This window comes from Streptacidiphilus alkalitolerans, from assembly GCF_042511045.1.
Taxonomy (GTDB): Bacteria; Actinomycetota; Actinomycetes; order Streptomycetales; family Streptomycetaceae; genus Streptacidiphilus; species Streptacidiphilus alkalitolerans.
Map to the genome: position 1 here is coordinate 1 of NZ_JBHEZX010000005.1, position 56,351 is coordinate 56,351.

Annotated in this window: 54 protein-coding genes, 1 tRNA gene, 1 rRNA gene and 1 riboswitch (1 of these 57 running past the window's edge); of the genes, 21 read left to right on the plus strand and 35 right to left on the minus strand. The window is 71.7% G+C overall.

Annotated elements, in window-relative coordinates; all coding sequences use genetic code 11:
* The 3 genes from ACEZDG_RS12160 to ACEZDG_RS12170 form a co-directional block, all read right to left on the minus strand.
* A 16S ribosomal RNA gene (locus ACEZDG_RS12160) occupies positions 1-116 on the minus strand; the annotation flags it as partial.
* A 509-nt stretch (positions 117-625) separates the two neighbouring features.
* Positions 626-2,368, minus strand: a complete 1,743-nt coding sequence (locus tag ACEZDG_RS12165) for an ATP-binding SpoIIE family protein phosphatase (RefSeq protein ID WP_380508494.1) — start codon at positions 2,366-2,368, stop codon at positions 626-628.
* Positions 2,369-2,880: 512 nt separating this feature from the next.
* The gene (locus ACEZDG_RS12170; RefSeq protein ID WP_380506957.1) at positions 2,881-4,221 is read right to left on the minus strand and encodes an NAD(P)/FAD-dependent oxidoreductase; all 1,341 of its coding nucleotides are present in this window, start codon (positions 4,219-4,221) and stop codon (positions 2,881-2,883) included.
* A gap of 478 nt (positions 4,222-4,699) precedes the next feature.
* Here ACEZDG_RS12170 and ACEZDG_RS12175 point away from each other — a divergent pair, with 478 nt between their 5' ends.
* Complete coding sequence (locus ACEZDG_RS12175; RefSeq protein ID WP_380506960.1) at positions 4,700-5,413, plus strand: TetR family transcriptional regulator; 714 nt, start codon at positions 4,700-4,702, stop codon at positions 5,411-5,413.
* Between the two features lie 154 nt (positions 5,414-5,567).
* Entirely contained in the window at positions 5,568-7,583 is a 2,016-nt protein-coding gene (locus ACEZDG_RS12180) for a sigma-70 family RNA polymerase sigma factor (protein WP_380506963.1), read from the plus strand.
* 31 nt (positions 7,584-7,614) lie between these two features.
* Here the strand turns inward: ACEZDG_RS12180 and ACEZDG_RS12185 are convergent, their stop codons facing one another.
* From ACEZDG_RS12185 to ACEZDG_RS12195, 3 genes are read right to left on the minus strand one after another with little or no spacing between them, the layout of a single operon-like run.
* Complete coding sequence (locus ACEZDG_RS12185; RefSeq protein WP_380506966.1) at positions 7,615-8,307, minus strand: DsbA family oxidoreductase; 693 nt, start codon at positions 8,305-8,307, stop codon at positions 7,615-7,617.
* A gap of 27 nt (positions 8,308-8,334) precedes the next feature.
* Positions 8,335-8,862 (minus strand): universal stress protein, encoded by a 528-nt coding sequence (locus tag ACEZDG_RS12190; RefSeq protein WP_380506969.1) that lies wholly within the window; start codon positions 8,860-8,862, stop codon positions 8,335-8,337.
* Positions 8,863-8,897: 35 nt separating this feature from the next.
* Positions 8,898-11,345 (minus strand): asparagine synthase-related protein, encoded by a 2,448-nt coding sequence (locus ACEZDG_RS12195; protein ID WP_380506972.1) that lies wholly within the window; start codon positions 11,343-11,345, stop codon positions 8,898-8,900.
* 578 nt (positions 11,346-11,923) lie between these two features.
* On the opposite strand from ACEZDG_RS12195, the gene ACEZDG_RS12200 reads away from it, so the two are divergent.
* The 6 genes from ACEZDG_RS12200 to ACEZDG_RS12225 all read left to right on the plus strand — a co-directional run bounded on the left by ACEZDG_RS12200 (position 11,924) and on the right by ACEZDG_RS12225 (position 19,711).
* Complete coding sequence (locus ACEZDG_RS12200) at positions 11,924-13,438, plus strand: hypothetical protein (protein ID WP_380506974.1); 1,515 nt, start codon at positions 11,924-11,926, stop codon at positions 13,436-13,438.
* Positions 13,439-13,539: 101 nt separating this feature from the next.
* Positions 13,540-14,736 carry an L-2-hydroxyglutarate oxidase gene (gene lhgO, locus ACEZDG_RS12205; RefSeq protein ID WP_380506976.1) on the plus strand — a complete coding sequence of 399 codons (1,197 nt, stop codon included), beginning with the start codon at positions 13,540-13,542 and terminating at the stop codon, positions 14,734-14,736.
* A 249-nt stretch (positions 14,737-14,985) separates the two neighbouring features.
* Positions 14,986-15,744, plus strand: a complete 759-nt coding sequence (gene trmB, locus ACEZDG_RS12210; RefSeq protein ID WP_380508497.1) for a tRNA (guanosine(46)-N7)-methyltransferase TrmB — start codon at positions 14,986-14,988, stop codon at positions 15,742-15,744.
* Between the two features lie 68 nt (positions 15,745-15,812).
* Positions 15,813-17,579, plus strand: a complete 1,767-nt coding sequence (locus ACEZDG_RS12215; protein WP_380506978.1) for a PrsW family intramembrane metalloprotease — start codon at positions 15,813-15,815, stop codon at positions 17,577-17,579.
* Positions 17,580-17,709: 130 nt separating this feature from the next.
* Positions 17,710-19,374, plus strand: a complete 1,665-nt coding sequence (locus tag ACEZDG_RS12220; RefSeq protein WP_380506981.1) for a hypothetical protein — start codon at positions 17,710-17,712, stop codon at positions 19,372-19,374.
* 34 nt (positions 19,375-19,408) lie between these two features.
* Positions 19,409-19,711, plus strand: a complete 303-nt coding sequence (locus ACEZDG_RS12225) for a hypothetical protein (RefSeq protein WP_380506984.1) — start codon at positions 19,409-19,411, stop codon at positions 19,709-19,711.
* Between the two features lie 101 nt (positions 19,712-19,812).
* Here ACEZDG_RS12225 and ACEZDG_RS12230 read toward each other — a convergent pair whose 3' ends face one another.
* From ACEZDG_RS12230 to ACEZDG_RS12245, 4 genes are all read right to left on the minus strand, one after another.
* A complete protein-coding gene (locus tag ACEZDG_RS12230; RefSeq protein ID WP_380506986.1) occupies positions 19,813-20,676 on the minus strand; it encodes a M23 family metallopeptidase in 864 nt (287 codons plus the stop codon).
* Between the two features lie 12 nt (positions 20,677-20,688).
* A riboswitch (cyclic di-AMP (ydaO/yuaA leader) is annotated at positions 20,689-20,825 on the minus strand.
* A 104-nt stretch (positions 20,826-20,929) separates the two neighbouring features.
* Complete coding sequence (locus ACEZDG_RS12235) at positions 20,930-21,526, minus strand: thioredoxin family protein (protein WP_380506989.1); 597 nt, start codon at positions 21,524-21,526, stop codon at positions 20,930-20,932.
* Between the two features lie 134 nt (positions 21,527-21,660).
* Entirely contained in the window at positions 21,661-22,590 is a 930-nt protein-coding gene (locus tag ACEZDG_RS12240) for an undecaprenyl-diphosphate phosphatase (protein ID WP_380506992.1), read from the minus strand.
* A 166-nt stretch (positions 22,591-22,756) separates the two neighbouring features.
* Positions 22,757-24,043, minus strand: coding sequence for an MFS transporter (locus ACEZDG_RS12245; RefSeq protein ID WP_380506995.1), 1,287 nt, complete (start codon positions 24,041-24,043; stop codon positions 22,757-22,759).
* 100 nt (positions 24,044-24,143) lie between these two features.
* Here ACEZDG_RS12245 and ACEZDG_RS12250 point away from each other — a divergent pair, with 100 nt between their 5' ends.
* Entirely contained in the window at positions 24,144-24,680 is a 537-nt protein-coding gene (locus ACEZDG_RS12250) for a MarR family winged helix-turn-helix transcriptional regulator (RefSeq protein WP_380506998.1), read from the plus strand.
* Positions 24,681-24,764: 84 nt separating this feature from the next.
* Here ACEZDG_RS12250 and ACEZDG_RS12255 read toward each other — a convergent pair whose 3' ends face one another.
* Positions 24,765-25,721, minus strand: a complete 957-nt coding sequence (locus ACEZDG_RS12255; protein WP_380507001.1) for an ABC transporter substrate-binding protein — start codon at positions 25,719-25,721, stop codon at positions 24,765-24,767.
* A 375-nt stretch (positions 25,722-26,096) separates the two neighbouring features.
* Here ACEZDG_RS12255 and ACEZDG_RS12260 point away from each other — a divergent pair, with 375 nt between their 5' ends.
* Together ACEZDG_RS12260 and ACEZDG_RS12265 are read left to right on the plus strand one after the other, a co-directional pair.
* Entirely contained in the window at positions 26,097-28,625 is a 2,529-nt protein-coding gene (locus ACEZDG_RS12260) for a HAMP domain-containing sensor histidine kinase (protein ID WP_380507004.1), read from the plus strand.
* Entirely contained in the window at positions 28,622-29,116 is a 495-nt protein-coding gene (locus tag ACEZDG_RS12265; protein ID WP_380507007.1) for a roadblock/LC7 domain-containing protein, read from the plus strand. The genes ACEZDG_RS12260 and ACEZDG_RS12265 overlap by 4 nt, the downstream gene beginning before the upstream one ends.
* Positions 29,117-29,151: 35 nt before the next feature.
* Here the strand turns inward: ACEZDG_RS12265 and ACEZDG_RS12270 are convergent, their stop codons facing one another.
* Positions 29,152-29,412: a hypothetical protein gene (locus ACEZDG_RS12270; protein WP_380508563.1), complete on the minus strand. Its 261-nt coding sequence runs from the start codon at positions 29,410-29,412 to the stop codon at positions 29,152-29,154.
* Here ACEZDG_RS12270 and ACEZDG_RS12275 point away from each other — a divergent pair.
* Both ACEZDG_RS12275 and ACEZDG_RS12280 read left to right on the plus strand, forming a co-directional pair.
* Positions 29,393-29,815, plus strand: a complete 423-nt coding sequence (locus ACEZDG_RS12275; RefSeq protein WP_380508500.1) for a DUF742 domain-containing protein — start codon at positions 29,393-29,395, stop codon at positions 29,813-29,815. The genes ACEZDG_RS12270 and ACEZDG_RS12275 overlap by 20 nt on opposite strands.
* A 183-nt stretch (positions 29,816-29,998) precedes the next feature.
* A complete protein-coding gene (locus tag ACEZDG_RS12280; protein ID WP_380507010.1) occupies positions 29,999-30,565 on the plus strand; it encodes a GTP-binding protein in 567 nt (188 codons plus the stop codon).
* 71 nt (positions 30,566-30,636) lie between these two features.
* Here the strand turns inward: ACEZDG_RS12280 and ACEZDG_RS12285 are convergent, their stop codons facing one another.
* From ACEZDG_RS12285 to ACEZDG_RS12295, 3 genes are read right to left on the minus strand one after another with little or no spacing between them, the layout of a single operon-like run.
* The gene (locus ACEZDG_RS12285; protein WP_380507013.1) at positions 30,637-31,305 is read right to left on the minus strand and encodes an ABC transporter permease; all 669 of its coding nucleotides are present in this window, start codon (positions 31,303-31,305) and stop codon (positions 30,637-30,639) included.
* Entirely contained in the window at positions 31,302-31,940 is a 639-nt protein-coding gene (locus tag ACEZDG_RS12290) for an ABC transporter permease (RefSeq protein WP_380507016.1), read from the minus strand. Before ACEZDG_RS12290 ends, ACEZDG_RS12285 begins: the two co-directional genes overlap by 4 nt.
* Positions 31,940-33,049, minus strand: a complete 1,110-nt coding sequence (locus ACEZDG_RS12295) for an ABC transporter ATP-binding protein (RefSeq protein WP_380507019.1) — start codon at positions 33,047-33,049, stop codon at positions 31,940-31,942. The genes ACEZDG_RS12290 and ACEZDG_RS12295 overlap by 1 nt, the downstream gene beginning before the upstream one ends.
* A 310-nt stretch (positions 33,050-33,359) precedes the next feature.
* On the opposite strand from ACEZDG_RS12295, the gene ACEZDG_RS12300 reads away from it, so the two are divergent.
* On the plus strand, positions 33,360-35,054 hold the full coding sequence (locus ACEZDG_RS12300) for an LCP family protein (protein ID WP_380507022.1): 1,695 nt from the start codon (positions 33,360-33,362) through the stop codon (positions 35,052-35,054).
* Between the two features lie 15 nt (positions 35,055-35,069).
* Here the strand turns inward: ACEZDG_RS12300 and ACEZDG_RS12305 are convergent, their stop codons facing one another.
* From ACEZDG_RS12305 to ACEZDG_RS12355, 11 genes are all read right to left on the minus strand, one after another.
* On the minus strand, positions 35,070-36,005 hold the full coding sequence (locus ACEZDG_RS12305; RefSeq protein ID WP_380507025.1) for a phosphotriesterase family protein: 936 nt from the start codon (positions 36,003-36,005) through the stop codon (positions 35,070-35,072).
* Positions 36,002-36,427, minus strand: a complete 426-nt coding sequence (locus ACEZDG_RS12310; protein ID WP_380507028.1) for a carboxymuconolactone decarboxylase family protein — start codon at positions 36,425-36,427, stop codon at positions 36,002-36,004. The genes ACEZDG_RS12305 and ACEZDG_RS12310 overlap by 4 nt, the downstream gene beginning before the upstream one ends.
* Entirely contained in the window at positions 36,424-37,026 is a 603-nt protein-coding gene (locus tag ACEZDG_RS12315; protein WP_380507031.1) for a DUF4865 family protein, read from the minus strand. Before ACEZDG_RS12315 ends, ACEZDG_RS12310 begins: the two co-directional genes overlap by 4 nt.
* Positions 37,027-37,049: 23 nt before the next feature.
* Positions 37,050-37,616, minus strand: a complete 567-nt coding sequence (locus ACEZDG_RS12320; RefSeq protein ID WP_380507034.1) for a TetR/AcrR family transcriptional regulator — start codon at positions 37,614-37,616, stop codon at positions 37,050-37,052.
* A 111-nt stretch (positions 37,617-37,727) separates the two neighbouring features.
* Positions 37,728-38,495: an anti-sigma factor gene (locus ACEZDG_RS12325; RefSeq protein WP_380507037.1), complete on the minus strand. Its 768-nt coding sequence runs from the start codon at positions 38,493-38,495 to the stop codon at positions 37,728-37,730.
* A complete protein-coding gene (locus tag ACEZDG_RS12330) occupies positions 38,492-39,091 on the minus strand; it encodes a sigma-70 family RNA polymerase sigma factor (protein ID WP_380507040.1) in 600 nt (199 codons plus the stop codon). Before ACEZDG_RS12330 ends, ACEZDG_RS12325 begins: the two co-directional genes overlap by 4 nt.
* A gap of 106 nt (positions 39,092-39,197) precedes the next feature.
* Positions 39,198-39,848 (minus strand): fasciclin domain-containing protein, encoded by a 651-nt coding sequence (locus ACEZDG_RS12335; RefSeq protein WP_380508502.1) that lies wholly within the window; start codon positions 39,846-39,848, stop codon positions 39,198-39,200.
* 101 nt (positions 39,849-39,949) lie between these two features.
* Positions 39,950-41,584, minus strand: coding sequence for a molybdopterin-dependent oxidoreductase (locus ACEZDG_RS12340; protein ID WP_380507043.1), 1,635 nt, complete (start codon positions 41,582-41,584; stop codon positions 39,950-39,952).
* 106 nt (positions 41,585-41,690) lie between these two features.
* The gene (locus ACEZDG_RS12345; RefSeq protein WP_380507045.1) at positions 41,691-42,179 is read right to left on the minus strand and encodes a hypothetical protein; all 489 of its coding nucleotides are present in this window, start codon (positions 42,177-42,179) and stop codon (positions 41,691-41,693) included.
* Positions 42,176-43,318 carry a molybdopterin-dependent oxidoreductase gene (locus tag ACEZDG_RS12350; protein WP_380507048.1) on the minus strand — a complete coding sequence of 381 codons (1,143 nt, stop codon included), beginning with the start codon at positions 43,316-43,318 and terminating at the stop codon, positions 42,176-42,178. Before ACEZDG_RS12350 ends, ACEZDG_RS12345 begins: the two co-directional genes overlap by 4 nt.
* Before the next feature lie 76 nt (positions 43,319-43,394).
* Entirely contained in the window at positions 43,395-44,393 is a 999-nt protein-coding gene (locus ACEZDG_RS12355; protein WP_380507051.1) for an aminoglycoside phosphotransferase family protein, read from the minus strand.
* Positions 44,394-44,659: 266 nt separating this feature from the next.
* Here ACEZDG_RS12355 and ACEZDG_RS12360 point away from each other — a divergent pair, with 266 nt between their 5' ends.
* Entirely contained in the window at positions 44,660-44,863 is a 204-nt protein-coding gene (locus tag ACEZDG_RS12360) for a cold-shock protein (RefSeq protein WP_380507054.1), read from the plus strand.
* A 270-nt stretch (positions 44,864-45,133) separates the two neighbouring features.
* On the opposite strand, the gene ACEZDG_RS12365 is transcribed toward ACEZDG_RS12360, so the two are convergent.
* The 3 genes from ACEZDG_RS12365 to ACEZDG_RS12375 all read right to left on the minus strand — a co-directional run bounded on the left by ACEZDG_RS12365 (position 45,134) and on the right by ACEZDG_RS12375 (position 47,155).
* A complete protein-coding gene (locus ACEZDG_RS12365) occupies positions 45,134-46,069 on the minus strand; it encodes an NADP-dependent oxidoreductase (protein ID WP_380507058.1) in 936 nt (311 codons plus the stop codon).
* Between the two features lie 38 nt (positions 46,070-46,107).
* Positions 46,108-46,593: a MarR family winged helix-turn-helix transcriptional regulator gene (locus tag ACEZDG_RS12370; protein WP_380507061.1), complete on the minus strand. Its 486-nt coding sequence runs from the start codon at positions 46,591-46,593 to the stop codon at positions 46,108-46,110.
* Positions 46,594-46,768: 175 nt separating this feature from the next.
* Positions 46,769-47,155: a DUF4234 domain-containing protein gene (locus ACEZDG_RS12375; RefSeq protein ID WP_380508505.1), complete on the minus strand. Its 387-nt coding sequence runs from the start codon at positions 47,153-47,155 to the stop codon at positions 46,769-46,771.
* A 358-nt stretch (positions 47,156-47,513) separates the two neighbouring features.
* Between ACEZDG_RS12375 and ACEZDG_RS12380 the strand changes: the two genes are divergently transcribed.
* The 3 genes from ACEZDG_RS12380 (at position 47,514) to ACEZDG_RS12390 (ending at position 48,853) form a co-directional block, all read left to right on the plus strand.
* Positions 47,514-47,888, plus strand: a complete 375-nt coding sequence (locus ACEZDG_RS12380) for a hypothetical protein (RefSeq protein WP_380507064.1) — start codon at positions 47,514-47,516, stop codon at positions 47,886-47,888.
* A gap of 143 nt (positions 47,889-48,031) precedes the next feature.
* The gene (locus ACEZDG_RS12385) at positions 48,032-48,412 is read left to right on the plus strand and encodes a hypothetical protein (protein WP_380507067.1); all 381 of its coding nucleotides are present in this window, start codon (positions 48,032-48,034) and stop codon (positions 48,410-48,412) included.
* A 138-nt stretch (positions 48,413-48,550) separates the two neighbouring features.
* Entirely contained in the window at positions 48,551-48,853 is a 303-nt protein-coding gene (locus tag ACEZDG_RS12390) for a hypothetical protein (protein ID WP_380507070.1), read from the plus strand.
* 32 nt (positions 48,854-48,885) lie between these two features.
* On the opposite strand, the gene ACEZDG_RS12395 is transcribed toward ACEZDG_RS12390, so the two are convergent.
* Positions 48,886-49,077, minus strand: a complete 192-nt coding sequence (locus tag ACEZDG_RS12395) for a PLDc N-terminal domain-containing protein (protein WP_380507073.1) — start codon at positions 49,075-49,077, stop codon at positions 48,886-48,888.
* Between the two features lie 272 nt (positions 49,078-49,349).
* On the opposite strand from ACEZDG_RS12395, the gene ACEZDG_RS12400 reads away from it, so the two are divergent.
* Positions 49,350-49,529 carry a hypothetical protein gene (locus tag ACEZDG_RS12400; RefSeq protein WP_380507076.1) on the plus strand — a complete coding sequence of 60 codons (180 nt, stop codon included), beginning with the start codon at positions 49,350-49,352 and terminating at the stop codon, positions 49,527-49,529.
* Positions 49,530-49,773: 244 nt separating this feature from the next.
* Positions 49,774-50,904 carry a DUF3710 domain-containing protein gene (locus ACEZDG_RS12405; RefSeq protein ID WP_380507079.1) on the plus strand — a complete coding sequence of 377 codons (1,131 nt, stop codon included), beginning with the start codon at positions 49,774-49,776 and terminating at the stop codon, positions 50,902-50,904.
* Positions 50,905-50,969: 65 nt separating this feature from the next.
* On the opposite strand, the gene ACEZDG_RS12410 is transcribed toward ACEZDG_RS12405, so the two are convergent.
* Positions 50,970-51,197, minus strand: a complete 228-nt coding sequence (locus ACEZDG_RS12410; protein WP_380507082.1) for a dTMP kinase — start codon at positions 51,195-51,197, stop codon at positions 50,970-50,972.
* Positions 51,198-51,460: 263 nt separating this feature from the next.
* Here ACEZDG_RS12410 and ACEZDG_RS12415 point away from each other — a divergent pair, with 263 nt between their 5' ends.
* Entirely contained in the window at positions 51,461-53,827 is a 2,367-nt protein-coding gene (locus tag ACEZDG_RS12415; protein WP_380507085.1) for a WD40 repeat domain-containing protein, read from the plus strand.
* Between the two features lie 468 nt (positions 53,828-54,295).
* Here ACEZDG_RS12415 and ACEZDG_RS12420 read toward each other — a convergent pair whose 3' ends face one another.
* The 4 genes from ACEZDG_RS12420 to ACEZDG_RS12435 all read right to left on the minus strand — a co-directional run.
* Positions 54,296-54,886: a DUF4240 domain-containing protein gene (locus ACEZDG_RS12420; protein ID WP_380507088.1), complete on the minus strand. Its 591-nt coding sequence runs from the start codon at positions 54,884-54,886 to the stop codon at positions 54,296-54,298.
* A 282-nt stretch (positions 54,887-55,168) separates the two neighbouring features.
* Positions 55,169-55,684, minus strand: coding sequence for a hypothetical protein (locus tag ACEZDG_RS12425; RefSeq protein ID WP_380507091.1), 516 nt, complete (start codon positions 55,682-55,684; stop codon positions 55,169-55,171).
* Between the two features lie 365 nt (positions 55,685-56,049).
* Positions 56,050-56,122, minus strand: a tRNA-Lys gene (locus ACEZDG_RS12430).
* A gap of 105 nt (positions 56,123-56,227) precedes the next feature.
* Positions 56,228-56,351: the 3' portion of an HNH endonuclease gene (locus ACEZDG_RS12435; protein WP_380508508.1), read on the minus strand. 884 nt of this gene lie beyond the right edge of the window; the window shows 124 of its 1,008 coding nt (coding positions 885-1,008); its start codon lies off the right edge, out of view; it ends in the stop codon at positions 56,228-56,230.

The window sequence follows — 56,351 nt, forward strand, 5'->3', positions numbered from 1 at the left end:
CACGTGTTACTCACCCGTTCGCCACTGATCCACCCCGAAGGGCTTCACCGTTCGACTTGCATGTGTTAAGCACGCCGCCAGCGTTCGTCCTGAGCCAGGATCAAACTCTCCGTGAATGTCATCGGGTAATCCCGAATAGCACCCGCGTTGAGCGGCACAGCAGCCAGCGGAATAGCCGACCCTGTGCACTGCGTCCTCGCTAGTGTTTACTACTCTATTTTTTCCCAAAGGAACCACGTCCAACCACCACAAAAGCGGCTGGTCGGGGTATCAACATTTGGCGTTGACTTTTGGCACGCTGTTGAGTTCTCAAGGAACGGACACTTCCTTCAGGCGGCTCTCACACCGACCCTCCGGGCGCTTCGTTCTGTTTCAAAGCTTAGCAGACCGTTTTGGCTCTGCTTTCCGTCTTCCCGGGCTCGTTTCCGGCCCGTTCCGACGAGTGAAACTCTAGCGGAATTCCTCGGTCCGAGCCAATTCCGCTATTCCTTCGAAAAGACCGCATGCCAAAGAACAGCCCTGCGATTCTTTCGGTGGAGTGGCTGCCCAGGACCGGCCGCGCTCAGCGCGTTCGGGGCTCCTGTTCAGGCAGCTCGACGTACATTAGGCGGCTGCCTGGGCGATGTCAAACCGATTGCTGACGAGTCGTCTGACGTGCTGCGGGGAGCAGGAAGTCGCACCAGACGGCCTTGCCGCCGTCCGGTGTGCGGCGGGTTCCCCAGCTGCTGGCGATAGTGGCGACGATGGCGATACCGCGGCCGGTCTCGTCGGCCGGCTCGGCGCGGCGGCGGCGCGGGAGGTGGTCGTCGGCGTCGGTGACTTCGATGGTGAGCCGACGGTCGGTACGGCGCAGCCGGAGGTGCATCGGCGGGTGGCCGTGGGTGAAGGAGTTGGAGACCAGTTCGCTCACCGCGAGGACACCGAGGTCGAGCAGTTCCTCTCCCAGTCGCCAGCTCGACAGCACCCCGGTGGTGAACGCCCGTGCGCTGGAGACCGCTTCGGCTCCGCCGAGCAGGTCCAGTGACGCGCTGCGGAAGAGCTCGGCGGTGTCCGGGTCGTGGTCCGGCAGTTGGAAGACCAGCGCGGCGACGTCGTCGTCGTGGTCGGGGGTGACGCCCATGGCGCGCAGCAGCCGGGAGCAGATGACGTCCGGCATGCCGGTGGCGCCGGCGAAGGTGCGGGCCAGCCCGTCGAGACCCTCGTCGATGTCCTGGCCCCGGCGTTCGACCAGTCCGTCGGTGTAGAGGACGCCGGTGGCCCCGGTGCCGAAGGCCAGTGTCGCGGAGGTGTGCAGGTAGCCGCCGGTGCCGAGCGGGGGGCCGCAGGGTTCCTCGGGGCGGGTGACCGAGCCGTCGGTCTCACGGATCATCATCGGCAGGTGGCCGGCCGAGGAGTAGGTGATGCGCTGCTCGCTCGGGTCGTACACGGCGTAGACGCAGGTGGCGATGAGGGTGGCGTCGATCTCGGAGGCCAGTCCGTCCAGCAGTTGCAGTACCTCGTGCGGGGGCAGGTCGAGCCGGGCGTAGGCGCGGACCGCCGTGCGCAGTTGGCCCATGACGGCGGCGGCGCGCATGCCGCGGCCCATCACGTCGCCGATGACCAGGGCGGTGCGTCCACCGCCGAGCGTGATCACGTCGTACCAGTCACCGCCGACGGCGGCGTCGGCGCCGCCGGGCTGGTAGGTGGCGGCGACGCGGAGGTCGTCGGGCTGTTCGAGCTTCTGCGGGAGCAGGCTGCGCTGCAGGGTGACGGCGGCCTCGCGGTGCCGGCGTTCGCTCTCCCTGAGCCGCTCGGTGACCTGGACCTGGTCGGTGACCTCGGCGCCGAAGACCAGCACGCCGCAGACGTCGGCGGCGTTGGTGCTGCGGCGGAGCGCGCCGAAGGCGCTGCGCGGGCTGGTGGTGATCCGTCCCTGCTGGTGCTGGTGGGTCGCGGCGAGGGCGGTGATCTGCTGGCCGAGGTCCTCGCTCTCGCGGACCGGTGCACAGACGAAGGTGTAGTAGCGGGGACGCTCGGCGGCGGACCCGGCGCCCGCGGAACCCGAGCCGGTGCCAGTACCTGAGGAGCCGGAAGCCGGACCGGAGCCCGACTCCGAGCCGCCTCCGCCGACGCCCGCGGCAGAGCTGTGGGAACTGTTGAACGACGAGTGGGTGACCTTGCGCGCCTTGACGGTACGGGGCCGCCCGGTGCGGAACGCCTGGTCCATCAGCGGCAGCAGGCCGAGCTCTTCGAGTTCGGGCATCACCTGGTGCGCGGGCACTCCGGTGGGCCTCGGTCCGAAGACCTCGGTGTAGGCGCGGTTGAGGTAACCGAGGCGGTGACCGGGGCCGTAGCTGACGGCGACCAGTGCGGGCAGGTGTCCGAGCACGTCCTGGACGGTGGGCTGCTGGTCGGCCCTGCCCTCCTTGCCGCCACCGGCACCACCACCTCCGGCGGACGGCGTTCCGGCGGCCGGGGCGTGGGCGTCGAGCAGTTCCCGGGCCGTGGGGAGCAGCGCCTCGCCGCTGACCGCGCCATCGGCGGGCCGCGTCACCTGGGGTGACGTCGAGGCTCGTCGTTGTCCTCCGGGGAGCCGGACGCTCCAACGCGTGAGATTCACAGGACCTTTCCTGTACAAGTGTTCAGCAGGGTCCAGCCTGGATGTTCATCCTGACGGGTGCTCGGTCGGCGGACGGCCCGGCCGTGGGGCTCGGGACGTTCGGACCAGTGTGGCTGATGTCCCCGGCGAGCGACATCATGCCTGGCCACTCTCAGGAGATACCCATCTCGGGCACCTCCCTGCTCGTGCTCCTCCTCCCCTTCCTCCCCCTCGGCTCGCTACCCCCCTTCCGCCCCCTCCCTATGCCGCCCCAGCCGTCCCTCCCGTCCTCGCTACCGTCCTCACTCCCGGTCCTGCTCCATCACCATCTCGAAGCCGGCCCGCGGCTGCTCCAGGGCGCCCATCGACACGATCTCCCGCTTGAGCACCCCGGCCAGGAACCAGTCGGCGAGCACCCGGGCCTTGCGGTCCAGCGTCGGCACCCGGCGCAGGTGCACCGCGCGGTGCAGCAGCCAGGCCGACCGGCCGTGCAGGGCCCGGCCGCGGAGTTGGGCGACACCCTTGTGCAGCCCGAGGGAGGTGAGCGAGCCCTTGAGCTCGTGCCGGTACTCGGTCAGCGGCTCGCCCCTCAGCTGCGCGACGATGTTGTCGGCGAGGACCCGGGCCTGCCGGACCGCGTGCTGGGCGTTGGGCGCGCAGCACTCCCCGACCCGGGCCAGGTCCGGTACGGCGGCGCCGTCGCCGGCCGCCCAGATGCCGTCCTGGCCGAGCACCCGCAGGGTGGCGTCGCAGCGGAGCCGTCCCTGCGCGTCGCAGGGCAGCCGGGTCTGGCGCAGCACCGGGCTGGCCCGGACCCCGGCCGTCCAGACCAGGGTGCGGGCGGCGAAGCGGCTGCCGTCGGAGAGGGTGACCACGCCGTCGGCGACGGATTCCAGCCTGGTGCCGAGCCTGACCTCGATGTTGCGACCGCGCAGTTCGGCGGTGGTGCGCAGGCCGACGTCCGGCTCGGTCTCGGGCAGGATCCGCTTCCCGGCCTCGACCAGCACCCAGTGCATGTCCTCGGCGTCGACGCCGGGGTAGTGCTTGGCCGCGTAGCGGGCCATGTCCTCGAGTTCGGCGAGCGCGCCGGTGCCGGCGTAGCCGCCGCCGACGAAGACGAAGGTCAGTGCGGCCTCGCGGAGCGCGGCGTCACGGGTCGAGGAGGCCAGGTCGAGCTGCGCCAGGACGTGGTTGCGCAGCGAGACGGCCTCTTCCACGCTGTGGAAGCCGATGCCGTGCTCGGCCAGACCCGGGACCGGCAGTATCCGCGGGATCGCACCCGGTGCCAGGACCAGTAGGTCGTAAGGGAGTTGGAGGTCCCGCTCGGTGTGCCCGTGCACCGGCGCGGGGACGGTCACGGTGGCCGTGCGGGTGGCCGGGTCGAGGCCGCTCAGCCGTCCGAGCACCACCTGGGCGCGCGGCAGTACCCGGCGGAGCGGGACGACGACATGCCGGGGGTCGACCGCGCCGGCCGCCGCCTCGGCCAGCAGCGGCTGGTAGGTCATGTACGACTTGGGGTCGACGAGGGTGAGTTCGGCCTCGCCGGGGCGCAGCCGCTGCTGCAGCCGCAGGGCGGTGTAGAGGCCGACATGGCCCCCGCCGACGAGCAGGATCCGCGGGGGTGTCTCTGGTGGGGTGGTCACCGGTGTCACCGGTCCATTTCGCACCTTCGACGGCCGCTTGTACATAGTGCGCGCTTGAATCCGGTGAGACGGGTGCGCAGAGGGTGGTGATTTCAGGACCGGTATGGAATGGGTGGTACACCCCGTAATGTCCGCAACCAGATCCGTTCTTCTGCCCATATGCCCTACGTTGCGCCCCTGTTGTGCCGGGCCCTGAGCGGAGGCGGAGCTACCCAATCCTTGGGAAGGCCCCTGTTCGGTCCGATCTGCTCTCAACTATGGTCGTGGAGTCTGTGCGCCGGTGACCGGCTCACTACATCGTGTGCGGGTAGGGGGGCACCGCGGAGGTCGGGGTGCCCACGGGGGGAGGACGAACATCATGGTTCAGCAGGAACATACAGTTCCGCACGCATCGGAGCGTTCGATTCCGGAGCAGCGGAACGGAAGGCCGGGAATCGCGGCGGGGAGTTCGGGAAGCGGGGGCGGCGGCGTGGGCGGCATGGGCAGCGTGAGCGGCTCGGGTGCCGGTGCGGCTGCGGGCGGCCGACTTCGGGTGGACGCCCGGCGCAACCTGGAGAGTGTGCTCCGGGCGGCTCGCGAGGTCTTCGGCGAACTCGGCTACGGGGCGCCGATGGAGGAGGTCGCCCGGCGGGCCGGGGTCGGCGTCGGCACGGTGTACCGCCGCTTCCCCAGCAAAGAGGTGCTGGTCCGCCGGATCGCCGCGGAGGAGGTCAGCTGGCTCACCGCGCAGGCGTGGGAGTCGCTGAACGGCGAACCGGAGCCCTGGGACGCGCTGGCCGGGTACCTCACCCGGGCGGTGGCCACCGGCGCGGGCCGGCTGCTTCCCCCGGAGGCGTTCCGGCACGCCGAGCGGATGGAGCGGATCCCGGTGCAGCGCGCGGCCGGTAACGTCCCCTCACTCGAGGTGGCGGCGCCGCCGACCGGGGAGGGCGGCGGGGACGCGGACCCGGCGCGGCTGCTGGAGCTGCTGGCGCAGCTGGTCGAGCGGGCCCGGTCGGCCGGCGAACTGCGGCCCGGGGTGACCGTGTCGGACGTGGTGCTGGTGCTGACGGCGTCGGTTCCCTCGTACACCTCGCCCGTCGCGGCGGGCGGCGAGGCCGGTGCGGCGGGGACGGCCGACGTCCGGGAGACCGGTCTCGGATCGTCGACCCGGCTGCTGCGGATTCTGCTGGACGGCCTGCGGGCCGGCTAGGAGGACCCGCGCAGGAGAGCCCGCTGGTCCCGCGTACGAGAGTCGCACGCGGGACCAGTTCGGCGCTCCACGGACGAGTGGTCCGTTGTCGAACCGGGTGTGCGGCGATGATCCCCGTGGCATGGTGTGGCCGTGGATGGACACGGGGGCTGCCATGCGTGTTGACGGCCAGGACGACGATCGGGGCGCGGACCGCCCGGAGACAGGGGTCGCCCCCGAGGCGGGGGCCGTCCCCGAGGCACGTGACGCCCCGGCGGCGGAGACCGTCGCCGAACCGCTGCCGCACATCCCGGCGCAGGGCCCCCGGCACCGCGCCGGCCCGAGGCCCGTATCCGGCGCAGGGCCGGAGACCGTTCCCGTCAACACCACCGACACCACCGACGTCACGAACGCCACGGTCCCGGCCCCCGGCGGCCCGGTGGACGACGAGGAGCTGCCGGCCTCCGACACCGCGCTCACCGCCGCGGTCCGGGCCGGGGACGACTCCGCGTTCGAGGAGCTGTACCGACGGCACGCGGACGCCGTCCGCCGCTACGCCCGTACCTGCTGCCGGGACGCCTTCACCGCGGAGGACCTGGCTGGCGAGGTGTTCGCACGCACCCTGCAGGCCCTGCGGGCAGGCAAGGGGCCCGAGTTCGCGGTCCGCGCCTATTTGCTGACGGCCGTCCGCAATATCGCCGCGACCTGGAGCCGCAGCGACCGGCGCGAGCAACTCGTGGACGACTTCACCCTGTTCGCGGCGACCTCGGCCGTGGTCGCCGACGTCAGTACCACCGATCCCGGCGCGGACGCCTGGGCGATGGCGGGCGTCGACCACTCGCTGGTGCTGCGCGCGTTCAGCAAGCTCGAACCCTCCGACCAGGTGCTGCTCTGGCACACCGAGGTGCAGCAGGAGCCGCCGCGCGAGGTCGCCGCGATCATCGGCAAGACCGCCAACGCCACGGCGGTGCAGGCGCACCGGGCCAGGGACCGGCTCGCCACCGAGTTCCTGCAGGCGCACATCTCCGACTCGCAGCAGACCGCCTGCGAGGAGCACGCCCGCAAGCTGGGGGCGTTCGCCCGCGGTTCGCTCGGCAAGCGGGCGTCCGGGGACATCCGCGAGCACATGCAGGAGTGCGACCGCTGCTCGGCGGCGTACCTGGAGCTGGTGGACCTCAACCACAGCCTGCGCGAGCTGCTCCCGACGGGTGTGCTGGTGTGGATCGGTTCGGGGTACTTCACGGTGCTGGCCGCGGGTGCGGCCGGGGCCGCCGGGCTCGGCGTCGGTGTGGGCGTGGCCGCGAGCGGGACGGCGGCCGGCGGCACCGCGGCCGGGGCGGCCGCCGGCGGCAGCGGCGGTGGCGCGGCCGGCGGTGCGGCGGCGAGCGAGGGCCTCGGGCTCCCGGCGAAGGCCGGGATCGCCGCGGTGGTGACCGTGGTGGCGGTGGCCGGGGTGGTCTTCGCCCTCAGCGGCAGCGAGCACAAGCCGCCACCGCCCAAGCCGCAGGCGGCGAAGGTGGTCCCCAGCCCGGCCTCGATCGTGCCGCCCCCGCCGCCCGCGCCCTCGGCGGCGCCCGTCCCGCCGCCCCCGGCGCCGGTGGTCCACCCGAAGCCGCGGCCCACGGTGCGGCACACCCCGGCGCCGAAGCCCACCGTGCGGCACACTCCCGCGCCCAAGCCGAAACCGACGCCGACACCCCCCAAGCCCACGCCGACACCGCCCCCGCCGCCGCCCGCCCCGGCCGACTACTACGTGGACGCGCTGCCCTACAGCGGGGTCGGCTCACCGACCGGGCCCAGCCTGGACGGGAGCGTCTCCAGCTGGGTCTGGCAGCGCAGCCGCGGCGTCCGGGTCGGCGGGCAGAGCTACGGGCGCGGGATCACGGTGCACGCGCCGTCCTCGGTCACCGTCCAACTCAACCGTCAGTGCCGGGAGTTCGACGCCGAGGCAGGCATCGACGACATGACCCTGGGCTTCGGCGCGGCCCGCTTCACGGTGCTGGACGCGACGACCGGGCGCACCCTGTGGCGCTCCGGCGTGGTGCGCGGCGGTGAGCCCGCCGTCCCGGTCAGCGTGCCGCTGACCGGTGTGACGGCGATCCGGCTGGTGGCGACGCCCGCGCGGGACGGGCTGTTCGGCGCGGCCGTGAACGTCGCGGACTGGGCCAACGCCCGGTTCAGCTGCAGCTGAGGGCTGCCCGCTCGACCGGCACCGAACCGGGTCAGACGGCGCAGCTGCCGTCGGCGCAGGCCTCTCCGTCACCGTGGGCCGCCGCATGGGCGCCGACGCTGCCCTCGGCCGCGGCCTGTTCCAGGGCGCGGAGGAAGGTGGAGCTCTCCTGGGCCCCCTGCACCGCCCAGGTGTCGTCGATGACGAAGGTCGGCACCGAGGTGATGCCGATGGCACGGGCCTCGTCCAGCTCGGCGGTCACCTCGGCCGCGCCCTCGTTCGAGGCGAGGTAGGCGGCGACCCGGTCCCGGTCCAGGCCCGCCGCGACGGCGATGCCGGTCAGCGCCTCGTGGTCGCCGATGTCGACCCCGTCGCTGAAGTGGGCGGCGAGCAGCCGCTCCTTGAGGTCGTGCTGGACCGGGAGCCCGTACTCGACGGCGGCGAGCCGCAGCAGCCGGTGGCCGTCGAAGGTGTTGGCGTGCAGCGCGGCGTCGAAGTCGTAGCGGATGCCCTCGGCCGCGCCCAGCGCGGCGACCCGGTCGTCCATGGCGCGGGACTGCGGCCCGTAGCGCTCGGCCAGCCAGGCCCGGTGCGGGGTGGCCTCGGCCGGGGCGTCGGGGACCAGCTGGTACGGCCGGTAGACCACCTCGACCGGGTGCGGGAAGGCCGCCAGCGCTCGCTCGAAGCGACGCTTGCCGATGTAGCACCACGGGCAGGCGATGTCGCTGAACACTTCGATCTTCACGGCGGACGGCTCCTTTTGTCTGTTTGGTCAGGTGATGTCAACCGGTGCCTCGATCGGAGTATTCCGGGCCGGCACCAGCAGCACCGGGCAGGCCGCGTGGTGCACCAGCGCGGAGGCCACCGAGCCGAGCAGCAGTCGGCGGAAGCCGCCGTTGCCACGGGCGCCGACGACCAGGGTGTGGTGCCGGGCCGAGGCTTCCAGCAGGGTGTCGATCGGGTTGCCGAGCAGGGCGAACAGCGCGGGCATCGGGGCGCCCGGGTGCCGCGGGGCGACTCCGGCGATGGCCCGCTCGGTGACCTCGCACATGCCCCGGAGCAGCCGCTCCGCGCTCTCCTCGGCCAGCTCGGCCACCCCGGGGGCGAATCCGGCCGGGGAGGGGTTGACCGCGGACAGCACGTGCAGCGGCAGGGAGAGCGCGGCGGCCTCGGTGAAGGCCCGGTCGAGCGCCCAGAGCGACCCGTCCGAGCCGTCCACGCCGACGACGATGCCGGGCGGTGCGGTGGTGAACGGATGCGGTGCCGGCGTCGAGGAGGGTGAGGGGGGCGCGGTGGGCATGGCACCCATGGTTGGGCTTGCCGGGCACCCCGCGGCTACGGCACGCCGATCGGGTCCCGCCCGGCCTCCCGGCCGCCGTCGTACCCCTGCTGCCGCCGCTGCCCCGGCCCCGGCTCGCGCAACGGCTCGCGGACGGGCTCGCGCCCCGGCTCGGACGCAGGTTCGCGCACCGGCTCGCGCACCGGCTCGGGACCCGGCTCGCGGGCGCCGATCGCGCGCCGTTCGGCCAGCGGCAGGCCGGTCCAGCAGGAGCCCTGGCGGGCGTGCAGGCGGCGCAGCCACAGCTCGGTGGAGACCACCGCGGCGAGCCCGTCCAGCGGCACCGGACGGTTGCCCGCGGCGGCATGGAGGGCGCGGCGGAACACCCGGGCGTCGAGCAGGCCGAGGTCGGCCAGCAGCGGGGCGGCGAACATCCGGTCCAGTGCGGCCAGCGAGTGCCGCAGCCCGGCCCGGACGCTCGCGGCGGCGGCATAGGGGTCGGGCGGGGTGGCGGTGCCCCAGTCGGCGGGGAGCGCGGTGATCCCGGCGCCGGCCAGCACGCTGCGCAGGATCGCGTGCCGGGAGCCGGGCTGCACCCGGGCCGAGGCCGGGACCAGGTCGCAGGCCCGGACCACCTGGTTGTCGAGGAAGGGGGCGTGCAGCCGCTGCCCGTCCTCGACCACATGGGTGAGCACCCGGAACTCGGCCGCCTGCCGCTGCACCGCGAGCCGGGCCCGGCGCTCGCCGGGGCGCAGGTCGGGAGCGGTGCGCCGGGTCGCCACCCGCAGTCGCACGGCGACCGCCGACAGTGCGTCATCGGTCAGCCAGCGGGCGGCCGGTGAGGGATCGCACCAGGTCAGCGACTGCACCGAGGCGGAGCCCGCGGTGGTCGCGGTCCGCCGCCGACGGGCCATCAGCTGGGCGGCGGTGTCCTCCAGGCCCTCCGCGTAGCTGGTGCGGGCCAGCCGGCGGGCCGCCCGCAGCACGGAGATCGGGGTGCCGAACGCCCCCTGCAGCGGGTGCGCGCCGCTGTCGGCACGGGCCAGGGCGGTGATCGGCCGCAGCAGCGGCATCCGGTGGTGTTCTAGCAGCAGGTCGGCCAGCCGCGCCGGGTGCCCGTCCAGGACCTGCCGTCCGCCGTGCCCGCCGAGGTGGTCGGTGCCCGCCTCGGCCAGGCGGCGGCGGTGCCGGAGCCCGGCGATCAGGGCCGCGCCCGGCTCGTCGGTGAGCGGCCCGGCCAGGTCCGGGTCGAGCAGGTCGGCGTAGGGCAGGGTGTCCGGGCCGCCGGCCACCAGCAGGTGGTCCAGGCGGGTGTCGGCGACGGCCAGGGACTGGGCCCGGACCAGCTCGGCGGTGTGCGCCGGGTCGGGCGCCGCCTGCTCGGTCGCGGCGCTGCTGTCGGTCCAGGTGACCACCAGCAGCGGGTTGTCGGCGGGCCCCGGCGCCGTCCCGCCGCGGGCCCAGGAGCCGCGGACCGCCCCGGTCCTGGCCGGCTCCGTCGCCAGTACCGGGCTGGGCGGGCCGTGGTGCAGCGTGCGGGAGCTGCGCGGGTCGCCCCAGCGCTCGTCCACCGACTGCCGGGGCACCGGCAGGTGGTCCTGGGCCGTTCCGGACGCGGGCGGCAGCGGGCTGCTCGCGGGTCGCGGTATTCCGGCCGCCAGCAGGGTGAGCACGGTGGAGGCGCTGCCGCCGGACAGGTCGGTGCTGATCCGGCTCGGCTGCCCGGTGCCGCCGCGGACCCGGCTGCGGACGGCTTCGAGCAGGCTGCGGGTGACCTCGCCGGTCGCGGTGGCCTCGGCCGTCCCGGCCCGGGTCGGCGGCGGCCCGCCGACACTGGGCTGGTGCGGTTCGTACGACTGCTCCTGAGGCCGCCCGGCGCGGATGCTGAGCGCACGCGCCGGGGCGACCCGGCGCACGCCGGTGAACGCGCTGTGCTCGGCGACGATCTCCGGTGCGTCCGGGACGGCCAGCCTGGCGGCCAGGTAGAGCGGGTCGACCCGGGCCCCGACCAGGTCGGCGAGGGGCAGCCCGGCGGTCGCGTAGGCCGTCCCGCCGCACCAGGGGGTGTGGAACACCGGCCGGACCCCGACCAGGTCGCCGAGCAGGGTGGTCCTGGTGCCCTGCTGGAGCACCACGGTGTAGCTGCCGGGCCAGACGGTGAGGTGGCGCAGCGCCCCGCCGCTGGCCGCGAGCAGCGCGCCGCGCAGCGCGGCGTCACCCGCGCCGCAGCGGCCGACCACGGCGAGCCGGGCCACCGCGCCGTCCACCGCGGCCGGGTCCTCCGGGTCCTCGGGCAGGTCCGGGAAGCCGGTGCGGACGGCGTCGTCGGCGGCGTGGTGCTGCCGGTAGACGCTGACCGTGCGGATCTCCTCCGGCCGCCAGCCGCCGACCGCCCAGAGCGGGTCGGGGCCGGGCCAGATCAGCCGCCCGCCGAGCGGGCGCAGGTCACGCAGTCGGGGCTCGTTGACCGCCGACGCGCCGTTCCACCCCACCAACCACCGCATCGACGCCTCCAGAGGCTCCGAGACGGGCACAGCAGGCTGCTTGTCGCACCGTCAGGGGCTGTCACAGGACATCGTGCCATCAGCGCCCCGGGTCATCCGCAGGGTGCGCGCGATCAATTTCAGAAAATGGCGAAACCGCCCGCCGAAAGGATGCGGAGCGACCGGAAGCATCCGGACCGAAATGGACTGCGCCCGGACCGCCCCCTCCCCGGCCCGGACGCAGTCGCGGTTGAGGCTCCGGGCCCGGAGGGTGTCCGCACACCCCCCGAGCCGGCCCACCACCGCGCGGGGAGTGCGGCAGTGTTCCCCCGACCTGCCCTCCTCGACCGCAGGCCGACCCACATCCGGAATCCAACCCCCGGCCCCCTGCCCCAGGGAGGGAGCACGGCGGGGCGCACGGCCACACGCGGCGGGTGCATGGTTCGGCTCCGGCGCCGAAATAGTGAGAGCGGTATCTCGCCATCCGGAACGCAGCCCCTTAACCCTGGGCAGGCGGGGAACTACTCTGGGTACAAGTGCGGGCGCAGGACCATGGAGACCCGGAGCTGACGGGAACCGGCGGGGAGGTGGCACAGGGCATGACCACCACTGGGCGCGAGCCCAACGAGAGGCTCGGCACGCTGCTGGCGCTCGCCGGCATCAGCAACGCCGGGCTGGCCCGGAGGGTCAACGACCTGGGGGCGCAACGGGGTCTGACCTTCCGTTACGACAAGACCTCGGTGGCGCGCTGGGTCGGCAAGGGCATGGTCCCGCAGGGGGCGGTGCCGCAGCTGATCGCCACCGCGATCGGCGGGAAGCTGGGCCGCAGCGTCCCGCTGGAGGAGATAGGACTGGCCGGAAGCGACCCCGCGCCGGAGATCGGCCTGGCCTTCCCCCGGGACGTCCAGGAGGCGGTCCGGCACGTGACCGAGCTCTGGCGGCTGGACTCCGGCGCGGCGGCCCGGTCCGAGGGCCGGGGCCGCGGCTGGTGGGACAACCTGGCCGGAACCTTCTCGGTGACCGCGTACGCCACCCCGGTGTCGCGCTGGCTGATCACCCCGGTGGACAGCTCGGTCGCCCGCGAGGCCGGCGACCTGCGCGGGGAGGCCCAGCGGATCAGGGCGGTGGCCGCCGACTTCGGCGAGGTCCACGGCGAGGCCGCCCGGGTCCGGGCGGCGGCCGGGGACGGACGGGCCTACCGGGTCGGCCACGCCGACGCGGCGAAGCTGCGGCAGGCGGCCGGCGAGGCGCGGCACTGGGACTCCCGCTACGGGGGCGGCGACTGGCGCTCCTCGATGGTGCCCGAGTGCCTGCGGCAGGACGCGACCCCGCTGCTGCTCGGCTCCTACAGCGACGAGGTGGGCCGCGCCCTGTTCGGCGCGACCGCCGAACTGACCCGGCTGGCCGGGTGGATGGCCTTCGACACCGGCCAGCACGAGGCCGCCCAGCGCTACTACATCCAGGCGCTGCGGCTGGCCCGGGCGGCGGCGGACGTCCCCTTCGGCGGGTACGTCCTGGCCTCGATGAGCCTGCAGGCCACCTACCGGGGTGCGGCCGAGGAGGGGGTGGACCTCGCCCAGGCCGCGATCGAACGCAATCGGGGCCTGGCCACCGCCCGGACCATGAGCTTCTTCCACCTGGTGGAAGCCAGGGCGCACGCCCGCGCCGGGAGCGCGCACGCCTGCGCGCAGGCGCTCGCGGCGGCGGAGAGCCGGCTCGAACGCGCCCGTCCCGGCGACGCCGACCCGCCCTGGATCGACTTCTACTCCTACGACCGGCTCGCCGCGGACGCCGCGGAGTGCTACCGCGACCTCGGCGTGCCGCTGAAGGTCCGTCAGTTCACCGAGCACGCCCTGGCCAGCCCCACCGAGGAGTACGTCCGCTCGCACGGGCTGCGGCTGGTGGTGTCCGCGCTGGCGGAGCTGGACGACGGCGACCTGGACGCGGCGGTGGCCGCCGGGACCCGTGCGGTGGAGGTCGCCGGGCGCATCTCCTCCCAGCGGACCAGGGAGTACGTCCAGGAGATGCTGCGCCGGCTCGAGCACTTCAAGGGCGAGCGGGCCGCGGTGGAGCTCGCCGAACGGGCCCGGCTGGTCCTGGCCGCGCCGGCCTGACCGGCCCGTTCCGCATCCGTTGTGACCAGGCTGGCGTACCCGGTTGTCGTACCCGCGTGGGACGATCCAACCGTCGGTGCGGACGGCGGAAGGAGCGGGGTGTGCGGTACGACTGCGAGGTCGTGGTGGTCGGCGGCGGAATCGTGGGGCTCTCCACCGCGTACGCGCTGAGCCGGGCCGAGCCCGGGGTCTCGGTGATCGTGCTGGAGAAGGAGCCCGCGCTCGCCCGGCACCAGACCGGCCGCAACAGCAATGTGGTGCACAGCGGCCTCTACTACAAGCCCGGCTCGCTCAAGGCCCAGTACGCGGTCGGCGGCGGCCGGGAGCTCGCCGGGTTCTGCCGCGAGCACGGGCTGCCCTACCGGGCCACCGGCAAGCTGGTCGTCGCCACCACCGGCGAGGAGCTGCCGCGGCTGCACGCCCTGGCCCAGCGCGGGCGCGAGCACGGGCTCGCGGTGCGGGAGCTGGGCGCGCTCGGCATCGCCGAGTACGAGCCGCAGGTGCGCGGGGTCGCCGCGCTGCACATCGGCGACACCGGGATCACCGACTACCCGGCGATCGCGCACGCCTACGCCAAGCTCTCCGGCGCGGAGGTGCGCACCGGGGGCGCGGTGACCGCGATCGCGCGCCGGCCGGACGGGGTGACGGTCACCACCGCGCTGGCCGAGGTCCGGGCGAAGGTGCTGGTCAACTGCGCCGGCCTGTACAGCGACCGGATCGCCCGGCTGGCCGGGGACGAGCCCGGGGTCCGGATCATCCCGTTCCGGGGCGAGTACTTCGAACTGTCCGAGCGCACCACCGGGTTGGTGAACGGCCTGGTCTACCCGGTGCCCGACCCGCTGTTCCCGTTCCTCGGCGTCCACCTCACCAAGGACCTGCACGGCGGCGTCCACGTCGGCCCCAACGCCGTCCCCGCGCTCGCCCGCGAGGGCTACCGCTGGGGCGCGGTCAACCCGCGGGAGCTCGCCGGGACGCTCGGCTGGCCCGGCGCGTGGCGCCTGGCGGCGCGGCACTGGCGGGCCGAGGCGGTGGAAGTACGGCGCTCGCTGTCGCTCCGCGCCTTCACCCGCGACGTCCAGCGGCTGCTGCCCGCCGTCACCGAGGGCGACCTGCTGCCGGTCACGGCAGGCGTCCGCGCCCAGGCGGTGAGCCGGGACGGCACCCTCCTCGACGACTTCGCCTTCGCCGAGGCCCCCCGCACCGTCCACGTCCTCAACGCCCCCTCCCCCGCGGCCACCGCCTCCCTCCCCATCGGCCGCGAGGTCGCCACACGAGCCCTAACCGCCCTCGCGCGGTAACCCCCCCGCCTCCGGCCCGGCCCGGCCCGGCGCAACGAGAGTGACCCTCAGCACACCCCGCCCGCTGCGCGGCACAGCTCCGCGCAGCGGGGGTGGGCCCGCCGCAGGCGGGGGCCCCGCGCAGCGGGGGTGGGCCCGCCGCAGGCGGGGGCCCCGCGCAGCGGGGGTGACTCTCAGCACACCCTGCCCGCCGCAGGCGGAGGCTGCCGGTACCCGGGAGGGTGTTTCGGGGGTCGTTAGACTGGGGGCATTGTGACCAGCCATCTCGTGCCTCCCGCTGCCCCGCGCACCCCCGCCCCCGTCGGAGACGACCTGCACCGGGAACAGCGGGTGCGGAGCTTCCACCCACGCAAGGGCCGGATGAGCGACGCCCAGCGCGCAGCGTTGTCGCGGCTGTGGTCGGCGTACGGCATACGCGTCGACGGCAAGCAGCTGCTCGACCTCGACACCTTCTTCGGCGACCCCGCCGCCCCCCTCCCCGTCATCCTCGAGATCGGCTTCGGGATGGGTGACGCCACCGCGACGATGGCCGCCGCCGACCCGTCCACCGGGATCCTCGCCGTGGACGTGCACACCCCCGGCCACGGCAACCTGCTGCGCCGGATCGAGTCGGACGGCCTGGCCAACGTCCGTCTCGCCGAGGGCGACGCAGTCGTCCTGCTGCGGGACCAGCTGGCCCCGGCCTCGCTGGCCGGCCTGCGGATCTACTTCCCCGACCCGTGGCCGAAGGCCCGGCACCACAAGCGCCGGCTGATCCAGCCGGAGTTCCTGGCGCTCGCGCTGTCCCGGCTGCGCCCCGGCGCGACGGTCCACTGCGCGACCGACTGGGAGCCCTACGCCGAGCAGATGCTCGAGGTCCTGAGCGCCTCGCCGGAGCTGGAGAACCTGCACCCGGACCAGGACGGCGGCTACGCCCCGCGCCCGGACTGGCGTCCGGTGACCAAGTTCGAACGGCAGGGCATCGACAAGGGACACGTCGTGCACGACCTCCTGTTCCGCCGCCGCTGAGAATCCTCGGACGACCCCGCTGCTCAAACCGCTTACAAGCGGCTCGGAGCCCCCGCTATGGTCGTACGGTGAGCAGCCCGCAGCCCGACCCGGCCAATGCCTCGGCCAATGTCCCGGCCGACGACCCGGCCGTCCTCGACCGCACCCGCACGGAGACAGCGGGCGTGGAGGACATGGCCGACCTGCCCGTGCCCCGGGCCGAGGAGGAGGGGCCGCAGTTCCAGCTGCCCCGGCGGCTCCGCTACAAGCCGCGCCGCAATCCGCTGGAGAGCAAGGTCCTGCGGCTGACCGCCCTGATCGTGCTGCTCGCGCTGTGCGGGGTGGCGATCCTGGCGCTGGTGCAGCGGCAGACCGGGACCTCGGGGCTGCTGATCGGGATCTCGCTCGCGGTGCTGCCGGTGCCGCTGGTGCTGGGGGCGTTCTACTGGCTGGACCGGATCGAGCCCAAGCCGCTGCGCAACCTGCTGTTCTGCTTCGCCTGGGGCGCCTTCGCCGCCACGCTGGTGGCGCTGCTGGCCAACACCTGGGCGACCTCGCTGCTGATCGAGCACCAGATCGGCAGCGGCGAGACCGTCGGCGCCAGCGTGGTCGCCCCGCTGATCGAGGAGTCCGCGAAGGGCTCCGCGATCCTCCTCCTCTTCCTGTTCCGCCGCCGCGACTTCAGCGGCATCGTCGACGGCATGGTCTACGCGGGCTTCACCGCGACCGGCTTCGCCTTCACCGAGAACATCCTGTACATCGGCCGCTCGGTGACCGAGGGCGAGCGCGACGGCCACGGCTTCGCGCTGACCGTGGTGACCTTCATCCTGCGCGAGGTGATGTCGCCCTTCGCGCACCCGCTGTTCACCGGGATGACCGGGGTGGGCTTCGGCGTCGCGGCGATGACCCGCAGGCGCTGGCTGATGGTGCTGGCGCCGATCGGCGGCTGGGTCTGCGCCATGTTCATGCACGGCACCTGGAACGGCTCCTCCGCGCTGGGCGGGCTCGGCTTCCTCGGTGTGTACTTCCTCTTCATGGTGCCGGTGTTCGGCCTGATGGTCTGGCTGGTGGTGTGGTCCCGGCGGAGCGAGCTGCTGGTGGTGGAGCGCCAGCTGCCGGTGTACGTGGCGGCGGGCTGGCTCGCGCCGCAGGTGCCGCTGGTGCTGTCGACGGTGCGGACCCGGCGGCAGTCCAAGGAGCTGGCCCGGTTCGTGCAGGGCAAGGACGGGGCCCGCACCATGGGCGAGTACCTGAGCTTCGCCACCTCGCTGGCGTTCCTGCGGCAGCGGGCCGAGCGCGGGCTGGCCGGGGCGGACTTCACCGAGCGCGAGCAGGAGCTGCTGCACCACCTGTGGGAGCGGCGCGAGCGGGTCGCCGAGGTGTTCGTCCGGGTCGGCGCGCAGGAGTGGTACCGCAAGCACCCGCAGCCGCGGCGGCCGTACGGCTACGGCTACCCACAGGGCCCGCGCCCGGGCTACGGCCCCGGCAGGTACCCGGCCGCACCGGGCCCGTACGGCCAGGCCCCCGGCCCGTACCCGCAGCCGGGCCCGTACGCCCAGCCCGGGGCGTACGCGCAGCCCGCGCCGTACGCCCAGCCGGGCCCGTACGCGCGTCCCACCGGCTACCGGACCACCGGCTACCCCGCGCCGCAGCCGCAGGCCCCCGCGCCGTACCTGCCGGCCCAGCCGCAGCCGGGGTTCCGCCCGCCGGCCTACCCGGGCCCGCAGCCGCTGCAGCCGCTGCCGCAGCAGTACCGCCCCGCCCAGCCGCAGCCCCAGCAGCCCCTCCCGCAGCAACCGCAACACCCGGAACCCGCCGACACCACCGCGCGGACCGGGTCGGACGGCGCAGAATAACGGCGCGCACCACCCCTGCTCACGCCTCCAGCTGATCGCACCGGAACCATCGGAGGTCCTCTCCACGTTGTCCCTCTTAACACCCGCACGCAACGTGCAGTGACGCCGAGACGCGTCAGGAGGCCAGCGGATGACAGACGGCATCTATCGCATGGCCGTGGCCAGTGGACACAGCCACCGGGACACGGTCACCCTCGCGGGGCAGCAGGTCAGACACTGGCTGAAGGCGCAGCACTACGACGACCCGGGCGCCGAGGACGGTCGGCACCGGGTCGGTCCGCAGGCCGTGCTCGACTGCGCCCTCAAGGAGCGGATCCGCGGCGCGACCGGCGCCAAGGAGTCGGTCGCGCGCTGGCGACTACGCGAGTTCACGCCCCAGGGAATCTGGCAGACCTCACTGACCGTAAGCACCCCGCCGACCGGCGCCACCTGGATCAGACTCGACGCCGAGCAACTGCCGGTCCGCGGCTCCTCGGCGACCAAGGCCCCGGTGCCGACCCTGGCCAGGGGCCTGCTGGACGTGCTCTCCGCCACCGAGGGCGAGCATCCGGGCGCGGCCAGGCTGCACGGCCTGCCCACGGTGATCGAACGCGGTGACGTGGACGAGGTGCTGGACGAGCTCTGCGACCCGGACCGGCGGATGCCGATCGTGGTCGCCAGCACCCCGCCCCGCACCGACTTCGACGACTGGCTCGCCGAGACCGTCGACCCGCTGCTGCGCGGCTGCGCCGGGCTGGCCGTCCTGTACGCGCTGGCGCCCGGCGCCGAGCGCGACTTCAACCGGGCCCTGGAGCACCACCGGGTGTACGGCGGCGCGGTCCGCACCTACCTGCCCGGCCTTGACCCGGCCTGGGCCCCGGAGGCCCAGCGGCACCGGGTGATGGGCCGGCACACCCTGGACGCCGACCTGCGCCGCGCCAGCGGCCTGCTGGCCTGGCTGCCGCGCCGGCTCGCGGTGCAGTCCCCGCTGCCGGACGCGCTGGCCGGGCTGCCGCCGCTGCGCGCGGGCGGCCGGACCAGCGGGCCGATCGAGAGCAGCCCCGAGATCGACGGCGTCCAGCCGGGGTCGCTGCTGGTGGACCACCACGAGGAGGAGGTCCACGAGGAGCGCGCCCGCGCCGAGGAGCTGCAGGAGGTACGCCGCTGGCTGCGGGCCGCGGAGGAGCGCGAGTCCCAGCTCGCGGCCGAGTACGACGAGCAGTACAGCGAGCTGCGCGAGGCCAGGACCCAGGTCCGCTCGCTGCGCGGACGCCTGGCCGAGGCCGACGGCGACGCCGCGCCGCGGACGCTGCCGGACAGCCTGCGGGTCGACCCGGTCTCCTTCGCCGAACTGGTCGAGCGGCTGGACGAGTTCCCGCTGCTGGCCTTCACCGGCGACCACCGCCTCGCCAAGGAGCTGGACGACCAGACCGACCACCCCACCTGGGTAAGGATGGCCTGGGACGCCCTGCTGGCGCTGCAGGACTACGCCGAGGCCGCGGTGCACGGCGAGTCGGGCGGCGACTTCCGCAGATGGTGCGAGAACACCCCCGCCGACTGCCATGTCTTCCCGCCCCGCAAGGTGATCCGCGACGAGTCCCGGACGGTGCGCACCAACGGCAAGTGGAAGGGCGAGCGCGAGCTGCCGGTCCCGGTCGAGGTGAACCCGGCCGGCAAGGTCTTCATGGGCGCCCACCTGCGGATAGGGGGCGGCGGCACCGCGCCGCGGCTGCACTACCACGACGACTGCTCGGGAACCGGGCGGATCTACATCGGCTACATCGGCCTGCACCTGCACAACACCAGAACCAACTGAGACCCAGTACCGACTGAGACAAGGACACACTTCCATGGCACGGATCCCCTCCTCCCTGGTCGCGGCCGGCGGCCTGGTCGGCGGCTTCGGCATCGCCCGGGCGACGAAGCGGCGCGAACTCGGCGGCCTCGCCCTGCTCGGGGCGGGCGCGGTGGCGGCGACCCAGTGGAAGCGGGCCGCGGGACCGGCCACAGCGGTCGCGCTGACCGGCCTGTACGCGGCGGCGTTCGCGGGCTCGCACCCGCTGGCGAAGAAGCTGGGCGCCTGGCCCTCGGTGGCCGTGGTGTCCTCCGGGGTGGCGCTGGCCTCCTGGGCGGCGGTCGACCGCCGGGGCTGAGCCCGGACATACCGAAGGTCCCGCTGTCGGGGGGGTGTCAGCGGGACCCTCGGTGTTCAGGGGGGCGGCCGACCCTCAGTCGGCCCAATCGCGAACCGGCCTCAGAGGGCGAGGCCGTGCCCGGCCAGCCAGGTCGAGGGGTCGACCGGCTCGCCGCCGGTCGGCCGCACCTCCAGGTGCAGGTGCGGAGCGGTGACGTTGCTGCCGGTCGCGCCGACCCGGCCGATCGGCTGACCCGCCGTCACCGCGCCCGCGCCCGCGCCGATCGCGGAGAGGTGGCAGTACCAGAGCTCGGTGCCGTCGGCCAGGGTCTGCACCACCCGGTAGCCGTACGCGCCGGCCCAACCCGCCGAGGTGATGCTGCCGTCGCCGATCGCCACCACCGGGGTGCCGGTGGGGGCGGCGAAGTCCTGACCGGTGTGCAGATGCGCCCAGAAGGAGTCGGACTGGCCGAAGCCCGCCCCGGGGACCGAACCGGCGACGGGGGCCACCAGGGTGCCGAGCCGCGGCCCGACCGCCTGCGCTGCCGCCGCCGCTTCGGCGTGGGCCCGCTCGGCCTGCGCCTGCTGCGCCCACAACTGCTCCTGAGCCGCCCGGGTCCGGGCCGCCTGGTCGGCCGCCGCACGGGCCTGGTCCTCCGCCGCGATCTGCTGCGCCCTGGCGTGCTTGGCCGCCGCCAGCTGCGCCGCCTGGCGCCGCGCGGCGTCCTCGGCGGTGGCCCGCTGCTGGACCGCCTGGGTCTGGATCCGCTCGGTGAGCGCGAGACCGGGGTCGGTCGCGGGTGCCGCGACGGACTCGTCCTGGTCGTGCTCCTGGGCCAGCAGCAGGGTGCCGCCCCTCGCGGAGCTGTCCACCGCCTGTGCGGGCACCGCGGCGAAGCCGGTGGCTCCGACGGCGGCCATGGCCGCGAACCCGAGGACGGCCGTGGACTGTACGGGTGCCCAAGTGGGCTGGTGCGACGCCACGTTCGGCGTACTCCTTTCCTTCCCTCTCGCCGACCGGGTTAGCTGACGGGTTCGGAGAGGAAGGTCCCCTACAGCCAGACCTCGGCTGATTCACCCCAGAGTTACGTGGTTCCCCGGTTCCCAGAAACAGGATTAGGCGATCGCAGTGCGACGCCGTCCGTCGAACGGCTGAACTTCGCCCCGCGTTATAGAAAGGTAATCCTAGTGACGGTTGAATCCAAGAGATTCCGGGGGTGCAGTTGGGGACGGAGCGTCAGTTCCCGGGGTACAGCCAGTCCACCAGCAGGTTCGCCACCTGGTCGGAGCTGAGGCTCCTGGCGTCGGCGAACTGCTCGGCGCCCGCCGGACGGCTCGGGGTGCCGTCCGCGCCGAGCAGCACCAGCGCCGGGATGCCGCTGCCGGGCAGGCTCACATAGCGGCCGGCCAGGTCCATGTTGCGGTCGTAGTGCCCGACGTCGATCGTCACCGTGTGGTAGTTGCGGGCCAGGATCAGGTGCACGCCGGGGTTCCGCACCAGGGCGGTCAGCGCCTGGCAGTCCTGGCACCAGGCCGAGCCGAAGTCCAGCAGCACCGGCCGCCCGTCGGCGTGCGAGGCGGCCTGGGCGGCGGCGATGTCCGCCGCGGCGTCGGCGCCGGGGTCGTAGCCGTCGGGGACGGCGGCCGGGGTGACCGCCGGCAGCGGCAGGAAGGGCCGGGCCAGGCCGAGGGAGTCGTTGGAGACCGATCCGGACCGGCCCGAGGACTGCCCGCGCACGGCCGTGCCGCGGACCTCGACGCAGCCGCTGAGCAGGAGCAGCAGCGTCAGGGCGACCGCCGCGGACAGTGCGGCCGTTGGCCCTCGACCGGTCATCAGCCGCGCCTCTTCTCGCCCGGGTACGTTCAGAACGTTCAGACGATCATTCGAGCAGAGGAACCGCCCAGCTCCCGGTACACGCGCCGCTCGACCACCCGTACGAGGGACACCGGCGGCGCTGCGCGCGGCGTTCAGGCCAGGGTCAGGTACGCCAGGCTGCCGAGGCCGCCGACGAAGCAGTAGATCGCGAACGGGGTCAGCGTCCTGGTCTCGAAGTACTTGGTCAGGAAGCGCACCGCGATGTACCCGGCCACGAACGCGGCCACCGCCCCGGCCAGCACCTGGCCGCGGATGCCGTCGCCCTCGTGCCCCATCAGCGAGGGCACCTTGAGCAGGGCCGCCGCGCCGATCACCGGGGTGGCCAGCAGGAAGGCGAAGCGGGCCGAGTCCTCGTGCCGCATGCCCTTGAAGATCCCGGTGCTGATGGTCACTCCGGAGCGGCTGATGCCGGGCAGCAGGGCCAGGATCTGGGCCGCGCCGATGACCAGGGCCTGCCCCCAGCGGAGCTTGGTGATCCGGCGGTCGGACAGCACGTCCGGGTGCACCTCCTCGTCACCGGCGAGCGGGACGACCGGGTCGTCCCCGGCCCGGCGCCGCCCGGTGCCGCCGCGGCGCAGCCGCTCGGCCACGTAGAGCACCACACCGTTGAGGGTGAGGAAGATCGCGGCCGGGATCGGCTTGCCCAGGGACTCCCGGAACACCTTGTCCAGCGCGAGGCCGGCGATGCCGACCGGGATGGTCGCCACGATCAGCAGCCAGGCCAGCTTCTCCTCCACGGTCTCGATCCGCCGGTGCCGGATCGAGCTGAACAGGCCGGATATCACCCGGACCCAGTCCCGCCAGAAGTAGACGACCAGCGCCAGCGCGGTGGCCAGGTGCAGCCCGATCAGCACGTTCAGGTACGGGGAGTCGGCGGCGGAGACGTTGAGGTCCGCCTTCCAGTGCCCGCCGAGCAGGGCCGGCACCAGGATGCTGTGGCCGAGGCTGGAGACCGGGAACAGTTCGGTGACGCCCTGGAGCAGACCGACGCCGATCGCTTCTGGGTAGGTGAGGACGGACATCTGCGGCCTTCGGCAGGGGGATCGAATCGCTGGGCAGTCAGAAAGTACTACAGCGTTGTAGTCCCTCAACCCCCGTGCGGCTCTTGTTCACCACCCAGCCGCCCGCTGTTCACCGGCAGGCCGGTCGGGCCGGGGCGCCGGGAACCGGGCCGCCGGCCCGGGCCGGTCAGGCCGCGAGCCGGGGCTCCAGCGTGTCCGCGGGCCTGGAACCGGCCACCACCCGCTGCCGCCGCACCGCGTTGTCCTGCGGGCCGGTCAGCTGCTTCCGCAGCCGCAGCGCCAGCACCACGATCAGCACCGTCGAGCCGGCCATCACCAGCAGGTACGCGGGCGAGAGCCCGGCCCCGACCAGCAGCACGCCGGCCGCCGGGCCCATCGCCACGGCGACCTGCTTCACCAGCGAGAACGCCGCGTTGTAGCTGCCCAGCAGCTGCGCCGGGGCCAGGTCGGCGATGATCGGGCCGAGGGTCGGCGCGAGCAGCGCCTCGCCGACGCCGAACAGCATGTAGACGGAGAGCATCGCCGCGGTCGCCACGGTCCCGTTGGAGACCAGGCCGGCCACGGCCGCCGCGGTCCAGGCGCCGAGCCAGACCAGCCCGGTGGCCGCGATCGCGGTGCTGCGGCGGCGGCGCGCGGTGATCCGCACGACGATCATCTGCAGCGCCACGATGGCCAGGGTGTTCACCCCGAGCGCCAGGCCGAGCACGGACGGCGAGGTGCCGACCACGTCGGTGGCGTAGGCGGCGACGCCGGACTCGAACTGGCCGTAGCAGGTGAAGAAGATCAGCCCGGCCAGCACGCAGATCCGGATCATGGCCTTGTCGGCGAGCAGGGTGCGGAAGTCCGAGCGCGGACCGCCCGCGGCCGGGGCAGCGGAGGCGGTCGCGTCGGTCGGCGCCGCCGGGATCCGGACGCTGCCGGTCACCGCCGCCAGTACCAGGAACATCAGCGCCTCGATGGTGAACAGCAGCGTCAGGCTGGTCGGACGGCTGACGTCGACGATCTGGCCGCCGATCATCGCCCCGATCCCCATCCCCAGGTTGACCAGGGTGAACTGCAGCGCGAAGGCATGCGCCCTGGTCGCCGCGGTGGAGCAGCGGACGATCATCGTGGCCAGGGCCGGCTGGACCACCGCGACGCCCGCGCCGAACAGGAAGGCGGACATCAGGATGTGGCCGGTGCCGGTGGCGTGCCCGAAGGCCAGCGCCCCGAGCGAGGCGGTCACCGCCCCGGCGACCAGCACCGGACGGGGCCCGTAGCGGTCGATCCCGCGCCCGGCCAGCGGCAGCGCGACCAGGGCGGCGAGGGCGAACAGGGTGAACACCAGCCAGGCGGTCATCGAGCCGAGCCCGCGCACCTCGTTCACGTACACGAACATGTAGGGGACGGTGAAGCCGCTGCCGAACGCGCTGAGTGCGTTGCCGATCTGAACCTGCCGAATTGTGCGCGCCATGCTGCACCGCCCCTCTACTGCCTCTGCCGTCTTCTGTTTCCTTTGAAAGAGTACACTACTAAAGTCTTCGGGGCGAAACGATTGTGAGACACTGAGGGGTATGAGTACCGAGCTGCAGATCGACGAACAGGTCGCGGCGTACCAGCGTGAGTTCCCCATGGTCGACCCGCAGGTCGAGACCATCGTCTCGACGCTGTCCCGGCTCGCCCGGCGGATGACCGTCGCCTACGGGCGGCAGCTCAACGAGCTGGGCATCAGCTCGGCCGACTGGGAGGTGCTCAAGGCCCTGATCGTGGCCGGCAGCCCCTACCGGCTCGGCCCCGGCGAGCTCGCCAGGCGGCTCGGCCTGACCCCGGCCGCGATGACCCACCGGGTGGACCGGATGGCGGCGGCGGAGCTGGTCACCCGCACCAGGGACGAGAGCAACCGGGTCCGGGTGAACATCGAGCTCACCCGGCTCGGCCGGGAGAAGTGGCTGGAGTCGATGCGGATGGCGGCGGTGTTCGAGGAGGACCTGCTGCGGGACGCCTCCACTGAGGAGCGCGCGGTGCTCGCCGGCCAGCTCGGACGGATGCTGCGCCGGGTCGAGGAGCACCAGCCGGACGCCCTGGGCCGCTGCGACGACCTGGACGCCTGAACCGGACATCAAAAAGGGCCGCCCACCGCATCGCGCGGTGGGCGGCCCTTCGTCGTGCTTCGGACCCGGACGGGTCCGGACGGGTCAGCCCAGGCCGACCGACTGCAGCCAGGCGGTGGCCGCCGCGGCCGGGTCGGTGCCGTTGCCGATCTTGGTGTCCAGGTCCAGCAGGGTCGGCGTGTCCAGCTTGGCCGAGACCGCGTTGAGCGCGTCGATGCCGGCCTGGGACAGGGCGCCCTTCTGGGCCACCGGGATCACGTTCTGGTAGCCGAAGAGGCCCTTGTCGTCCTGCAGGGTGATCCACTTCTTGGCGCTGATGGTGCTGTCGGTGGTGAAGATGTCGCCCACCTGGATGCTGTTCTTGCCCAGCGCGCCCTCGGTGAGCGGGCCGCCCGCGTCCAGCGCCTTGAAGCTCTTGAAGGTCAGGCCGTAGACGGACTTCAGCCCGACCAGGCCCTCCTTGCGGGTCTGGAACTCGGGGGCCGCACCGAGCACCAGGTCACCGGCGATCTTCGACAGGTCGGAGATCTTCGAGGACGCGGTCAGGTTGTACTTGGCCGCCGTCTCCGCGTTGACCGTCAGCGAGTCCTTGTCCTCGGCCGGGGACGGGTTGAGCAGGGTCAGGTTGCTGGCCAGCTTGGCGGACAGCTGGGTGTCGGTGTCGTCCGTGGAGGTCGGCACCGCGGCCTGGTCCAGGAACGCCAGCAGGGCGCCGTTGTACTCCGGCATCACCGTGATGGTGCCGTTCTTCAGCAGGCCGTAGCTGATCTCGCGGCTGCCGATCTGGTACTTGTAGCTGACCGTGACGCCCTTGGCCTTGAGGGCCCCGCCGTAGATGTCGGCGAGCAGGGTGCTCTCGGGGAAGTTGTTGCCGCCAATGACCACCGGGCCACCGGCCGTGGCCGAGGCCTTGGGGGCGGCGGCGAGGGGGTTGCTGCCGCTGGTCTTCGTGGAGGAAGAGCAGGCGGCCATCGAGACAGCCGCAGCAGAGGCGATGAGGGCGGCGGCTATGCGACGGCCGTTGGTACCGGTGGAGGTCATGTTCCATTCCGAAGGTGAGAAGGAGCGTGGTGCGGTGCGCGGGCTTGACGGCGTAGCTGGCAGAACTCAGGGGCGATCAAATCCGCTCGCCTCATGGCCAGTCAACCGGCATCCGACCGGTGGTCGGCTCCGGCTGCGGCCCCGCCCCTGGCCTGACCTGCGCCCTCAGCACGCGTAAGGCAGTGATACTGCGCCGCGAACTGCTCATCGGGGAAGCATATTGATGACTTCGTATCACAATGTTCACAACCCCCACTGACGATCTTGGCATGAGAGCCGGTAGTCTCCGCGAGGTCGGATTTTCGATACCGGCGTTCCGGTTCGAGCAGACGTACCGTCAGTCTTCAGGCTCCCGAGCCGATCGAGGAGATTCACTTGTCCTGGCAGGACGCGCGCCCGGCCACGCCGGACGCACCCTCGACCCCCCTCCCTCCCGAGTCGTCACGACCCGCCGGGGCGGCGCAGCCGCGCGGCTTCCGGGCCGGGTTCGGGCTGGCCATCGAACGGGTCCCGTTCCGGCAGAAGCTCAACCTGCTGGTGGTGATCCCGGTCGTGGTGATCGCCATCCTGTTCGCGGTGATCGTCAACAGCGAGATCCAGACGGCCGGCTCGGCCGGCAACCAGGCCGACCTGTTCCGCGCCAGCGAGCAGGTGGTGCAGCTGGTCGACGACGTCCAGGCCGAGCACCAGCAGGCGAACATCCTGGCCGCGCGCTTCGACCTGGCCGAGCTCAAGCGGGGCAGCAAGCGCCCGGACGCCGGCGCCTACAAGCAGGCGGTGGCGGTCACCCAGGCCCAGGCCGCCGCGGTCCGCCAGGCCTTCGGCTCCTCGCTGCCCGCCGCCGAGGCGGTCGCGCTGCAGCAGGTCGACGCGCTGGACCAGGTCCGCGGCCCGGTCGGCTCCGGCCAGATGGTCGCCAACATCATCGACAGCGGCTACGAGCTGGCCGCCGACAGCCTGGTCGACGGCCTCGGCCTGGACACCAGCCACAGCGGCGACCAACTGCTGAGCCAGCGTCTCGACGCGCTGCTGCGGGCCGACAGCACCCACTCCGCCTTCGAGAGCAGCCTGCTGTCCGCGCAGACCACCGGCAGCAACGCGATGATCGAGTTCATGGCCGCCGTGGGCTTCCAGGCCCAGTACACCGAGCAGAAGGCGCGCTTCAACCGGCTGGCCACCCCGGCCCAGGCCGAGGCGCTGAACGGGATCGACTACAACAGCAGCGAGAAGTTCCTGGACATGCAGTCCTCGCAGCTCCAGGTCGACCCCTCGCCGCTGACCGGCCCGGTCACCGCCGCCTCGCTGCAGGAGGCCCAGCGGGACGCGGTCGAGCCGACCTTCCAGCAGGTGGTCAAGGAGTCGGCGACCCGGCTGGCCATCACCCGCTCGCTGACCGAGCAGATCGCCAACACCGCTGACAGCACGTCGAGCACCGCCTGGTGGCGGGCCATCCTGCTGCTGCTGCTCGCCCTGCTGATCTCGGTGACCTGGGTGACCCTCTCGGTGCTGATCCGGCACTCGGTGGTCCGCCCGGTGCAGCGGCTCACCGCCGCCGCGCGCAAGGTCGCGAGCGTCTCCGAGGCCGAGCTCTCCCGGGTGGCCGACGACGACGCGGTGGACGAGAGCCCGGCCCGGCTGGAGGCGCTCCCGGTCGTCGCCAGGGACGAACTCGGCTCGCTGGCCGAGGCGTTCAACCTGGTCCAGGTCACCGCGGCCGGTCTGCTGGAACGCCAGGTCACCAGTCGCCGCAACATCGCCGAGATGTTCGGCAACATCGGCCGCCGGGTCAGCAACCTGACCTCCCGTCAACTCGCGCTGATCGACGCGGTGGAGCGCGGTGAGACCGACCCGGGGCTGCTGGAGCAGCTGTACCGGATCGACCACATCGCGGTCCGGATGCAGCGCAACGCCGACAGCCTGATGCTGCTGGCCGGCATCCGCGAGTCCGAGCTGGACGGCCGTCCGGCCGCGGTCACCCATGTGGTCCGGGCCGCCCTCGGCCAGATCGAGGGCTACCAGCGGGTGGCGCTGCGCACCCAGACCGACGCGACGGTGTCCCCCGACATCGTCGGCGACCTGGTGCTGATGCTGGCCGAACTGCTGGAGAACGCCGCCGCCTTCTCCCCCGCGCACAGCAATGTCGAGGTCACCGTGCGGTCGGCGGCGGGCGGCCAGGCCGCGATCGAGATCGTGGACCACGGCCTCGGCATGGGCTCGGAGCGGCTGGCCGAGGAGAACGCCCGGCTGGTCCGGCGCGAGCGGCTCGACCTGGTGCCGACCAAGGTGCTCGGCCTCTTCGTGGTCGGCACCCTGGCCCGGCGCTGGGGGATCACGGTCACCCTGGCCAGGACCCCCGGCGGCGGCGTGACCAGCCTGGTCACCGTCCCGGCGGAGCTGCTGGCGGCGGCACCGGCGGCCCCCGCCGCTCCGCTGGCCCCTCCGCCCCCGACCGCGCTGGCCACCCCGGCGCCCGCCGAGCCGGCCGGCTTCCCGGCGGCCCGGTCGGGACCGGCCCTGTCGGCCCCGGTCTCGGTCCCGCTGGCGCCCGCCACCGAGGGCGGCCTGCCCCGGCGCGCGGTCCGGCGGACGGCGGAGGAGCCGGTGCACACCCACGCACCCGAGCCGGCCCCCGCGGCAGCCGAGGCGAGCCGGCCCGAGGGCCTGCGCCGGCGGGTCCGCGGAGCGACGCTCAGCACGTCCGCGCCGAGCGCCGGAGCGGCGTCCGTGATCCCGTCCGCACCCCTGCCGGAGCAGGACGCCGAGCAGGTCCGCTCCTCGCTGGAGGAGTTCGAGGCAGCCGTGGCACTCGCCGAGCGCGAGGCCACGCTGAACCTCCACACCGTTGATGTCCGCACCACCGAGCACACCGCACCGCAGGAACTTCCGGAAGGAGTGGGACCGTGACCACGCCCACACATGGCGCAGGCTCCCCCTACGCAGGATCGTCGGATCCCGCGGCGCCGGCGGACCTCCGCAGCGCCGCCGCCGACTTCACCTGGCTGCTGAACCGATTCGCCACCGAGACGGCAGGGGTGGTGGACGCCATCGCGGTGTCCTCCGACGGCCTGCTGATCGCCGTGTCCCGGCTCCGGGACCCGGCCGACTCGGAGCGGCTGGCCGCGATCGTCTCCGGCATCACCAGCCTCGCCGCCGGGGCCTCGGGCAACTACGGCCTGGGCGCGCTCAACAAGGTCATCATCGACCTGGAGGGCGGCCACCTGCTGGTCTCCTCCATCGGCAACGGCTCGGTCCTGGGCGTGGTGGCCTCCAAGGAGGCCAAGCTCGGCAACGTCGCCTATGAGATGACCCTGTTCGCGAACCGGGCCGGGGCGGCGCTCAGCCCGCAGCTGATCATCGAGCTCAAGAACGGGGTCGGCGCACCGATCGGTGGCTGACCAGCAGTGACCAACATCCGCACGGGGGCACGGACCTAGGGGAGGACGACCATGGTGGGCAGCGCGACAACCACCGGCGGCGGGTACGACGCGCCCTCGCCCGGGGTCGTACGTCCCCTGCGCCCGTACGTCATGGCGGACGAGGAGCCGGAGCCGGCCCCGCGTCCGCAGCCGCCGGTCGCGCCGCCCCCCGCGCCGTCGCCACCGCCTCCCCCGCCACCTCCTCCGCCACCTCCTCCGCCGCAGCCGGAGCCCGCACCGGCGCCGGCGCCGGTGGTGGCCCCGGTGGAGGCCACCCGCAGCAGCCTCGCCGTACGCCCGTTCCTGCTCACCGCGGGCCGGGTGGCCGGTGCGGGCTTCGCCGCGGGCGGGGGCACCGGCGGGCCGCTGCCGCTGGAGACCCAGGTGGTCTCCACCTCCCAGGGCCTCTCCGCGCTGGAGCGGCTCACCTTCGAGCACCATGCCATCGTCGACGCCTGCCGCGTCCCGCAGTCACTGGCCGAGCTGGCCGCCAGGCTGCGACTGCACCTCAACGTGGTCCGGGTGATCGCCGACGACCTGCGCAGCGCGGGCCAGTTGACCGTCTACGTACCGCAGGCCAGCACCGCCCAGGACGTCTCCGTACTGCGAAGGGTTATCGATGGTCTCCGCGCCGTCCCCGACTCCCGAGGGCTCCCGCGTGACAACCGCCCTGCCTAGGGGGTGTCTGACGGATCTCCGCGGCGTCGCGGTGCCCGGCACGCACGCTCGCCGCGTTGCCGAACCGCCCTGGTAGCTCCGCTACAAGGGCGCTCCGCCGCCTTGCGACCGCACGCACCGGACCCCGCTCCTTCATCCGCGGATATCCGTCAGACACCCCCTAGCCCGATCGGTGGAAGCACCATGAGCACCGCGACCGCCCGCCCGCCGCTGCCCGTGAAGATGGTGATCGCGGGCGGCTTCGGGGTGGGAAAGACCACGACCGTCGCCGCGATCTCCGAGATCGAGCCGCTGACGACCGAGGCCAGCATCACCGAGGTCGCCGCAGGCGTGGACGACCTCACCCACACCCCGCACAAGACCACGACCACCGTGGCCATGGACTTCGGCTGCATCACCCTGGACCCCACGCTCAAGCTGTACCTCTTCGGCACGCCCGGGCAGGACCGCTTCGGCTTCATGTGGGACGACCTGGTGGAGGGCGCGCTCGGGGGCCTGGTCATCGTGGACACCCGGCGGCTGGACGACTGCTTCGCCGCCGTCGACTACTTCGAGAACAAGGGCCTGCCGTTCGCGGTCGGGGTGAACGTCTTCGACGGCAGCCTCGGCCACGACCTGGACGAGGTGCGCTGGGCACTGGACATCGGCGAGAACGTGCCGCTGGTGCTGTTCGACGCCCGCGAGCGCGGCTCGGTCAGGGACGCGCTGCTGGTGGTGCTGGAACTGGCACTGGCCCGCGCCGAGCGCTGACCCGTCGTCAACAACATTCGTCAGAAACGAAGGGGGCCACCGATGGTGGCCCCCTCCGCTGTTGCCAGCGACTACCGCTGCCGCCGCACCCCGGGCGAGACGAACAGCCGCCCGGCGAGCCAGAACAGCAGCAGCGTGACCACCGCGAGCCCGGCGACCAGCACCGCGCCACCCACCACCTGGTAGTAGTCCACCTGGTAGAGGCCGTCCACGATGTAGCGGCCGAGCCCGCCGAAGGAGACATACGCGGCGATGGTGGCCGTGGAGACGATCTGGATGGCCGAGGAGCGGATCCCGCTCAGCACCAGCGGCAGCGCCACCGGCAGCTCCACCTGGAACAGCACCCGGGCCGGGCCCATCCCCATCCCGCGCGCCGCGTCCACCAGCGAGCGGTCCACCGTGCGGATCGCCTCGTAGGTGGTGACCAGCATCGGCGGGACGGCGAGGGCGACCAGCGGCACCATCACCGGGGTCAGCCCGAGCCCCATCAGAATGGTGAGCAGCACCAGCAGGCCGAAGCTCGGCAGCGCCCTGGCCGCGGTGGCGATCATCGCCAGGACGTTGCCGCCGCGCCCGGTGTGCCCGGTGACCAGGCCGACCGGCAGCCCGATCGCCCCGGCGATGCCGAGGGCCATCAGCGTGTACTGGACGTGCTCCCAGAGCCGGGTGGGGATGCCGCCGGGACCGTGCCAGTGGGCGCGGTCGCTGAAGAAGACATTGGCGAAGTGGAAGATGTTCACCGCACCGCCCAGGGAGTGAGGAGCCGGCGCAGCAGCACCAGCAGGCCGTCGATGAGGATCGCCAGGACGGCCGTGGTGAGCACGGAGTTCCACGCCAGGATCGGGCGGTGGTACTGGCTGGCGTCGGCCAGCAGGTTGCCCAGCGCGCCCTGGTTGCCGATCAGCGCGCCGACGCTGACCAGGCTGATGCTGGACACGGTGGCCACCCGCAGTCCGGCGAAGATCGCCGGGACCGCGATCGGCAGCTCCACCTGGAGGTAGCGGCGGATCGGCCCGAAGCCCATCGCGGTCGCCGCCGCATGGGTCTCGTCCGACACCGAGCGGACCCCGTCCACAATCGCCGGGATCAGCACCACCAGGCTGTAGACCGTGAGCGGGATCTCCACGGTGGTGTCGCTCTGGCCGGTCCAGTCGATCAGGACCACGAAGAAGGCCAGCGAGGGCAGCGAGTAGAGGACGGTGCTGACGCTGAGCATCGGCCCGTAGAGCCAGCGGTAGCGGGCGCAGAGCTGGCCCACCGGCAGTGCGATCAGCAGCCCGAACACGACCGGTATCAGCGCGAGTTGGAGGTGCCACAGGATCAGCCCGCCCCAGCTGTGCTGCAGGTCGCTGGGGAGGTCGAAGAAGCCCCCCATCAGGCGTCCGCCTGCCTCTCGGCGTGCGCGGCCCGGATCGCGGCGGCGATGGTCTCCTGGGAGGCGACGCCGACCGCGCGTCCGTTCTCGTCCACCGCGACCGCCCACCCTGTGGGCGAGATCACAGCGGAGTCGAGCGCGGCCCGCAGCGAGTCCCGTCCGGCGGTGAAGCTGTGGCCGTAGGGGATGAGAGTCTCGTCACCCGACATCCGCTTCTTCCCCTCGGCCCAGCCCAGCGGCCGGCCCTCGGTGTCGGTGACCAGCAGGTACGGCATCTGCGGGATCATCCGCTCGGCGATCTGCCCGGCGCCGCTGTCGACGGCGACCACCGGCACGGAGTTGAGCTCGACCCCGGCGGCGGTGAAGAAGGACAGCCGGCGCACCCCGCGGTCGACCCCGAGGAAGTCCTCGACGAAGGGGTCGGCGGGCGCGGACAGCAGCTCGGACGGGGGCGCGTACTGGGCCAGCTTCCCGCCCTCGCGCAGCACCGCGACCATGTCGCCCAGCTTGATGGCCTCGTCGATGTCGTGGGTGACGAAGACGATGGTCTTGCCGAGCTCGGACTGGATCCGCAGCAGTTCGTCCTGGAGCCCCTTGCGGACCACCGGGTCGACCGCGGAGAAGGGCTCGTCCATCAGCATCACCGGCGGGTCCGCGGCGAGCGCGCGGGCCACCCCGACGCGCTGCTGCTGGCCGCCGGAGAGCTGGTACGGGTAGCGCTTGGCCAGCGAGACGTCCAGGCCGACCCGCTCCATCAGCTCCAGCGCACGGGTCTTGGCCTGCCTGCGGTCCCAGCCGAGCAGCCGGGGCACGGTGGCGATGTTGTCCGCGATGGTGCGGTGCGGGAAGAGCCCCGCGTTCTGGATCACATAGCCCATGGACCGGCGCAGCGCGTTGACGGGTTGATCGCGGATGTCCGCGCCGTCGAGGGTGATCCGGCCCTCGGTGAGGTCGATCATCCTGTTGATCATGCGGAGGGTAGTGGTCTTGCCGCACCCCGAGGGGCCGACCAGCACCGTGATGGAACCGTCGGGTATCTCAAGAGTGAGACGGTCCACCGCGGTGGTGCCGTCCGGATACCGCTTCGTCACAGCATCGATCAGTATCAAAGCAGTACATAACCCTTCAGATACGCCTGAATAACGGACCTTCATTTTCCGGGCCGCTGCATACGCAGTCAACGATCAAAAGTTCGGTCCCACCAGGCTCTGTACGATCGAAAAGGCCGGACGACCGACCCCCGCACACCCGTCCGAAGATGGCGCGTGGCAAAGTAGACCCTTACACCTGCGAGGTACGATCCGGCGAACCGTCCTCACGCAGTACCCAGGAACACTTGCTAGATTGCCCAGCCGTGGAACCGGAGACCGGGAGCGGACAGTCCTCCCTCCTGCACCGTTCTGAACAAAGGATGTGACCATGACCGACGCCAGGACCGGCGGCAGGGCTGCCGCCCGACGCGGCGGAGGCACATCCTCGCAGACCCCGTCCGCATCGGGCGGCGACGTCCAGTACGGGGGACGGGCCGCGGCGCGGAAGAGCCGCAAGCGCGGCAAGGGCGGCCGGAAGAAGGTCGTCCTGATCGTCGCCCTGGTGCTGCTGACCCCGCTGGTCGCGGGCGGTGGCTACCTCGGCTACACCGCCTGGAAGCTCGACCACAACATCAAGAGCGACAACCTCTTCAACGGCACCACCGGCAACGCCGGTGTGGAGAAGGCCGACGCCTTCGGCCGCACCCCGATCAACCTGCTGGTGATCGGCTCGGACGGGCGCGACAACAAGGCCGACTGCAAGATCGGCGGCGACTGCGGCCCGGGCGCGAACGCCGACGTCGAGATGGTGGTCCACATCTCCGCCGACCGCTCCAACGCCACGGTGATGAGCATCCCGCGCGACCTGGAGACCGAACTCCCGGCCTGCACCGACGCCAAGACCGGCGCCCACCGCGACGCGGGCACCGGGATGATCAACAGCGTGCTGACCTACGGCCCCGGTTGCAGCGTGGCGGCCATCCACCAGCTCACCGGCATCCCGATCGACCACTTCGCGATGATCGACTTCAGCGGCGTGGTCAATATGTCCGACGCCGTCGGCGGGGTGAGCGTCTGCGTCGACAACAACGTCTACGACCCCTACTCGCACCTGAAGCTCAAGAAGGGGACGCACGTCCTCAAGGGCCTCGCCGCGCTGGAGTTCGTCCGCACCCGCCACGGCTTCGGCAACGGCGGCGACCTGGGCCGGGCGGACGCCCAGCACATATTCCTGACCCAGACCATCAACGCGATGAAGAGCTCCAAGACCTTCACCAACCCCGGTCGGATGCTCAGCCTCGCCACCGCCGCGACCAAGGCGCTGACCGTCGACAGCAAGCTGAAGAGCATCACCAGCCTGCTCGGCCTGGCCGACGACCTCAACAAGGTCCCGACCGACCGGATGACCTTCACCACCATGCAGACCGGCGCCGACCCCGCGGACCCCAACCGGCTGGTGATAGCAGCCGGCGCGCAGACCCTGTTCAACAGCATCAGCAACGACCAGTCGCTGACCACCGCCACCGGCAAGGCCACCGCGGCCGGCGCCTCGGCGACCGCGAGCGCCGCGGCCTCGGCCGCCCCGACCTACAAGTCGGTGCCGTCCAGCCAGATCGCGGTCCGGGTGGAGAACGGCAGCACCACCCCCGGGCGGGCCACCGCCCTGCACGACGCGCTGGTGCAGCAGGGCTACAGCAGCAACAGCACCATAGGCAACGCGCCCAGCAACACGGTGAAGACCACCTCGATCGAGTACGGCACCGGCCGCCTGGACAACGCCAAGCAGGTCGCCGCCAGCCTCGGCCTCCCGGCCAGCGCGCTCAAGCAGACCACCGGCACGAAGGTCACCCTGGTGATCGGTGCGGACTGGCCGTCCGGCCTGGTCTTCCCCGGCGGCACCGCGAAGGCCCCGGCCGTGAACACCAAGGTCGCCCTGAACAACGCCAGCGCGAAGACCGGCAACCAGGTCAACACCTGCGCCCACGTGGGCACCCAGGACACGGTGTCGCTGCCCGGCTACGGCGGGATGACCCCGATAAGGGCCTACGCGCTGAGCCCCAAGGTCAAGGACTCCGCGCCCTAGCCCGCCGCGCTCGGTTCAGTCCGGGTCGGGCAGTGCGAAGGCCCGTGCCGGGTTGCCGACGAACAGCAGCTCGGCCGCCTCCTCGCCGAGTTCCCGGCGCAGCCGCGGGCGCAGCCCGGTCAGCAGGAAGGGCATCCCCGGCCCCGCCCCGCCCGCGCCGAAGGATCGCGCCCGGGCGGTCGTGGTGTCGCCGCCCAGCAGCAACTGCCGGACGTGGCCCGCGTCTACCAGTTCCTTCAGCGCGTCCAGCAGCCGCCAGTCGGTGGCGTGATGGGCGGCTGACGGACCGTCAAAGCAGAGGTAGGCTCCGCGTTCCGCCGCCTCCCGGTGCAGCCGCAGGTCGGGGAAGCGGTTGAGGTGGCCGAGGACCACCCGCTCCGGCGGCACCGCCAGCCGGTCGCAGAGCAGCGCCAGCACCTCCGCTGCGGCCGTCCCCTGCTCCAGGTGCACAGCGATCGGCGCGCCGGTGGCCCGGTGCGCCTCGGCCGCGGCGGCCAGCACGGTGCGGGCGTGGGCGTCCAGACCGTGGTAGCTCCCGGCCACCTTGACCAGCGACGCCCGCACCGGCAGCGGCGCGCCGTCGTCCGCCCGCAGCCCCTCGGTCAGCTCCTGGACGAACAGCCGCGCCAGGTCGCCCGCCCGCTCGACCGCCCCGGGCGGATAGTGCCGGGCCTGGTGCAACCCGGTCGCGGCGAGGACGTGCACCCCGGTCGCCCGGGAGAGCTCCGCCAGCCGCTCCGCCCGGCGGCCGAGACCGTACGGCGTCCACTGGACCACCGTGCCGCCGCCGGCCGCCCGGAAGGCCCCCAACTCGGCCGCGGCGGCGGCCTGGTCGTCCAGTTCCTGGCCGGGCAGTTGCGCGCTGCGCAGATGGAGGTGGTCATGGGAGTCCACCGCGCCCAACTCCCGGGCGGGCACGTCCCCGAGCACGGTCCGGACCAGGGCCGTCATCGTTCCCCGTCCTGCTCAGCGTCCTGGTCCCCGTCCTGGTCCGCCAGGACCGCTGCCACCACCCGCAGTCCGGCCAGCGCCCTCGGCACACCGACGTAGGGGGCGAGGTGGGTCATCACCTCCACGATCTCCTCCCTGGCCATACCCACCCGCAGGCTCACCCGGACATGCGTCGCCAACTGCGGCTCCACGCCGCCCATCGCGGTGAGCGCGGCCAGGTTGGCGACCTGCCGGTCCCGGAGCGCCAGGCCCTCGCGCTGGTAGGTGCCGCCGAAGAGGGCGGTGACGATCCAGTCCGGGAAACCGGGCGCGAGTTCGTCCAACCGGCCGAGGACGGCCAACTGCTCCTGCTCGTCCTGGATTTCGCCGACCAGGCGGTAACCGGCGGCCCGGTCGAGGACGGCGGGGGTCAAAGGCTTCACGACAGCTCCAGTTCGCTCGGACGTTCTTCACCCAGGCCGGGCGCGGACAGGTGCAGCAGTTGGAAGCGGTCGCCGAGGACCCCCTCGGGGATCTCCCGTTCCCAGAGCGTCGCGTGGACGAGCTCCCAGCGGTCCGGATCCAGGGCGACGGCGGTGGTGTGCACACCGGCCGTACCGGCCCGGGCGGCGAGGTCCGCGGCGGCCTCGGCCATAGCCCCGGCCGGGTCGGCGCCGTCCGGCAGGACCGTCCGGTGCAGGGTCGCCGCACGCGGCGTGAGCCGCGCGGACGGTCCCGCCGCCAGGCCCGCGCCGATCCAGTGCCGGACGGTCGGGCGGCCGAAGTCGGTGACGATCCCGCCGAAGCCCCGGCCGCCCCAGAGGAAGCTGCCGAGCCCCGCGGAGTCGCCCCAGAGGTAGAACGGGGCATAGGCGTTGACCGGGGAGCCGTCCACCCCGCGCTCCCTGACCAGGTACGCCTTGAGCACCAGGCCGGGGAAGTCGTCGGTGAGCGGGCCCCGGTCCCGCACCCGCCTGCGGATGACCGCCATGTCGTAGTCGGCGGGCAGGGTGATCGTGTACTGCATCGCGTGCGTCAGCACGGGAGCACCAACCTCCTTGCTGCTCAAGTGAGCTGACGGGCCGCCAGCAAGGCGATGGCGCCCTCCGCGGCCTGCTGGAACGGCTCGGTCGACCCGGCCGCCCGGGCCAGCACATAGCCGCCCTGCAGCACCGCGACGACCATCGCGGCCGTGTTGACGACATCGAGGGTGGGGTCCAACTCCCCCAGCGCCTGGCCCTCGGTGAGCACCGCGACCAGGCGTCCGCGCAGGTGCTCGAAGGTCTCGGCGACGGGCTGCCGCAGCACCGGGTCGGCGACGACCTCGGGATCCTGGGTCAGCCGGCCGATCGGGCAGCCGCGCAGGATGTCGCGCTCCCGGCGCAGGTAGTCGGCGATCCGCTCGACCGCCGTGCCGGGGGCGGAGAACTGCTCCTCGGCGAGGGCGGTCCGCTGCTCGGCGCTGCGGCGGATGGCGGCCAGCGCCAGTTCGGGCTTGCCCTTGAAGTGGTGGTACATGCTGCCCTGGCCGGCCCCGGCCCGCTGCTGGATCGCCTTGGGGCTGGTGCCGACGTAGCCGCGCTCCCAGAGGAGTTCCTGGGTGCTCTCGATCAGTCGCTCAGGAGTGCTCATGCGACGACTGTACCTACTAGTATGTACAGTCGGCAACCAGCAGCACCAAAGCCGAAGGCGGGCGGGCCCCGCAAGGCCCGCCCGCCTCTCCCACCCCCCGGCCCGACGACCTCAGGTCGCGGCGAACGGCAGTAGCACCACCGGCGCGCTCGTCGGCCTCGCCGAGCCGCCCGCGGGCTCCACCGTCATCCCGACCGCCACTGCCCCGTCGGGCGTGCCGGTCAGCATCGTCGCTCCGTCGGCCGTCGACGGCACCAGCCCGGCCGGGACCATCTGCCCGTCCTTGCTGTACCAGAGCTCATACACCTTCGCCGAGGGCAGTGGCGCCAGCCCGTGGAACACGAAGGCCGTCTGCCGCAGCGAGGCCGAGGTGACGACCGTGCTGCTGCCGCCGCCCTTCACCGCGTCGGTGCTGAAGCGCGCGTCCGGCGCGGCGAGCAGCGCGCTCAGCGCCGCCGCCTGCGACTGGGCCTGCACCACCTGGGTCCGCTGCTGCTGCACCTGGTGTTCCGCGCTGATCGCGAACCCGCCGGCCACCATCGCCACCACCAGGCAGGCGGCCAGGGCGAGCTGCGGCATCCGGTGCCGCCAGCGGCGCCACCGCTGCGCCGGGGACAGGGCCGGGCCGTCCGACGCGGGCACTCTCGGCGGTAGCTGCCGCACCTCCGGAATCGCCGCCATCACCCGGGCCCGGAACTCGCCGGACGGTGTCTCCGCCGCGGCCAGCGCCAGCCGGGCCGCGGTCTCCTGCAGCTCACGCACCTCCTGTAGGCAGGCGGCGCAGGCGGTGAGGTGCCGGGCGAACTCCTCCGATTCGCGATCGGAGAGCGCGTGCAGGGCGTAGGCACCGGTCAGCGTGTGCAGATCGGCACTGGTCACGAGGTCACCCCCAGGCAGTCGCGGAGCCGGATGAGTCCGTCCCGGAGTCGGGTCTTCACGGTCCCCAGGGCGGCACCGAGCAGATCGGCGGTCTCCTGGTAGGTGCAGCCGCGGTAGTAGGCCAGCAGGACCGACTCGCGCTGCAGTTCGGTCAGCGAGCTGAGGCAGCGGCGCACCTGCTCGCGTTCGAGCCGGCGTTCCACCTGCTCACTGACCTCGTCGAAGGCGGGGGTGTGGTCCCGTACCGCGGCCCGGTGCTCGCGGTCGGTGGACGCCTGCGCGGAGCGCACCCGGTCCACCGCCCGCCGGTGCGCCATGGTCATCACCCAGGACATGGCACTGCCCTTCTCGGGGTCGAACCTGGCGGCGCAGCGCCAGACCTCGATCAGTACCTCCTGCGCCACCTCCTCCGACTGCGCCGGATCCCGGAGCAGTCGGCGGACGAGGCCGAGGACGGGCCCGGCGACCGCCGAGTAGACGGTCTCGAAGGCCTTCTGGTCGCCTCTGGAGACGCGGTCGAGCAGCGTCTCCAGTGCGCCGGGGCCGGTGGCGGAGCCAGGGGCCGCGGGCTGGTCGCCGCGTGCTGCCGCGTGCATGCGTACCTCCGGAGGTGTGGGTCTGCACCCGGCATTCGAGGCTGTCGCTCGAACGGATTGGTCCGGACGAAAACATCTTCGCCCGGACCGATCCCGGAAGCGGCGACTACGACGGCGGCATCAGGACCGTGTCGATGATCTCGACATTGGCGTTCGCCGTCTGGACATTGCCGCAGACGATGTTCGCCGTGCTGTTGACCTTGTACGCGTCACCGCTGCCCGCGGTGGCCAGCGACTGCTTCTCCAGCGTCGGGTAGGTGCCGCTCGCCAGCTGCGCCGGGGTGAGCTTCTGGCCCACCACGTGGTACGTCAGGATCTTGGTGAGCATCGCCTTGTCGGCCAGCACCTTGGCCAGGGTCGCCTTCGGGATCTTGGCGAAGGCCGCGTTGTCGGGCGCGAACACGGTGATGTTCTGGGCGCTGTTCAGGGTGTCCACCAGGCCGGCCGCCTTCACCGCCGCCACCAGGGTGGACAGCGCCGGGTTGTTGGACGCGGCCGTGGCGACCGGGTCCTTCGACATGCCGTCGAAGCTGCCCGCGCCGGACGCCGGAACCGTGGCGCAGGCCGGGCCGAAGGGCTGGTCCGCCATCGCACTCGCCGAGGCGGGCGCCGACGGCGCATCCGAGGTGGCGACAGGTGCGGGACTGCTGCTGCCCGCGCTGGTGCTGCCGCTGCCGCTGGAACAGGCGGCGGCACCGATGGCGAGTCCGGCCGCGGTGGCCGAGGCGATGGCGATACGGGAGATGCGGCTGGTGATCATGAGTAAGTCTCCTTTGTCTTGTCTGTCATTCGGTGCCCACTGGGCCATGGATTGGTGCTTTTCTCATACTTTTTGTTGAATCGTCAGTTTTTCTTCCCTCAGCTGACATTGACCACCACCGAATGCCAACCGGTCGCCCCGTCCGGCACCGTGCCGACCCGTGCGTCGGTCTGCGTGTAGCCGGTACGGTCGGTCGCGCGCACCTCGATCCGGTGCGAACCCGGTGCGGCCGGCCACTGCCAGACCCACTGCCGCCAGGTGTCCACGGTGTCCTCGGCGGCCAGGTCGGCGATCTGCCAGGCGCCGCCGTCCACCCGCACCTCGACCCGCTCAATGCCCTTGCGCTGCGCCCAGGCCACCCCGGCGACAGCCACCTTTCCGGCGCTGAGCTGCGCGAACGGCTTGGGAGTGTCGACTCTTGACTCGGTCTTGATCGGCGCCCGCTGCGACCAGCCACGCCGTACCCAGTAGGCGTCGAAGGCGTCGAAGGTGGTCAACTCCAGGTCCTTCAGCCACTTGCAGGCCGAGACGTACCCGTAGAGGCCGGGGACCAGCATCCGCACCGGGAAGCCGTGCGCGAAGGGCAGCGGCTCGCCGTTCATGCCGACGGCGAGCATGGCGTCCCTGCCGTCCATCACCGTGTCGACCGGACTGCCGATCATCATGCCGTCGACCGAGCGCGCCACCAGCTGGTCCGCGGGCCCGCCCCGGGACGGCGGCCGTACCCCGGCCTCCTGCAGCAGCGCGGCCAACGGCACGCCGATCCAACGGGCGTTGCTCAGATACGGGCCGCCGACCTCGTTGGAGACACAGGTCAGAGTGATGTCACGCTCGATCAGGTCACGTGCCAGCAGATCGCGGTAGCTGAGGTTCAACTCCTTGGCCACGCCCTTGCCGTGGATCCGCAGCCGCCATGTCGAGGCGTCGATCGCGGGGACGACCAGGGCGGTGTCGACCCGGTAGAACTTCGGGTTGGGGGTGGTGAAGGCGCTCAGCCCGGGGATGCCCAGGTCCACCCCGCGCGGCAGCGTGGCCGCCCGGGAGCCCGGCCGCGGAATGGTGACCGCGGCCCGCTCGGCGGTGGCCTGCTCCGAGTCGGCGGCGTTGAGCTTCCGCCCGAGCAGGCCGGCCCCGGCCGAGGCGGCGGAGGCCGCCAACGCCAGCACCACGAACCCGCGCCGGTCGAACGCCCCCTTCGCCTGCTGCGGCCCCGGCGCGTCCTTCGCGTCCTTCGCGTCCTTCGCGTCCTGCGGCTGCTGCTGATCAGGCGCCGCCGCGGCCACCCGCAGCCTCCCCGCCAGGAGGTACAGCACCGCGGCCCCGACCAGCGCACCGACCGCCGAGGGGATCCAGTCCCACCTGCTCGCGTCCGGACGGGACGCCGCGGCGACCGCGCCGAGCAGCCCGAAGAGCAGCACCCCGGCCGCCCCCGTCCGCCGCCAACGTAGTGCGACCAGACCGATGGCCAGGGCGAACACGGCCAGCAGGGCGAGGATGCCCAACTGCAGGAACAGCTTGTCGTTGGTCCCGAAGTGCCGGACCGCGAAGTCCTTCACCTGCCCGGGGGTCCGGTCGATCACCGCCCCGCCGACCGCCGGAACCGGACCGGCCTGCGGTCGCACCGCCGCCGCCACCAGCTCCGCCACCGCCAGTGCGGCGAACGCGGCCACCAGCCCGCTCAGCGCGGCGAGCGCCGCCCGCAGCCAGGGAACAGCGGCCAGACGACGACGCACGGTATTACCGGATTGCCCTGCTGTGTCTCGGTTTCCACTCACCACCCTGATTCGGAACTGCGTGCCCCCCGGATTGGCCCATCCCTCCTACGGTCACTTTGTCCGACTACTTAGCCGACCGCTTCAGCGGCTGTTCCTTCGGCCGGGCTCGCCGCCGGGCGACTGCCGCCGCGACCCCCACCCACACCGCCACCGCGACGACGACCAGCCCGAGCAGCAGCAGCCAGTTCCGCAGATACGGCAGCGGCAGCAGCGTCGGATTCCCGTTGTGCTGGTCCTCCCGGAGCACCGCCGGAAACCCCACCGCGGTCAGCCCCGCCGCGGTGATCAGTCCGACCAGCACCGGCCCGCGCACCAGCGCCGGCACCACCCGTACCAGCACCGCGCCGGCCAGCAGCAGCACCGGGGCCCACACCCCGTCGTGCAGCACGATGGCGCCCGCGGCCCACAGCAGCACCTGCAGCCGGTGCCCGTTCAGATACGGCTCCCCCAGGAACCCGGCCACCCCGAAGCCGACCAGCGCCAGCCCGCCGGCCAGCACCAGGCCCCGCGCCACGTCCTGCCCCCGCAGGCGCACCCTCGGCTGGGCCCTCATGCGATCACCTCCAGCCGGGCGACCCACTTGGTCTGCAGCACACCGGGCCGGTTCGGCGCGATGATCCGCGCCGGGTACCCGTGGTCGGCCGCCAGCACGTCCCCGTTGACCCGCAGCGCCAGCAGGGTCAGCGGGTCCCGCGCGTAGGACGCCTCCATCTCGGTCACCCCGTACGCCCCGTCCCGGTCCAGCGAGACGATCCGCAGCCGCGCCGTACCGTCGCCGCCGACACGTTCCACCAGGTCACGGACCCGGACGCCGGTCCAGTGGGCCGAGGCGCTCCACCCCTCCACGCAGGAGATCGGCAGCTGCGCGGTGTACTGCGGCAGCGCGCCCAACTCGTCCAGCGACAGCGTGTACGGGTGCGGACCGGTGACGGCGAGCCGCCAGTCGGCCCCGGAGACGTCCACCGTCCCGGCGGCCTGCGCGGTGCGGTTCACCGGCAGGCCCTGCGGGCCGAGGTCCGGACGCCGCGGCGCGAGCAGGTCGAGCCGTCGCAGCCAGGGCACCGACTGCCCGGCGGTGACCAGCGTGACGGTCAGCACCGACAGCGCCACCCCGCCGAGGAACGCCCGCCGCCCCGGCACCGCGTCCGCGTCCTCCCGGTCCGCCCTGACCCTCCGCCAGTTCGCGGCGATCTCGGGCCACTTGGCCGCGATGTGGAGCAGCAGTCCGCCGATCGCGATCCAGGCCAGCCAGAAGTGGGTCTGCCGGAACGGGAACGGCCAGGGGTACCACTGCAGGGTGTTCAGCAGCCCGGTGAAGACCTCGAGCAGCGCCGAGCCGACCAGCAGCACGATCCCGAGCCGCTCCAGCGCCTGCAGCACACTCTTCGCGGGCGGCCAGGCGAACAGCTTGGGGTAGACCGTCCACAGCTTCGCGCCCAGCAGCGGGATCGCGGCGATACCGCTGATGACGTGCAGGCCCTGGGTGACCCGGTAGCCGTCCACCGGGCGGCTGGGCAGGTGGCCGCGCAGCCAGCCGGGCGGATCCTGCAGCCCGTGGCTGATCAGGCCGGTCGCGAAGCAGATCAGGAAGGTCGCACCGAGCCACCGCCCGAGCACCACGGCCGTACGCGGCTCGTGCAGCTTGGAGCTGAAGGCCGACTGCAGTTCCGCCGGTTTCGGGGGAAAGGACAAAAGTGGATGTCTGGACACAGTTCCATGAGACAGCCGGGACACCCGCCGAACCCTGTTCGACGTGCTTACGAAAGTCCTACGCCGGGGAACTGGGGTCGGTCCGGTCCACCAGCACCCGGGCGACGGCGGCCGGGACGGCCGGCATCCGGGCTTCGCCGTTCCCGATGCTCCACGACGCGGTCTGGAGCACCCGGCCCAGCGTCCACTTCGCGGCGCGCTGCCGGTCCAGGCCGACCACCTCGGTCATCAGGTCGAAGCGGCGGAGGAGCGAGCGCTCGACGTTCCCCGACCGCTCCACGTCGGCCCACCGGTTCCACAGCGCCGGGTAGAGGTCGAAGCCGGGGTCGCCGACGAGGGGCTTGGGGTCGATCGCCAGCCATGCCCCCTCCGGTCCGGTTTCCCGTCCCGAAGACGGCAGCCCGGCGAGCACATTGTCGTAGTGCAGGTCCCAGTGCAGCAGCCGATCGACCGGCTCCGGCCCCCGTTCCCGTTCCTGCTCCCGCTCCTGGAGCACCTCGCGCAGCGAGCCCGCACAGGCGTCGAGCAGCCGCCGGTCCGCCGGGTCGCTCAGCCGCTGCCGGGCGGCAGCGGCCGTGACCAGGACGGCGGCGGCGAGATCGTCCAGGCGGCGCAACCCGTCCGGGGGCGGAACGGCGACCAGGCCGGACAGGATCTCGGACAGGGTCTGCAGCGCGGCCAGGTCGTCCTCGACGGTGCCGAGCGAGCGCTCAGCGTCCAACCGCTCCAGCAGCATCGCACCGGTGCGCGGATCCGCCTCCAGCAGCGCGACCGCGCCGTGTCCGGCCCAGGCCCGCAGGGCGGCCGGCTCACCGGCGGTCTCCTCGTCCACGGGCTGGAGCTTGAGCGCGGCCGGCGTCCCGTCCGCCCGGACGACCGGCAGCACCAGCGCGACGGCGCCGTGGCGGGGTGTGCCGTCCAGCCGCAGCTGCCACCGGTCCAGGCAGTCCTCGGCCAGCGCCGGCAGCGCGGTGATCCAGGCCCGCCCGGCCTCGCCGAAGTAGGTGCGGTGGGACGCGGCGAGGGACTCGGGAACGCGGATGCGGCGATGGATCACCCGGCTCATGCTCGCAGCGGAAGTCGGGCCGCACCAGCGAGAATTCACCGGCCCGCCGGGCAGCGATGTCCGTGTCCGTCGGCGGGGAGGCTCCACTGCCGGTACCGTTCTCCTCAGTAGCAGTCGTGGCTCCCGAGTTCGTCTCGCCCGTGATCGCGATCACGGGCGTTTTTGCTGCCCGGGATCCGCCGCAGGCAGACCCACCGAGGACATGGTGCCCGCACACCGCGGACGCTGGTGCGACTGCCCTCGCGAGGAGATCCAGTATGGCCAGTGGCACCGTGAAGTGGTTCAACGCCGAAAAGGGCTTCGGTTTCATCGAGCAGGACGGCGGCGGCCCGGACGTCTTCGCCCACTACTCCAACATCGCCGCCCAGGGCTTCCGTGAGCTCCAGGAAGGCCAGAAGGTCAACTACGACGTGACCCAGGGCCAGAAGGGCCCGCAGGCGGAGAACATCGTTCCGGCCTGATCCCCTTCTCGCACGAACCGGGCCCCGGCCCCGGCCACCCGGCCGGGACCGGGGCCCGTCCGTTCCCCGCGCCGCGCCGCCGCAGGCCGACAGCGCGGAGGGGCGACGGGCAGGCAGGTGGGTGGGTGGGTGCGTTGACCTGGACCGGAGGGGTGCGTGGGCCCGCTGCCGGTCGGTCGAGGCCCGTCGGTCCGTCAGGTCTCGTCGGTGCGGCGCGGGAAACGGCCGCCCGTTACGGCGGCGACGCTCCGCTCCGAGGGCCCCGGCGGGTTAGGGAACGAGCACGATCTTGCCGCGGGTATGACGCCGCTCAAGCTCGGCGAACGCGTCGCCGACACGGTCGAGCGGGTAAGTGGCGGCGATCGGGATCTCGATCCGGCCGGAGGCGACCAGCTCGGCCATCTCCGTGAGCACCTTGCGGTTGGAAGCCTCCACGCTGCCCACGGCCTTGGTGCCGAACTCCTTCGCCTTCTCGAACGAGATGATCGTCTCGATCCGGTCCCGCGGGATGCCGAGGTCAACGGCGAGTTGCAGGTAGTCGGGGCCGAAAAGGTCGATAAAAGCATCGATCCCCTCGGGTGCCGCCGCGGCGAGGTCCTCGGCGAGCCGCTCACCGTAGGGCACCGGGGTCGCACCGTGATCGCGCAGCCAGCCCGCGTTGGCGGCCGAGGCGATACCGAGCACGTGCACGCCCCGCAGCGCGAGAAGCTGGACGGTGATGGTGCCCACCCCGCCGGCGGCGGCCGAGACGGCGACGGTCTCACCGGGCCGGGGGTCCACCGCGTCCACCGCCGCCCACGCCGAGCAGGCGGCGACGTAGAGGGCGCCGGCCACCGCCCAACTGAGCCCGCCCGGCTTGTGGATCAGCTGCTCCGCCGGTACCACGACATGGGTGGCGTGGCTCGAACGCCGCCAGGAGTAGCCGAGCACCTCGTCGCCGACCTGGAGGTCGGTGACGTCCTCGCCGACGGCCGTGACGACGCCGGCCAGGTCACTGCCCTGCCCGGACGGAAACGTCCCGGGATACCGCTCGTGCATCGCACCGGTTCGGATGCCGATCTCACCGGGATTGATGCCCGCCGCCCGGACCTCGACCAGGACCTCTCCGGCCGCCGGGCGCGGGATCGGCACCTCGGCGATGTAGAGAACGTCCCGGCCGCCGTAGCGGTCGAAGCGCACTGCCCGCGCCTGCTCGGTGTGCAGCATGGGGAACTCCTTCGGTTGCCAGCGGGTGTCGGACCCGATCAGGGCCCTTCGGAAGAGTCGGCCGTGTCGGCCGCAGCGGGCGTGTCGACCGAGACCGACGCACGGGACGTCCCGGCCCGCAGCGATGCGAGCGCGGCGCCGAACCGGCCGAGCGCCGCATCCGTGAGCGGACCCCGCAACCAGGCCTCGAGCTCCTGGTCGAAGACCGGACCGGCCGTGTTCACAAGATCCTGGCCGGCGCCCGTCAGCTCGACGATCGAGGACCGCCGGTCGGTCGGATGGGGCCGCCGCACGCAGAGCCCACGCTTCTCCAGCCGGTCGACCGCCTGACTCGCACCGCCGACCGTGATCGAGAGCGCCGCAACGATGTCATTGACCCGGCACGACGGCGTGGCCTCGATGACCAGCAGCGTGTTGAAGCTGCCCAGAGGCACCCCGCAGTCACGCTGCAGCCGCGCGTCGATCCCGTTCCACAGCTCGGTCTCGAAGCGCACCAGATCGTCGAACACCCGCCGCAACTCCATGCACCCAGACTACATTAGCGCCAATCAAGTTTCCACTAATTAGCTTAGCTCTAATCAATCTCGACGCAGCAGGACCCGCGCGCGGCCCGTCCACAGACCGCAGCATGCCGGGCGGGGCCGGAGCCATGCCCTGACCCCGCCCGGACGACACCGCAGAAGCCCGACCGGGCTTCGCTCAAGCCGCCAGCGGCACCGGCGAACCCGGCGCCACCCCCCGATGGGCCTCGGCCACCAGGTTGAGCTGACTCTGCATGTACCAGGTGTTCAGCCCGAAGACGAACACCAGCCAGCAGCTCGCCCCAGGGCTGCACGTCACCGGCAGCCCCGCGGCACGCTGCGCGTTCGCGATGGCCTTCCCGGTGTTGAGGTACGAGACCAGCGGGGCGATGAGCGTCCAGCCAAGGAAGATCAGCACCAGCGTGCTGCCCCCGGGGCTGAGGTGCAGTCGCCGGTCGTACTCCTGGAGCTCCCGGTGGATCTTGTAGTACCAAACAAGGTGGTAGATCCCCAGGGTGATGAGCGGCAGACCGAGCCAGACGGCAACGGTGCCCCGTCGCTTCATCGCCAGCCCGCCGGCCGGCGGAGTCGAGTAGGGGGCGGGATCAGTCACGGTTACTCCTGGCATCCGAGTGGATTGGGGGAGCCAGGTTCGCAGCAGTGTGTAGATGATGTGAGCAATGTTTCTCTTTTGTGATTGACCGTCAGCAGCCCGAAGGAAGTTCTCCACAGTGTGGATAACCCCTGTGGACAAGTGTTCGATTAGCCGCCTCGCCTGCAGCGTCGAGCGCCCGTACCCGCTGCCTGAACGGGAGTTACCCCACCGAGACGATTGCCACGCACTCCACGTGGCAGAAGGCCTACAGCCAGCGCATCACAGGCCCCCACAGATGCGCAGCACCTCACCTTCAAGGAGCAGGAACATGGGCAAGATCTTCGGCAGAGAACCCGTTCTCTGGCTCGCGCTCATAGCCGTGATCGTCAAGTTCGTGTCGGCGTTCTGGATCCACGTATCGGCGGACCAGCAGGCCGGCATCAACGCCGCCGCGGCGGCAGTCCTCGGCCTGCTGATCGCCCTGAGCACCCACGACGGAGTCAATGCCGCGATCCTCGGGTTCGTCCAGGCCATCGTCGCCCTCGGCGTCGGCTTCGGCCTGCACCTCGACGCCGACCACCAGGCCCTGCTGATGTCCCTGGCCACCGCCGTCCTCGCGATGTTCACCCGCACCCAGGTCACCGCGCCGGTATCCGCAGCACAGGCGGCAAAGCCCCTGATAAAGGCCCACGCCCAAGCCTGATCCACCAGCAGGCACCCGGGGCGCCCCTGGATCCCAGGAGCGCCCCACCGTCATGAAGCCGCCTGCGGCATGCATCGCCGCTGCGGTCGACGGAAAGCGCGCGCCCCGGAGCCCGGCCCGCACCCGAGGACTAGGCTCCGGCTGTGACCAGTCCCCCTGACGACAACACTCCGGAAACGGGCTGGGCCGGGCCGTACTTCTCCGTTCGGTTCGACGCCTTCGACGTACGGTTCCGCCCCCATCCCAACGAGAAGCTCGCCGACGTCAGCAACGTGGACGCCGAGGTCCGACTTCCGGACGGCTCCCGCTGGAGCGCGACGATCGTCACCTCCGCAGAGGTCGAGCGGCTCATGGACCACTGGACCGACACCGGAGAAGCCACCGGCGGCCGATACTTCTGGTCTTCCGACGCCCTGATCGTCCAGGACCCCGGCGTCGTGCCGATGGCCAAGGTCATCGCCGGGCTGGTCGACACCGGGGAACTCCGGCAGATCTTCAAGCAACTCGACCCGCCTGATCGATAGACCCAGGAACAGCGCCTCCTCCGAGACCGGCACCCACCCACCGGCCTGCGAGAGGCAGTTGGCCGGTCGTCGGCGCGAGAACTCCATTCGCCGCACGTGGGGGCCTTTCGTTCCGTCCCTGCGGGGTACCACCCCGACATGCTCACCCTCGCGACCGGCACCGACGACGGCACCGGCGACGAACCGGCCTTGGGCGGCGTCCTCCTCATGGCCGTCTCAGTGGCGGCGATCGGGGTCGGAATCACCCTCGCCACCACCGGCGGCTCCGACGCGTACTACGGCTACGCCCTGCGCCGCTACGAAGAGCGCAGCTACTCCGGCGGCCGTCTTCCGCCGCCGCACTGGGTCATCCGCACCATCGGCGTGACCCTCGCCCTGGCCGGCTGCACCGGCATACCGTTCGGTTTCCTGCTCCTCGTCAACCCCATGACCCCAGGCTGACGGAAATCCCCCTCGGCCCTGCCCTCAACGGCTCAACGGGTCTCGCTACGGCCCACGATCATGTAGGCCGCGCAGCCCAGCAACGTCCCCAGCACGCAGGCCACCACCCACGCCTGCGCGGACATCAGTCGAGTGTCCGGGTGCTCCCGTACGTCACGCACGCAGAAGACCACCACATAGACAGCGAAGGCCACCAGAAGCAACGGGGCCAGAGCGGAAGTCATGCCGCCACTGTAGAACCGCCACCCCCGACCGAACAGACGCACCGCCCGACAGCCACAGCAAGGGACCGACCGCCCAGACCGACTACCTCGGGGCTTCGATGTTTCCGAGTTCTCCGATGACCACCAGCCGAGGATCCGGGCCTTCTGCTGTGCGAAATCTGGCGTCGGAGGGGTTCACCGGCGGAGCCACGTACGTAGGCTGCCGTCCCCCTGGCGTTGACAGCGGCCGCCGACCGTGGATAGATCATCCGCAACACACCAGGGGGGAATCCGTGGACAACTACACCGCTCACGCCCAGGCGGCCATCAGCGCCCTGCAAGCAGCCGGCCTGTCCGACCACAGGCGCACCGACCCGACGATGCTCATCGCAGCGGCCCAGGTGGAGACGATCCTCGCTCTGGCAGCGGCCGTCGCAAGCCTGGCCCCCGTTCCCGGCAGTCGTCCCGCTTGACCTTCCGCGGACGCCCACAAGGCCCTAAAAGCCTCGCCCGGGGCCAACTCGGCAAGAGGGGTCAGGCACGTCAACCTTGACTGGGACACGTAGCAGAACCACGGCCCCGCCCGGTCGCAACAGGTCATCGGCGATTCCAGGGTCCACCTGGCTTTCGTCCCAGAAGGGCCCGGTTTTGACCCCTCGTAGGCAGCAATAAAGCCCAGGTCATATGTTCTGACCTGGGCTCTCGCACGTGGGCCGTGTGGATTCCAGTGCCCTGGGTGAAATCTGGTTCGCCGACGTCATCCCTGACCCGCTACCCACGCCATCTGGAGCCTGGACCCTCATCCCCTCGGAAACAGTCAAAGAAGTCCTGCGGCTCCCTCTTCTGGAGAAAGGCGAGCAGGTCAGGGTAGTCAAGTGGCTCAAGGCGGTGGGCGACTTTGTTTGGGAGAAAGAACCACTGCTGAAGGTCACCCTCGACAATGTCAACATCACCGATATTCGCAGCCCATGGACGGGTGTACTGCACGCCACCCTCGCGGGGACAGACAGGCCCGCGGAGGTCAACGATCCTCTCGCGGTGATCACGCCAGTCCCTGATCTGGCCCAGTCGGGCCTGCACGGTCCGTGGGATGCCTCCCAGGTGACCTGCTCAGTCTTCGATGAGCTGCAACATCCCTTCTGGTCCCATCTGGACTACGGATACCTGTTGATCCCCTCCCTGCCAGGTTTCACAGTGCACTTGAGAGAGGACAAGCCGGGAACCGGGGTAAAGATCGTGGGGGTGGACGGCAGCACAATGAGTCTTCAGGCTTTCGGTGCACCCCCGGAGATGGCCTCCTGGGGTGAATTCCTGAACGGTGTCGCCGAACGCGCTATCGCCAATGGCGGAATCGTCCAGGACGAGGCAGGTCCTCTGGGCAAGGGTCTGCGGATGGAAATGCCGTCGAGGGCGGGCCAGACCATTGAGCACATACGAATAGTGGGTCATGAGGGCCCGAACTGGCAGCTGCGAGGTCAGATTGCTGGAAAGGCTGCTCTGGGGACGCTGGGCTCCGACGCCATGCGTCCCATGACCCACCTATTTCGGAACACGATCATCGTTCCGAGCCCCGCCCCTCGACTCCCCTTCTCACTACCCCAAACACCCGCAAAGATGATCTGCGCCACTAAGCCAGAACCTCTTGAAACCAACCGGATTAGCAAGCCTTTCTGGTTCGCTGTGCCGGCTGTACGCACGTTGCGCAGCGCCAGTGGTGGGGCATGCGGTGAACTCACACCAGGGACGTGGTATCTCGCGCTGGAGGAGACTGCCAGCGGGATCCTCACCCAGACCCAAGAGGGGGTAAGCGGCATGCTCGCCGATACCTCCGGCATCCAACGAGGCTGACCAGCAGTGCCTGCGCGCAAGGTCTCGCCGACCGGACGGCTGGCGAGACCCCATCAGCCCGCAGGTCAGCGCGGTGAGTCTGACCGACTAGTCGTCAGGATCGTGCGTGCGCTGGCGGTGTGGGCGCGCACGAGCTGGATGGAGCGTTGGGTGCCCCCGGGCAGGAACGGAAGGATCACCAAGGCCGGGATGGACGCAACGACGGCGATCAGGACCACCGGAGTGAGCAGCGCGACCAGTAGCACGCGCTGCAGGGCGCCAAGAGCGCGGGGGTTCAGGGGCACGGGCAGCATGGGTCTCTCCAACTCGCACACCCCCAGCGGGTGCTGGGCGGTGACGCATACCTTCCGGGGTTGTTGAATAGTCCCCCAGCGCCAGGAGGATCGACGCAGGTAAGGTCCGGACAAGCATGCTTTTGTCCCGGACGGCCCGGACAACGGCCAGGACAGGGGGACCTGACATGGCGAATCCGCGACGCGGCAGGCCTTGGTCAGCGGTGCGGGCAGAGTCGCCCGAGGCGGAGGCCCTCGCCAATTTCCTACGGCATGAGATCGACGTGAGCGGCAAGACCTTGGCACAACTGGCAGGCGAGATCCCCTGGGCTCGCTCACAGATAGGTTTCTACGTCGGCGGCGCCGTGCCCGATGCGGCGTTCGTCAAGGCGCTGATCGGGGCAACCGTGCGCGCGGACCTACGTGAGCGCCGCACCAGCGAGGCGATACGGCTGCTCGGTCTTGCCCAGCGCCCGGCCACCGCCCCTGCCGGGACCGGGCACGGGGGAGCCCAGCTGGACGTGATCACACTGCAGACGCAGCAGGTGGAGACCTACGACCGACTCACCCGCTCGCTGGAGAAGCAGGCGGACCTGGAGCACGCTGCCAACAACTCGGCCAAGATCGTCATGGTCATGCTCGGGGTGATCCACCACCTCAGTCAGCGTGTCCACGACCTGGGCCAGGAACGCGACCAGCTGAGCGCCCGCCACGGGGATCCCGCCGCGCTGGAGATGGCCCAGGACCAGCTGGCACGCGCCCGCGAGCAGGAGCAGCGGGCGCGCTCCGAGCTGCGGCGGGCCGAGGAGAAGAAGGAGCAGGCCGAAAGGCTGGCCGCGCGAGTCCAGGAGCAGGTCCGCCAGCTCACCGCCGAACTCGATCTGCTGCGCACCCGAACACGTATGCCGGGGCACGCGGAGGTGGTGGTCGAGGCCGCGCCGGCTCTGGTGGATCCGGATCCGCTGGGGGCCGGTGACCCTGTCGCGGACGAAATCGACCAGGCTCTGGAACGTGCTGCCGAGATCAACGATGCAGACGCCCACCTACTGCGCCGCATCACCGACGAACTGAACACCGAGGTCACACCGTTAGGCGTCTCCGTTGTCCCGGACAACCTCCCGGACAACGCCGAGACCAGCGCTCCTGCGCCGGACAACATCGCACCCGTGTTCACGGCGCCCGTCAGGGACAGGTCACCGGGCAGGGACTGGCTGGGGCCGCCGCGTCCGGCAGTGGATCCGATGAGGTCGGACGGGGCAATGGCAGGCGTAAGTGTCGATGCAGGTGCTGTGGAGGGTGCGCGATCGCGCGTGGCGGGGGCTCCAGCTGTATTGAGGGACACCCACGGCGCCATCCTGGCGATGGTGTTCTCGCCTGACGGCACCTCGCTGTTGACCGGCGGCTTGGACGCGAAGGTACGAAAGTGGGACCTGGCCACCCGCAAGCTCGTCGGCAAGGCGATGGGCACGAGCTGGATCCGCGACCGAAGGATTACAAATTCGGTCAACGCTCTGGCGGTTTCTCGCGCCGGAGACCTGCTGGCTGTCGGTCGGGGCTTTGAAGTGCGGTTGTGGAATCCGATCACCGGCCAGCTCGTAGGCGAACGCATGAAGGGGGACCTCGAGTACGACCTGGACCTCAACGCGGATGGTTCCCTGCTGGCCATCGGCTTCAGCAACGGCAAAGTGCAGCTGTGGGACCTGGAATCAGGCCAGCGGAGCGCACCCGTCGTGTTCAGGCACACAGGTGCTGTGCGGGCGGTGGCGTTCTCGCCGGACGGCACGCTGCTGGCCACCGCCGGCGACGACTCCCTCGTACGGCTATGGGATCCGGTTACCCACCAACTCGTCGGTGGCGCACCTCTGGTCGGGCATACGGCCCCGGTGTGGGCGGTGGTGTTCTCGCCGGACGGCACCCTGCTGGCCACCGCATGCGATGGCGCCGAGGTACGACTGTGGGACACCGCGACCCACCAGCTGCGTGGACAGTCCCTGGTCGGGCACACTGGCGCTGTGCGGGCAGTGGCGTTCTCGCCAGATGGGACCCTGCTGGCCACCGCCGGCGACGACGCCGAGGTACGGCTGTGGGATCCGGTCACCCATGCGCCCGTCAACCAGCCCCTGAAAGGCCTCAGGTCCCCAATCGCGTCGGTGGCGTTCTCCCCGGACGGCACCCTGCTGGCAGCCATGGACCCCCACCAGGTGCTGCTGTGGAGGGTCGAGGCGGCTGGGTTCCTGGAGCGTATGGCTGAGGCTGAGCGGATCGGAAAGGCTGGCGACGCCGCCCGAGCGGGGCAGCTGTTCGGGGAACTGGCGCTTGAACTGCGGCAGGCCAAGGGCCCTGGGCATCGTGAGGCACTACGTGCCCGAAGGGACCATGGTCTGTGGATCGGTCGTGCACGGGACCCGATCGCAGCCGTCCCGATCTACACCGACCTCATCCCGGACCTGCAGCGTATCCTTGGCCCCGACCACCACACCACCCTGGAAGCCCGCAGGGAACTCGCCCTGTGGACCGGCCGCGCCGGAAACCCAGCCGAAGCCGTACGCCTGTACAACGAGACCATCCCGGACCTGCAGCGTGTCCTTGGCCCCAACCACCACGACACCCTGGATGCTCTCAAGGAACGGGCTCTGTTCAACGAGGGGTGACGAGCCTCGCCCCGGCGCAGGCAGGGGTTGGGCCGCCGTCAGGTGCGGGTGGACGGCGGATCGGTGCCGTCTGGCTCCTGGTACGTTGCCTTACCGGGAGCCAGAATCGCGGCCCCGGCGGACTCACTCGGACGGGGTAGCGGCCTGGTCGCAGCCGGGTGGGAGCCGGTCGGACCGGTATTCGTGCGGATCGACCGCCACGGCGTCATCAAACCGACCGATGTTCCGCGGCAAGCCGATCGGCGCCCCCTCGGGACGGATCACCGGGGAGGCGATCGGGGACCTGGTCGCCCGCGCCGCGCAGCGGGCCGGGCTGACCGAGCCGCCGGAGGACCTGCTGCCCGAAAGCTCAGCCGCCGACTCTCAAGGATCTACACCGCCCTGGGCACCCAAGACTCCCTCTTCCAACGCCTCTGCGACCCGCAGGCCGACCGCCGCGGCAGCCAACACGCTGGGCATGACACGCCCTCATGAGTCGTCACTGAGCGGAAACATGGCACTCAATCGCGGCAGTCTGCGAGCCGCTTCGACTTCATCCCGGACATTCCAACGTTCCCCGGCCAGCCCTCGGCTGACCACCTGCTCGCCCCGCTGAGCCTGCACAGCGGCATAGAAGTCCTCGCCGCACTCGTCTGCATCCCCGGTCATCAGCCCAAAGGCTTCCGACGCCACATAGTCCAGCAATTCCCACCCAGGCCAGTCCTCGCCCCAGGCCCTCCAAGGCCTCCCCACCAACGCCAGGACCTCAGGAGCATCGGCCAGGGCATCCGGGTCGAGCACCGCTCGCCCGAAGACCTCTCCTCCCAGCCCGACCATCCACAGGCCGAAGTAGTCGAAATCGTCATCCGAGCACCGACCACCGAAGATCCGCTCCGCCGCGGCCACCAACTCCCAGGTGAACGCCTGGCGGGTCAGCTGGTCGAGGCACAGCTGGAACTCAACGATCTCCTCCTGCGTCCTTCGCGACAAATCGGTCCGCAACCAGGCAAGCCGAGCGTCCCTGCCCTCCGACTGCCGACGGCACAGCTCGATCAGTTCCCAGAAGGTTTCAATGTTCACGAGCACACCCTGTCAGGCACCACCGACAAGCACCGTCAACGCTTCAGCGAAAGCCAGATCATTTGAGAACGCCATCAGCTCCAAGCCCTCGGCCATCTGGCAACCATGCAGGTCAGCGTCACGTCAGCTGCCACCTACTCTGCGACAGGACAAACAAGCCAGCCCGAAGCCGGACACCGATGGCAGGCACCCCCACGAACGTCGGTACGCTGCCCCGCAACCCTTTGCCGCCAAGGCCCTGCCCAACCCGGGCGGGGCCTTCGCCATGTTGCACCGGCGCAGTCAGTCTCCCGGCGCGATGGGCGTGCCCCGAGCCGCTGGCGCGAAAATCGGTGCGCGCGGACCCGGGCTGCTCCGATACTGCTGGTGACCAAAGTGAGGTCCCATGCCGCAGATCGAGCCGAGCGTGGTGAGCGCGCTCATGAAGGCAGCGGGTGACGCCGTCTCCAACGCAGCCGCTGCGATCTCCTTCTCCCGCGCAGCTTTGGAGACCGGTTCGAGTTCGGCCGTCGAGCAGCGGGATGCACTGGTCGCGGCCTTGTACCGCAGTCCGTCCGAGGTGCTGAAGGCCCGGAGGGAGGAAACGCCGGTTCCACCAGCGACGCCAGCCCAGTTGGCGCGGGCTGCGATGGCTTCGAGGAGCCTGGCGCGGTCCACGACCATGACGCCGGACTTGCGGGGCTCGGCGCCAGCGCCGGTCAGGAACGCGGTCAGGTCCGCGAACGTCCACTCCTCGTACTCGCCGAGGACCAGGGCGATGTTCGCAAGGTGGTCGACGTGCTCGCCCTCCTCAACCACCGACCTGGTGGCGAGACGCGCCTCCGCATCCCCTCGCGTCCTCTGGGATGCCTACGGCCGCGCGCCTGAACGCCTGGACACGGACCGCACTGCGCTACTGCTGGAGCACGTCCGCGCGGATGTACGGGAGCACAGCGACGAGCAGGATCTCGCCGACCTCCACCAGGCCGAGCAGTAGCTCGTGGAGCGCCGCGCACGCAAGAGCGGCCGGCCCCGGCGCGCGACCTGACCGACTGTGGCGGATTCCATGATCACTTAGCACTCGGGCCAGCAGCGGGCCAGCAGACCCCTTTGCGGATCTTCATCTGGGCATGAAGAAAGCCCCGGGTCAGGCGAGTTGCCTGGTCGGGGGCCTGATCATTGCGTGGGCCGTGTGGGACTCGAACCCACAACCTATGGATTAAAAGTCCACAGCTCTGCCAATTGAGCTAACGGCCCGTCAGCAGGGCGAACCCCCGTGGGGGCGCGTCACCGGCCACCGTGATCCTACCCGGTGATGCGGGGGCCTTGGCCACTGGCTTTCCGTGGCTTCGCTCGCGCGGGCTACATGGACTTGAACACCTGTGCGTCGTGCCAGGCGATGTGCTCGGGGGCGACTCCGGACGGGAGGGTGCGCGGGACGGCGAGGGGGGCACCGTCCAGGGCGGTGACGGCGGCGCCGGCCGGG

Coding starts and splice junctions, on each gene's coding strand:
- ACEZDG_RS12250 (WP_380506998.1), top strand. CDS start 24,144: ATGAGTACCGAGCTGCAGATCGACGAACAGGTCGCGGCGTACCAGCGT.
- ACEZDG_RS12175 (WP_380506960.1), top strand. CDS start 4,700: ATGGGCAGCGTGAGCGGCTCGGGTGCCGGTGCGGCTGCGGGCGGCCGA.
- ACEZDG_RS12395 (WP_380507073.1), bottom strand. CDS start 49,077: ATGACTTCCGCTCTGGCCCCGTTGCTTCTGGTGGCCTTCGCTGTCTAT.
- ACEZDG_RS12330 (WP_380507040.1), bottom strand. CDS start 39,091: ATGCACGCGGCAGCACGCGGCGACCAGCCCGCGGCCCCTGGCTCCGCC.
- ACEZDG_RS12245 (WP_380506995.1), bottom strand. CDS start 24,043: ATGGCGCGCACAATTCGGCAGGTTCAGATCGGCAACGCACTCAGCGCG.
- ACEZDG_RS12220 (WP_380506981.1), top strand. CDS start 17,710: ATGACAGACGGCATCTATCGCATGGCCGTGGCCAGTGGACACAGCCAC.
- ACEZDG_RS12320 (WP_380507034.1), bottom strand. CDS start 37,616: ATGAGCACTCCTGAGCGACTGATCGAGAGCACCCAGGAACTCCTCTGG.
- ACEZDG_RS12300 (WP_380507022.1), top strand. CDS start 33,360: ATGACCGACGCCAGGACCGGCGGCAGGGCTGCCGCCCGACGCGGCGGA.
- ACEZDG_RS12195 (WP_380506972.1), bottom strand. CDS start 11,345: ATGCGGTGGTTGGTGGGGTGGAACGGCGCGTCGGCGGTCAACGAGCCC.
- ACEZDG_RS12180 (WP_380506963.1), top strand. CDS start 5,568: ATGCGTGTTGACGGCCAGGACGACGATCGGGGCGCGGACCGCCCGGAG.
- ACEZDG_RS12345 (WP_380507045.1), bottom strand. CDS start 42,179: ATGAGGGCCCAGCCGAGGGTGCGCCTGCGGGGGCAGGACGTGGCGCGG.
- ACEZDG_RS12305 (WP_380507025.1), bottom strand. CDS start 36,005: ATGACGGCCCTGGTCCGGACCGTGCTCGGGGACGTGCCCGCCCGGGAG.
- ACEZDG_RS12410 (WP_380507082.1), bottom strand. CDS start 51,197: ATGCTGCCCGTGCCCCTGAACCCCCGCGCTCTTGGCGCCCTGCAGCGC.
- ACEZDG_RS12255 (WP_380507001.1), bottom strand. CDS start 25,721: ATGACCTCCACCGGTACCAACGGCCGTCGCATAGCCGCCGCCCTCATC.
- ACEZDG_RS12235 (WP_380506989.1), bottom strand. CDS start 21,526: ATGACCGGTCGAGGGCCAACGGCCGCACTGTCCGCGGCGGTCGCCCTG.
- ACEZDG_RS12290 (WP_380507016.1), bottom strand. CDS start 31,940: ATGGGGGGCTTCTTCGACCTCCCCAGCGACCTGCAGCACAGCTGGGGC.
- ACEZDG_RS12240 (WP_380506992.1), bottom strand. CDS start 22,590: ATGTCCGTCCTCACCTACCCAGAAGCGATCGGCGTCGGTCTGCTCCAG.
- ACEZDG_RS12370 (WP_380507061.1), bottom strand. CDS start 46,593: ATGGAGTTGCGGCGGGTGTTCGACGATCTGGTGCGCTTCGAGACCGAG.
- ACEZDG_RS12200 (WP_380506974.1), top strand. CDS start 11,924: ATGACCACCACTGGGCGCGAGCCCAACGAGAGGCTCGGCACGCTGCTG.
- ACEZDG_RS12225 (WP_380506984.1), top strand. CDS start 19,409: ATGGCACGGATCCCCTCCTCCCTGGTCGCGGCCGGCGGCCTGGTCGGC.
- ACEZDG_RS12380 (WP_380507064.1), top strand. CDS start 47,514: ATGGGCAAGATCTTCGGCAGAGAACCCGTTCTCTGGCTCGCGCTCATA.
- ACEZDG_RS12190 (WP_380506969.1), bottom strand. CDS start 8,862: ATGCCCACCGCGCCCCCCTCACCCTCCTCGACGCCGGCACCGCATCCG.
- ACEZDG_RS12390 (WP_380507070.1), top strand. CDS start 48,551: ATGCTCACCCTCGCGACCGGCACCGACGACGGCACCGGCGACGAACCG.
- ACEZDG_RS12280 (WP_380507010.1), top strand. CDS start 29,999: ATGAGCACCGCGACCGCCCGCCCGCCGCTGCCCGTGAAGATGGTGATC.
- ACEZDG_RS12375 (WP_380508505.1), bottom strand. CDS start 47,155: ATGAAGCGACGGGGCACCGTTGCCGTCTGGCTCGGTCTGCCGCTCATC.
- ACEZDG_RS12360 (WP_380507054.1), top strand. CDS start 44,660: ATGGCCAGTGGCACCGTGAAGTGGTTCAACGCCGAAAAGGGCTTCGGT.
- ACEZDG_RS12365 (WP_380507058.1), bottom strand. CDS start 46,069: ATGCTGCACACCGAGCAGGCGCGGGCAGTGCGCTTCGACCGCTACGGC.